Origin of the sequence: Rathayibacter rubneri (assembly GCF_023743255.1) — a bacterium.
Lineage (GTDB): Bacteria > Actinomycetota > Actinomycetes > Actinomycetales > Microbacteriaceae > Rathayibacter > Rathayibacter rubneri.
In genome coordinates, this window is the sequence record NZ_JAMRYM010000011.1 from 1 (window position 1) to 55459 (window position 55459).

Here is a 55459-nt window from a genome sequence, read left to right on the forward strand (position 1 = left end):
GCCCTCGGCGCGGGCGCGCTCCGCCGCCCGCCAGCCGAGCAGTGCGCCGACCTCGTTGCCGGTCAGGCGGCGGAACCCCTCCGGAGCGCTCGCGTCAGGGATCGCGGCGGCGAACCGGTCGGCATCGGGGTCGTTCGCGACGATCAGATCGGCTCGCCCGGTGCGCGCGGTGGCGAAGGCGAGATCCAGAGCCCCCTCCTCCTCCGGGTTCGGGAACGCGACCGTGGGGAACGCGGGGTCGGGATCGATCTGCTCCACGACGACCAGCGGCTCGTCGAAGTCGGCCGCGGACAGCACGCGGTGCGCGGTCTCCCAGCCGACGCCGTGCATCGCCGTGTAGACGACGCGCAGGGGCGTGCTCTGCCGTCCTACTCCGGCCGTGGCGTCGATGTAGGCGGTCACGACGCTCTCGTCGGCCGTGCGGTACTCGCCGCGCGGCAGGTCCGTCACGCGTCGGGTCCGCGCCACGTCGAGGATCCTCTCGGCGATCTCGCCGTCGACCGGCGGCACGATCTGCGAGCCGTCGTCCGCGCCTCCGAGGTACACCTTGTAGCCGTTGTCCTGGGGCGGATTGTGGCTCGCGGTGACCATCACGCCGGCGTCGGCCCGCAGGTGGCGCACGGCGAAGGCGAGCACCGGGGTGGGCAGCAGGCGCGGCAGGAGCACCGCGTCGACGCCCGCTCCGGCCATCAGCGCGGCGGAGTCCTCGGCGAAGATCCTCGAGTTCTTCCGGCCGTCGTAGCCGATGACGACGACGGGACGCCCGGTGCCCCGGGCGAGGAGGTGCTCGGCGAGGCCGACGGCGGCCTGCGAGACCAGCACGCGGTTCATCCGGTTGGACCCGGCGGCGATCGCACCCCGCAGACCCGCCGTGCCGAAGGCGAGGCGGGAGCCGAAGCGGTCCTCGAGCTCGGCGGACGCCTCCGCGTCCCCGGCCTCGTCGGCGACCAGCAGGCGCACGAGCTCCTCGCGGGTCTCAGCGTCGGGGTCCTGAGCCAGCCAGTCCTCGGCGAGGGAGCGGATCGCGGCGCTCACAGGGTCCCCGTGATGCCCGCGAGCAGGCGGGCGAGATCGTCCTCGGCGTTCCGACCCGCCTCGAGGACCTCCTCGTGGCTCAGAGCCGTCTTCTGGATGCCGGCGGCGAGGTTGGTGATCAGCGACATGCCGAGCACCTCCATCCCCGCCTCGCGAGCGGCGATGGCCTCGAGGGCCGTCGACATGCCGACGATGTGACCGCCCATGATCCGTGCCATCTGCACCTCGGCGGGCGTCTCGTAGTGCGGTCCGCGGAACTGGACGTAGACGCCCTCGTCGAGCTCGGCGCGCGTCTCGCGGGCGAGCGCGCGCAGGCGGGAGGAGTAGAGGTCGGTGAGGTCGACGAACGTCGCCCCCTCCAGCGGGGAGTCGGCGGTGAGGTTGATGTGGTCGCTGATGAGCACCGGGGTCCCCGGCGTCCAGTGCTCCTTGATGCCGCCCGCGCCGTTGGTGAGGATCATCACCGAGGCGCCGGTCGCGGCCGCGGTGCGCACGCTGTGGGCGACGCGGCGGACGCCGTAGCCCTCGTAGTAGTGGGTGCGGGCGCCGATGATGAGCGCGCGCCTGCCCGTGGGCAGGAGGACGGAGCGGAGCGTGCCGCCGTGGCCGTGCACGGCCGGCTTCGAGAAGCCGAGGATCTCGGTCGCGTCGACGGTGGCGGTCGTCTCGCCGATCAGGTCGGCGGCCTTGCCCCAGCCGCTGCCGAGGGTGAGGGCGATGTCGTGCTTCTCGACGCCCGTCGCCTCGGCGATCTGAGCGGCGGCGTCACGGGCGATCGCGAAAGGATCGGCATCGGCGGAATCGAGCGGATTCGGGGTCTGGTCGGCCATTCCCCCACCCTATCCACGGCCCGCGGGAAGGTCCGAGCGTCGAGGGCGCCGAGCCGGGCGCCGCGCCGATTGGGTGAACTCCCAGCGACGGAGGACAATGGGAGTCATGGCTTACGAGTTCGAGCGCACGCAGAGGATCGCCGTACTCGGAGGGGGACCCGGGGGCTACGAAGCCGCCATCGCCGGCGCGCAGCTGGGCGCCGAGGTCACGCTCGTCGAGCGCGTCGGAGTGGGCGGCTCGGCCGTCATCACCGACGTCGTCCCGTCGAAGTCGCTGATCGCGACCGCCGAGGCGACCAACGCGATCGGCGAGGCCGCCGATCTCGGCGTGCAGTTCTTCACCCGGTCCGAGCAGACGAACAAGCCGGTCCGACCCGAGGTGGCCGTGAACCTGGCCACCGTCAACAAGCGGCTGCTCGGTCTGGCGCGCCAGCAGTCCGAGGACATGCGGGCGAACCTCGTGCACCACGGCGTGCGCATCGTCTCGGGCGACGGTCGCCTCGACGGCTCGAACGCCCTCATCGTCTCGACAGCGCCGGGCGAGGAGGGCATGGACTTCGACCGCATCGAGGCCGACACGATCGTCGTCTCGGTCGGCGCCAGCCCCCGCGTCCTGCCCGCTGCGGCGCCCGACGGCGAGCGGATCATGAGCTGGACGCAGCTCTACAACCTCAAGACCGTTCCCGAGCACCTGATCGTCGTCGGCTCCGGAGTGACCGGCGCCGAGTTCGCCTCCGCATACCGCGCCCTGGGCGCGAAGGTCACGCTGATCTCGTCCCGCGACCAGGTGCTGCCCGGTGAGGACGCCGACGCGGCCGCCGTCATCGAGAACGTCTTCAAGCGCAACGGCATGACCGTGCTCTCCAAGTCCCGCGCCGACCGGGTCGAGCGGACCGAGAAGGGCGTCCGCGCCGTGCTCTCCGACGGCCGCGTCGTCGAGGGCTCGCACTGCCTGATGGCCGTCGGCTCCGTGCCGAACACGGCCGGCATCGGCCTCGAGGAGGCGGGCGTCCAGCTGACGGAGTCGGGCCACATCCGCGTCAACCGCGTCGCCCGCACCAGCGTCCCGTCGATCTACGCGGCCGGGGACTGCACGACCTTCCTCCCGCTCGCCTCCGTCGCGGCCATGCAGGGACGCACGGGAGTGTTCCACGCGATGGGCGACGCCGTGAACCCCACCGAGGTGCGCAACGTCGCCGCGAACATCTTCACCCAGCCCGAGATCGCGACGGTCGGCTGGAGCCAGCGCGAGATCGAGGAGGGCATCGCGCAGGGCGAGATCTACAAGCTCCCCCTCGCCGCGAACCCGCGCGCGAAGATGATGGGCATCCGCGACGGCTTCGTGAAGCTCTTCGCCCGCACCGGCTCCGGCACCGTCATCGGAGGCGTCATCGTCGCCCCGAAGGCGAGCGAGCTGATCTTCCCCCTCGCCCTCGCCGTCGAGCACAGGCTCACCGTCGACCAGGTCGCCCGCGCCTTCACCGTGTACCCGAGCCTCACCGGCTCGATCTCGGACGCGGCGCGTGCCATGCACATCGTGAGCTGAAAGCTCACGATGTGCGGTCCGTCTTCTGAGCCGCCCCCTGTGCGGCTCAGCGCGGTCGGCTGAGTGGGTGGGGGCGTTCTGCAGAGCGGGTCGCGTCGCGCTGCTTCGAATCGCTGACACGCGATCGGCTGCCTTCTTCTGAGCCGCCCCTGTGCGGCTCAGCGCGGTCGGCTGAGTGGGTGGGGGCGTTCTGCAGCGCGGGTCGCGTCGCGCTGCCTCGAATCGCTCGCACGCGATTCTCATACGCGCGCTCGTGCAGGGTCGGCGATCCGGCGGCTCGCCACTGGTGGTTCCGGAACGAAGGGCGAGAGCGCGGATCGAGGCGTTCGGCCGTCCGATAGATCGCGATCGCGATGCGGAACGAGAGCCGGGAGTCGGGCTCGGGCGGCATCGTGGCTGACGGGCAGTCTCGGCTGAGGTTCTGCACCTGACGGGTTCGATCGTCGACCGGCATGGCCTCCGCTGACGGGCGGACGCGCGCCCGGGCTCCGCCCGAGGCTCTCGCCCGTACCCCGCCTCGGACTGCCGTCACCGCTGACCGGGGCGGCGCCGCCGCCTTCTGCTGATCGAGTAGCCCGCGCAGCGGGCGTATCGAGATCCACGGGCGACGGACGCGCGGGAGCGACGACCCCCGCGCGACGGACGCGCGTCAGACGATCTGCAGGAGGACGTGGCCCGCGGAGACCGTCGTGCCCGCCTCGGCGGCCAGGCCTGTCACGACGCCGTCCTTGTGCGCCGTGAGCGGCTGCTCCATCTTCATCGCCTCGAGCACGACGACGAGGTCGCCCGCCACGACGCTGTCGCCCTCGGCGACGGCCACCTTGACGATGGTCGCCTGCATCGGCGAGGTGACCGAGTCGCCCGTCACGGTGCTGACGGAGCCCGACCCGCGGCGCTTGGGGGCGCTCGCCGCCGAGGCCGAGCGCACCGGTCCCGAGCGCATCAGGTCGCCCGGCAGCGACACCTCGACGCGGCGCCCGTCGACCTCGACGACCACGCTCTGACGCGCGGCGGCCTCCGGTGCCGCTCCCGGCTCACCGCTCCACGGCTCGATCGTGTTGTCGAACTCGGTCTCGATCCAGCGCGTGTAGATCGAGAACGGGGCGTCGCCCTCGGGCGCGAAAGCGGGGTCGCGCACGATCGCGCGGTGGAAGGGCAGGACCGTCGGCAGACCGGTCACCTCGAACTCCTCGAGGGCGCGGCGCGAGCGCTCGAGCGCCTCGGCGCGGGTGCTGCCGGTGACGATCAGCTTCGCGAGCAGCGAGTCGAACGAGCCCGAGATCACATCGCCCGACACCACGCCGGAGTCGACGCGCACGCCGGGTCCGCCCGGCGCCTTGAAGACGTGCACGGGGCCGGGGGCGGGCAGGAAGCCGCGTCCCGCGTCCTCGCCGTTGATGCGGAACTCGAAGGAGTGGCCGCGGGGAGCCGGGTCGTCGTAGTCGAGGACGCCGCCCTCGGCGAGGCGGAACTGCTCGCGGACGAGGTCGATGCCCGTGATCTCCTCCGAGACGGGGTGCTCGACCTGGAGCCGGGTGTTGACCTCGAGGAACGAGACGGTGCCGTCCTTGCCCACGAGGAATTCGCACGTGCCGGCGCCCTGGTAGCCGACCTCGCGGAGGATCGCCTTGGACGCGCGGTAGAGCTCGGCGTTCTGCTCATCCGTGAGGAAGGGCGCGGGCGCCTCCTCGACGAGCTTCTGGTGACGGCGCTGGAGCGAGCAGTCGCGGGTGGAGACGACGACCACGTTGCCGTGGGCGTCCGCCAGGCACTGGGTCTCGACGTGCCGGGGCTGGTCGAGGTACTTCTCGACGAAGCACTCGCCGCGGCCGAAGGCGGCGACCGCCTCACGGGTGGCGGAGGCGAACATCTCCTCGACCTCGTCGCGCTCGCGGGCGACCTTGAGGCCGCGACCGCCGCCTCCGAAGGCAGCCTTGATGGCGACGGGCAGACCGTGCTGGTCGACGAACTCGAGCACCTCGGCGGCGCCCGAGACGGGGTTCAGGGTGCCCGGGGCCAGCGGCGCGCCGACCTTCTCGGCCACGTGGCGCGCCGACACCTTATCGCCGAGGCGCTCGATGGCGTCGGGGCTCGGGCCGATCCAGACGAGCCCGGCGTCGATGACGGCGCGGGCGAAGTCGGCGTTCTCGGCGAGGAAGCCGTAGCCGGGGTGGACCGCGTCGGCGCCGGAGCGGCGGGCGACCGAGAGGAGCTTCTCGATGACGAGGTAGGTCTCGGCGCTCGTGGTGCCGCCGAGGGCGTACGACTCGTCGGCGAGGCGGCTGTGCACCGCGTCGCGGTCCTGGTCGGCGTAGACGGCGACGGACGCGATACCGCTGTCGCGGGCGGCTCGGATGACTCGGACGGCGATCTCGCCTCGGTTGGCGATGAGCACCTTCGTAATACGCGACATGGTTCCCCACCCTAGGGGGCCGCTCGGCGATGCCCGTGGCGGCTCACCACAAAGAAGAGCGGGGGCTTCGTCGGTTCCTCACAACCCCCGCGGAGTCACCGGTTCCAGAGCGCCGTCCACGGCACGCCCAGCTCGCGCACGAGCGAGCGGAGGGTCGGCACGGACATGCCGACGACGGTCGACGGGTCGCCCTCGATCCGCGAGATGAACCCGGCACCGCGCCCGTCGATGGTGAACGCCCCGGCCACCTCGAGCGGCTCCCCGGTGGCGATGTAGGCGTCGATCTCGTCGTCCTCGATGTCGGCGGCGAAGTGCACGGCCGCGGAGGTGACCGCACCGGTCTCGCCGCGGATCCGTCCGCCGCGGTGGTCGATCAGCCAGTGACCCGAGTGGAGGCGCCCCTCCCTGCCGCGCTGGGCCCGCCAGCGCTCGCGCGCCCGCTCGGGCTCGTGCGGCTTGCCGTGCACCACGCCGTCGAGCACGAAGGCGGAGTCGCCGCCCAGCACGAGACCGTCGATCTCCGGTCCGAGGACGGCGCGGGCCTTCGCCCGAGCGAGGAGCGCGACGGTCTCGTCGGCGTCGAGCGGCGCACCCGTCTCCTCCTCGGCGCGGGCGACTGCGGCGGGCTCGTCGACCTCGGAGGGCACGACCAGCGGCTCGATGCCCGAGGCCCGCAGCAGCGCCAGGCGCGCGGGGGAGGTGGAGGCGAGGTAGAGGCGCATGCGTGCTCCCTGCGGCCGGGCCCCCGCTGTGGGATGCTCGATGGATGTCGAAGTCCGCGCCCCGCACACCCGCCCGTCCCACCGAGGACGACGGCGTGCTCGGGACGCAGGTCGAGCTCGAGATTAGCAACGTGGCCCACGGCGGCGTGTTCGTCGCCCGCCACGAGGGCCGGGTCGTCTTCGTCCCCGACGTGCTCCCCGGGGAGCGGGTGCGCGCCCGCATCAGCGAGGTGCGCCACGACAGCTTCTGGCGCGCCGACGCCCTCGAGGTGCTCGAGGCCTCGCCGCACCGTGTGCCGCACGTGTGGCCGGAGGCCGCCATCGAGCGCCGTCCGGAGGATCGCGTCGGCGGAGCCGAGTTCGGGCACGCGGCGCTGGAGCACCAGCGCACGCTCAAGCGGATGGTCCTCGAGGACGCCTTCTCGCGCTTCGCCCGACGTGAGGTCAGCGTCGAGGTCTCGGCGATCGCGGGTGACGACGACACGCGGGGCCTGGGCTGGCGCACGAGGAACCGCCTGCACGTCGACGACGAGGGCAGGGTCGGCCCCTACGCCTCCCGCAGCCACCACGTCGTCGCGGTGGAGAGCCTGCCGCTCGCGACCGCGGCCTCCTCCGCCGCCGCGCCCCTCGCCGATCGGCTCGCACCCGGCTCCGTCGTCGATCTCGTCGATGCCGCCGGCTCCGACGGCGCGGCCGTCCTCGTGCACGACCCCTCCGACAAGCGCGCGCGCCGTGATCGGACCGTCGTCACCGAGTTCGTCGCCGACCGCACCTTCCGCGTCGATCGCGCCGGCTTCTGGCAGGTGCACCGCGGTGCCGCCACGGCGCTGTTCGACGCCGTGCAGTCGGCCCTCGACATCGAGCTGAGCGATCCGCGAGCGGCGAACCACGACCTCTACGGCGGAGTCGGCCTGCTCGCGGCCGCGCTCGCCGACCGGCTCGGCGCCGGCGTCCGCGTGACGAGCGTCGAGAGCGACTCCCGCGCCACCGAGCACGCGCTCGAGAACCTGTCCGACCAGGTCGGCGCCCGCGCCGTCACCGCGCGGGTCGATCGCTACCTCCGCGACGCGATCGCCCAGGCGGACGCGCGCGAGCGGGAGCGCTGGCGCTCGGCCACCGTCGTCCTCGATCCGCCGCGCTCCGGTGCGGGCCGCGCGGTCACCGCTGCGCTGATCGAGCTCGCGCCGGCGCAGCTGGTCTACGTCGCCTGCGACCCGGTCGCCCTCGCGCGCGACGTCGGAGCGCTCACCGCCGGCGGCTACGAGCTGGAGCGGCTCGACGGCTTCGACCTCTTCCCGAACCCCTCGCACGTCGAGGCCGTCGCCCGCCTCGCGCGCCGCTCCGGCTGAACCCGCCCTCGCTACGATGATCCCCGATGGAGTGGACGGATGAACGCTGAGCCCGCCGAGGATCCGCGCGTGCGCGTGGCCATCGTCGACGACCACGAGTCGGTGCGCCTCGGGGTCGCCGCCGCGATCGATGCCGCGGGGATGCACGTGGTCGCCGCCGCCGAGACGGTCCGAGCGCTCGAGCAGGTGGTCGGCGGCGCCGAGATCGAGGTCCTGGTCCTGGATCTCTCGCTGAACGACGGATCGAGCATCACCGCCAACGTGAAGTGGGGCCAGGTCCGCGGATCCGCCGTGCTCGTGCACAGCATCGCCGACCGGGTCGTCGCGGTGCGGGAGGCGCTCGCCGCCGGTGCCGCCGGCGTGATCCCGAAGTCCTCCCCGATGTCGACGGTCGTCGCCGCGATCCGCACGGTCGCGCGGGGCGAGGTGCTGAACAACCTCGAGTGGGCGTCGGCGATCGACGCCGACGACGACTTCGCCCGGGCCGTCCTCGGTCGCCGCGAGCGCGACGTCCTGCACCTGTACGCCTCCGGTCTGCCGCTGAAGCTCGTCGCCGACCGGCTGCAGATCTCGGTGTCGACGGCCAAGGAGTACCTGGACCGGATCCGCGACAAGTACGTCGAGATCGGCCGGCCGGCGCCGACGAAGGTCGACCTCCTGCGCCGTGCGGTGGAGGACGGGATCCTGCCCGGCATCGATCCGGACGACGGCGATGCCGGCCGCTGAGGTCGCTCCCGCCCGCGCGCACGCCAACCGGACGCGCATCGACCGCATCATCGGCACGGTCGTCTCGTTCTTCGGCTTCGGCTTCGCCCTGCAGACGATCCCGCCGATCCTGAACCAGCTGCCGGATCTCGTGCCGGCCGTCGCGTGGCCGGTGCTCGTGCTCGTGTTCGGCGCGATGGCGGCGTCGGTCGTCACGGCCGTGCTGGGGCGCGGCACCAGGGTCACCGCCGTGCTCGCCGCAGGCGGGCTCCTGATCGCGCTCCTGACCTGGCCGCTCGCGGTGCAGCCGGGGATCGCGGCGGCGGACACGCCCTGGGTCTACTACCTGCTGACCATCGGGACCGCCTACTGCACCGTGGTCGCCCCGCTGCGCGTCGTCATCGTGTACGCGGTCCTCACCCCCGTCCTCTTCGGCGTCCTGCGCGTGCTCCCCGCCGGCGGCGCGGTGGAGCCGACCCGTGCGGTGCTCGACGCCTTCTACGTCGGCATCGTGGGCTTCGTCATGATGGTCCTCATCACGGTGCTGCGTCAGTCCGCCGACGAGGTCGACCGCGCGCAGACGACCGCGATGGAGCAGTACGAGGCCGCCATGCGCCAGCACGCGGGCGAGGTCGAGCGGATCGAGGTCGACGCTCTCGTGCACGACAACGTGCTGGCCACTCTGCTCGCCGCGGCCACCGCGGAGTCCCCGGCCGAGCGGTCGCTCGTCGCCTCCATGGCGCGGCGGACGCTGGCGGTCCTGCTCCCCGAGAAGGAGTCGGAGGTGGCGGAGGGGGCGGTGCCCCTGGAGCTCGTCGAGCGTCAGCTCGCGCACGCCGCCTCCACCTTCTCGGCGGTGAACGGCGTGCGGATCGCCGACGGTGCCGACGGGAGGACCGATGCGGTCCCGCGCGCCGTCGCCGAGGCCGTGCTCGGCGCGGTGTGGCAGGCGCTCACGAACAGCGTCCAGCACGCGGGCCCGAGCGATCGGGTGCGCAGGAGCGTCACCGGGCTGCTCGACGGGGACGCGGTCGCGGTCGTCGTCGAGGACGACGGCCGGGGCTTCCAGGTGTCCGAGGTGCCGCGCGAGCGCCTCGGGATCCGCCTCTCGATCCTCGAGCGGGTGCACAACGTCGACGGAGAGGCCGCGGTCGAGTCGAGTCCGGGGCGGGGGACGCGGGTCAGCGTCGCCTGGACCGCGGACGCCCCCGCGGTCCGGTCGGGAGCGCGCTCGTGATCGCCTACCCGCGACCGCTGCTGTACGCGCTCGGCGCCGGCTTCTCGCTCTACCACGTCGTCCTCGCCTTCTTCTCGTTCCGGAACTCGCCCGCGAGCGTCTTCGACCTGGTCGCGGTCGCCGTCTACGTCGCGGCGACCGTCCTCGCCCTGTGGCCGGGGTCGACGACCCGGATGGAGTCGGCGCTCGCCGCCGGGATGACGGCGGTCGCGATCGCCCTCCCGCTCCTCGTCGCGCCGACGCAGGACCCCACCGCCTCGAACGGGTACTCCACCTGGTACATCGCGGCCGTCGGCACGCTCCTGACCATCGTGTGCGCGCGCAGCCGCCCCGCCTTCGCCTGGGCGGGCATGCTCTTCCTCGCCGTCCACACCGTGGTGTGGGCCGGCCCGATCGCCCTCGCGACGCTCGGCGTCATCGGCGGCCTGGCCTGGGTCGGGATCGCGCAGCTGCTCATCATCGAGCTCGGCCGGGCCGGCTCGGAGGCGCGGGTCCTCGAGGCGGCCGAACGCGCGGCGACGTCGTGGCGGGCGGCGGAGGAGGCCCACCTCTCCGAGCGCGAGGTGCGCCTGGATCAGACCCGCGCCATCGCCTCGGAGATGCTCCGCCGCATCGCCACGGGCGGCTCGGGGCTGTCGGACGAGGAGCGCCGCGAGTGCCGCCTCCTCGAGGCCTCCGTGCGCGACGAGATCCGGGGCCGGCGGCTGCTGGACGACCGGGTCCGCGGGTTGGTCCTCGACGCGCGGCGACGGGGCGTGACGGTCTCGGTGCTCGACGACGGCGGGCTCGACCACACCTCCGAGGAGGAGAGCAGTCGCGTCCTGAGCGAGCTCGCCCAGGCGCTCGGAGGGATCCGCGACGGCGTCGACCGCATCGTCGTGCGGACCGCCTCCGCCGACTCGCCGTCGGCCGTGACGGTGGTCGGCCTGCGGACCGCGGACGACGGCAGCGCCGGCGCCCTGGGCTCGGACGACTCCGCGGACGAGGTCGACGCCTGGGTCGAGATCCGCCGCGACGGGCGCGGCGCGTAGCCTTCCGACCTCGAGGGGCGCCGAAGGGCGCTGTCGACGAGGATCCGGCGGAACGTCGATTCGCGCCCGACCCGATCGCGGAACCGCGCCGGACCGAGGACCCGGAACCGCCCGGTTAAAAGAGTGCGGCGGGCTGTCCACTCCTCCGAAGAGGGGGCCCAGCCCGCCGTCAAACCCCGAGTGAGGGCAATAACCCGAATATCGCCCTCACTCGCCCCCAAAACACCCGCCTCGTTACCCTGGTCGGCGAGTGATTGGCGATGCTCTCTCCGAGGAGTGAACACCTAACACGGATAATCATGCTCAGTCCGGAGGCCCCCAGATAGTCGTCACTTTAGGGGACTAATCGGGGTACAAAATCGAGGCCCCCGCGGAAAGCTCCCCCTGGACGGGCGACAAGAGCCCTCTCGGGCTCAGCCGGAGAACGAGCGCCAGGCTCCGGGGCCCGGGTGCAGCGGCGCGCGGACGGCGTTGGAGCGGTCGTTCCAGCCGCTCACGAGCTCGGCGGACTCCTCCGGTGCCTCGCCCGCCTGAGCGGCGAGGGCGGTGACGACAGCGGTCACGGCGGCGATCTCGCGATCGCCCAGACCGGGGGTGGAGATCACGACGGAGGGGGAGGAGTCCTGAGCGCTCATCCCGCGACGGTACCGCATGCCGCTCGCGGCCGACGTGCGGCGGGGGGTCATTATGCTGACGCCGGACGCCGCTGGAGCGACGACCGCACCGTTCTCGAACCGGGAGTCCCATCGTGCCGTCGAGGATCCCCCCGCGCGCCTCCGCCGCCGCCCGCTCCGTGATCGCGGGAACGCGCCGTTCGCCCGTCGCCGTGGCGGTCGTGTCCGTCCTCCTCCTGGCGAGCACCCTCGCCGGGACGGTGGCGGGCCCCGCCCCGGCGCTCACCGCGCAGACCTGGGCCGCCGGCCCGAGCACGACCCTCGCCGCACGCCCCTGGACGGCGCTGACGGCTCTGCTGATCGCCTCGGACCCGCTGCAGCTCGTCCTCGACGCCGTCCTGGTGCTGCTGGTGCTCGTGATCGCCGAACGGCGCCTGGGGCCGCTGCGCACGGCGCTCTCGTTCGTCGTCACCGGCGCGATCGGGGCGACGGCGGGATCGATCCTGCAGGTCGCGGGAGCGGCGGTGGGCGAGTGGTGGGCGAGCGACACCGTCGGCGATCTCACCTTCGATCCCCTGATCGGGGCGGTCGGTGCGCTGATGGCCTCCACCGCCGTCACGGGGGCGCTGTGGCGCCGCAGGCTGCGGGTGACGAGCTTCGCCGTCGTGCTGATGTTCGTGCTGTACGCCGGCGACTCCGCGGACGTCTACCGCCTGCTCTCCGGCCTCGCCGGTCTCGCCCTCGGCGCCGTCCTGTCCGGCGGACTCCGAGGGCTCCGCCCCCGCCGGCCGGCCCCGAGCTCGCACCGCGAATCGCGCGGCCTCCTCGCCGTGATCGTGGCGGTCACCGCCCTCGGCCCGCTGGTGGCCGTGCTCTCCGACTCCGGGTACGGCCCGTTCTCGTTCCTCGGCCGGCTGCTCCAGAACGCCTTCACCGGCACGGGCGACCTCGAGGACCCGTGCGCCCGCCTCGCCCGGCACTGCACCCACCACGTCCAGCTCAGCCTCGCCGAGCCCGGTGCGATCCTGCTCGCCTTCGTGCCGATGGTCCTCCTGCTCGTGGCCGCCGGAGGCCTGCGATCGGGGCGGCGCCTCGGGCTCCTCCTCGCCCTCGGGGTGAACGGCGCCATCGTCGTGCTCGACGTCCTCTCGCTCCAGCGGGCGGCACGGCACCCCGAGTTCGAGCACTACACCGAGTACCTCCTGTGGGTGGCGACGACCGTGCTCGTGCCGCTCGCGGTGATGGCGCTGCTCATCGCCGGCCGGCGCCACTTCCGGATCCGCGCCCCGCGCGCCGCGGCCCGGCGCTGGTGGCGGGTCGTCGCCGGGTCCTTCGCCGTCGGGCTGGGCGGCTACCTGGCCCTCGCCCTCGCCGCGCGGTCGAGCTTCGAGCCGGCGGTCGGCACCGCACGGCTCCTGGTCGACGGCGTGCTGCGTTTCGTCCCCCTCGGCTTCCTGGGCGGCGCCGGGCGGATCGCCGTGCCCCGGGAGCCGCTCGCGCGGTTCGTCTTCGAGTGGGTCGGACCGGCGTTCTGGCTCGTGGTGGTCCTCGCCGTGCTGGCGCTGCTGCGCGCGACGGACGCCGAGCGGCTGCACGGCGACGAGGCGCGGTACCGCGGGATCCTGGCCCGGCACGGCGCCGGCAGCCTGGGTCACCAGGGCACGTGGCAGGGCAACGACCACTGGATCGCTCCGGACGGCGAGGGCGGCGTGGCCTACCGCGTCGTGGGAGGGGTGGCGATCGCCCTGTCCGATCCGGCCTGCGCTCCCGAGCGGCGCCGCGAGGTGGTCGACGGCTTCCTCCGCCATTGCGACGAGCACGGCTGGTCGCCCGTCTTCTACAGCGTGCACGACGAGCTGCTGCCCGTGCTCGGCGCCCTCGGCTGGTCCGCGGTCTCGGTCGGCGAGGAGACCGTGATCGACCTCGCCGGCTTCGAGCTCACGGGAAAGCAGTGGCAGAAGGTGCGGTACCCGCTCAACCGCGGTCTCAAGCTCGGCATCCGGGCCGAGTGGACCACCTGGCCGGAGCTGTCCCTCGCCACCGCGAACAGCATCGTCGACCTCTCGGAGCGCTGGGTCGCCGAGAAGGCGCTGCCCGAGATGGGCTTCACTCTGGGCGGTCTCGACGAGGCGCGCGACCCCGAGGTCGCCCTCCTGCTCGCCATCGGCCCCGACGGAGTCCTGCAGGGCGTCACCAGCTGGCTGCCGGTGCGCCGCGAGGGCGCCGTCGTCGGCTGGACCCTCGACTTCATGCGCCGCTCCGACGACGCGATGCCGGGGATCATGGAGTTCCTGATCGCGTCGGCGGCCCTGCGGGCGAAGGAGGACGGAGCCGAGTCCGTCTCGCTGTCGGGTGCGCCGCTCGCCACCGCCCCGGTCGCGGACGGCGAGGAGCCGGCGGAGCCGACGGTGCTCTCGCGGCTGCTCGAGTTCCTCGCGCGGACCCTCGAACCGGCGTACGGGTTCACGTCGCTGTTCCGCTTCAAGGCGAAGTTCCACCCCCGGTACGAAGGGCTCTGGCTCGCGTATCCCGACGCGCTGCGCCTCCCGCAGATCGGGACCGCCCTCGCCCGTGCGTACCTGCCCGATCTCTCGGCGCGAGACGCCCTCGCCTTCGCCCGCGCACTCGGCGCGCGCCCCGAGGCCCGGAAGGCGGTCGCGGAGACGACCGAGGGCTGAACGGCCGCCGGTGCGGTGCGGTCGGCGCCCGCCTACAGGCGCAGCTCGCCCGCCACGACCCGGCCCGCGACGACGGTGAGCGCGGTCGAGTGCGAGCGGGCGTGCCGCCGCAGGAGCTGGAACGCGTCGTCGGGCGAGATCTCGCGGGCGTAGGCGACGGCTCCCTTGGCCTGCTCGATCAGCACCCGGCTGTTCAGAGCGTGCTGGAGCTGGTTGCGCACGGTGTCGCTCTCGACGAGCGCGCGCTGGTGCAGGATCCCGATCGTGGCGACGTCGGCGAACGCCTGCACGACGGCGACGTCCTCGTCGGGCAGCGTCCCCGTCTCGGTGCGGAACAGGTTCAGCGAGCCGATGCACTCGTTCCGCAGCCGCATCGGCACGCAGTGCACCGAGCGCAGCCCCAGCTCGAGGGCCCGGTCCCGGAAGGGCGCCCAGGCCGCCGGCACACCCTCGATGTCGGCGACGACGACCGCCTCGCCCGTGGTGAGGCACTCCAGGCAGGGCCCGGTCTCCTCGCGGAGCTGGAGGAGCCCGATCAGCCGCGAGTCCTCGTCCGTCGACGCGAGGACCTCCGCGACCCCGTTCGCATCGCGCAGGACGATCCCCGCGGACGCCGCGTCGAACAGCGACACGCTGCGGTCGACGAGGGTCTGGAGCAGTTCCACCGTGTCGTAGTCGTCGACGAGGGTGTCGGAGAGGGTCACGAACGTCTCGATGAGGTCGTGCTCCCGTGAGCGGGCCGCCATGCTGTCGATCCTAGATTTCGAGGGGAGGAGGGGGGAACCCGGTGCGGCGGTCGACGATCTCCTCGGCGACCTCCGAGACCGGGCGGCCCTGGGCGAACGCGTGGGCCCGGAGCAGGAGGAGCGCGTCGTCGGCGGTGATGCCGTGCCGGGCGAGGATCATGCCGGTCGCCTGGTGGACGAGCCGCCGCGAGTGCACGTTGGCGCTCGCCTCGCCCGCGTCGTCGGTGAGCACCTGGGCGACGACCCGCAGGGCCGTTCCGGGCGATCGGGAGCGGATGCGCTCGATGTCCGCCGTCGAGAGGGGGGCGGCGCGCGCGTTGTAGAGGTCCACCACTCCCACGTCGAGCCCGGCGATGCGGAGCGGGAAGGCGTAGACCGATTCCAGCGGCAGCCGGCCGGCCTCGGCCGAGAACAGCGGCCAGCGGTCGGCCTCGGCCCGGACGTCGACGACGAGCACCGGGGTCCTGCGGCGGGAGGCCTCCCAGCAGGGTCCCTCGCCGAGGTCGAGCTGGATCTCGTCGAGGCGGGCGGCGACGTCGTCGGTCGCCGAGACGGTCTCGCCTCCGAAGGAGGAGCCGATGGTCGAGATGGCGGCGCCCCGCACGGGGAAGTCGTCGATGTACGAGACCGACAGTCGGGCGAGGGCGTCCGCGGTCATCCGCGCCCTCCCTCCGTCGCCGACGACCGATGCCGTCGGCGCCCACGCTAACAGGGCGGCGGCGCGGCCCGGGGCCGCTGCCGCCGACGCCTCAGAGCGGGATGTTGCCGTGCTTCTTGGCGGGCAGGTTCGCGCGCTTCGTGCGGAGGGCCCGCAGCGCCTTGATGACGCTGACGCGGGTCGCGGAGGGCTCGATGACCCCGTCCAGCTCGCCGCGCTCAGCGGCGAGGAAGGGGCTCGCCACGTTGTACGTGTACTCGTTCGCGAGGCGCGTGCGGACGGCGGCGACGTCCTCACCGGCCTCCTCGGCCTTCTTGATCTCGGTGCGGTACAGGATGTTGACCGCACCCTGGCCGCCCATGACCGCGATCTCGGCGGTGGGCCAGGCGAGGTTGATGTCGGCTCCCAGCTGCTTGGACCCCATGACGATGTAGGCGCCGCCGTAGGCCTTGCGCAGGATCACGGTGACCAGCGGCACGGTCGCCTCGGCGTACGCGTAGAGCAGCTTGGCGCCGCGGCGGATGACGCCGGTCCACTCCTGGTCGGTGCCGGGGAGGTAGCCGGGCACGTCGACGAGGGTGAGGATCGGGAGGGAGAACGCGTCGCAGAAGCGGACGAAGCGCGAGGCCTTCTCCCCGGCCTCGATGTTCAGGGTGCCGGCCATGGCGCTCGGCTGGTTCGCGATGATGCCGACCGAGCGGCCCTCGACCCGGCCGAAGCCGATGACGATGTTGGGGGCGAACAGCGGCTGCACCTCGAGGAAGTCGCCCTCGTCGACGATGTGCTCGATGACGGCGCGCATGTCGTACGGCTGGTTGGGGCTGTCCGGGATCACCGTGTCGAGGAAGCGATCCGAGTCGGTGGTCTCGAGGTCGACCTCGTTGTCGAAGACCGGGGCCTGCGAGAGGTTGTTGTCGGGGAGGAAGGAGAGGAGCGTCCGCGCGTAGTCGAGGGCGTCGTTCTCATCGCTCGCCAGGTAGTGCGAGACTCCCGAGATCTTGTTGTGCGTGAGCGCTCCGCCCAGCTCCTCCATGCCCACGTCCTCGCCCGTGACGGTCTTGATCACGTCCGGGCCGGTCACGAACATCTGGCTGGTCTTGTCGACCATGATCACGAAGTCGGTCAGCGCGGGGGAGTAGACCGCGCCTCCGGCCGCCGGTCCGCAGATGATCGAGATCTGGGGGATCACGCCGCTCGCCGCGGTGTTGCGCCGGAAGATCTCGCCGTACTTGCCCAGCGCGACGACGCCCTCCTGGATCCGCGCTCCGCCGGAGTCGAGGATGCCGATGATCGGGACGCCCGTCTTCAGCGCCAGGTCCATCACCTTGATGATCTTCTCGCCGGCGACCTCGCCGAGCGAGCCGCCGAAGATCGTGAAGTCCTGCGAGTAGACCGCGACCTGGCGGCCGTGGATGGTGCCGGTCCCGGTGACGACGGCGTCGCCGTAGGGCCGCTTCTTCTCCATGCCGAAGGCGTGGGTGCGGTGGCGGACGAACTCGTCCAGCTCCACGAACGATCCCGGGTCCAGCAGCGTGTCGATGCGCTCGCGGGCCGTCATCTTGCCCTTGGCGTGCTGCTTCTGGATCGCGGCCTCGCCGCTCGCGGTGACCGCCTCGTGGTACCGGGCCTTGAGGTCGGCGATCTTCCCCGCGGTCGTGTACATGTCGGGCGCGGGACGTTCGATGTTCGCGGTCACCCGCTCACCTTACCGGCGGGGGTGGGGGCGGCCCCCTTGTCGACCGGCCACAGGGAGCGCGCCCCGGGACGGGAGGATGTCGACAAGGACGGCATCTCCAGCGTGGGGGCGGGAGGCACGGGTACCGTGGCGGGATGCAGCTCCCGCTCTCCCGCTCCGTCTCCCCGCAGGTGCTCTGGCTCGAGAGCGCGGGGTCGACGAACGACGTCCTCCGCGAGCGCGCGACGGCGGATCCCGCCGGGTGGCCGCACCTCTCCGTCGTCGCCACCGACGACCAGCGCGCCGGCCGCGGCCGTCTCGGGCGCGTGTGGCAGGCGCCGCCCGGACGCACGCTGGCCGCGTCGATCCTCGTCGACGCGTCGGCTCTGCCGGCCGCGGCGGCCGGCTGGCTGCCGCTCATCGCCGGCGCCGCTCTCGCCCGGGCCCTGGCTCCGCTCGTCGACGTCCCGGTCGCGGTCAAGTGGCCCAACGACGTGCTCCTCGACGAGCGCAAGACGTCCGGGATCCTCGCCGAGCGGCTCCCCGACGGGCGCGTGGTCCTGGGCACCGGCGTGAACCTCCTGCTCGGCGAGGACGAGCTGCCCGTGCCGACCGCGACGTCGCTCGCGCTCGCCGGGGCGAGCAGCGCCGACGCCGACGCCGTCCTGGCGGCGTACCTGACCGAGCTGTCGGCTCTGCTCGGGCCCCTGCTCGCACGGGGCGACGCGGAGGCGGCGGGCACCGCGGACGCCGTCCGGGAGCGCTGCGGCACGCTGGGCCGCCGCGTCCGCGTGGAGCTGCCGGACGGCTCCGTCCTCGAGGGCACCGCCGTCGCCCTCGACGCCGACGGGAGCCTCGTCGTCGACCTGCCGGCGGGGCGGCGCTCGTTCTCGGCGGGCGACGTCACGCACCTGCGCCAGTGAGCGCCCTGCGATGACCCGGGAGCGCGAGCTCGCGCGGATCACCCCGCGTGCACGGAAGGCCCTCGCTCCCGTCGCGGGGCTGCTGCTGCTGACCTGGACCGGCTTCTACTTCGCCGCGCAGTTCGAGCTCCCGCTGCAGCGGTGGATCATCGCGATCGGCACCGCCGTCCTCGTCCTCCTCCTCTGCGCTCCGGCACTCGCGCGCTGGGCGGGGATCCGCTATCGGATCACCCCGCAGAGGCTGCACGCCCGCCGCGGCGTCCTCCGGGTGCACCGCGCGGTCGTCGACTTCGACCCGCGGATGAGCGTGAGCGTGTCGCGGACTCCGGCCCAGCGGGTGGCGCGCTGCGCGGACGTCCACCTGCTGCAGGACGGCGAGCACGTCTTCGTGCTCCGGGACCTGCCCGACCCGGAGCTCACCGCGCTCGTGCTCCGCGAGGCGATCGCGGCGGCGCCGATGCCGGTCCCGGAGTGGCCGGCCCCCCTGCCTCCGGAGTGAGACGTCCCGACCGGCCGTCGGTACCATGGTCCCGCCCCGCGCCAGCGGGCGGAGACGGAGGAGCACCATGCGCGTCGGCGTGATCGGAGGCGGCCAGCTCGCCAGGATGATGATCCCCGAGGCCGTCGAGCTCGGGATCGAGATCGCCGTGCTCGCCGAGACCGAGGGAGCCCCCGCGGCGCTCGCCGCGACGCAGGTGGGCGACTACCGCGACGAGGCCACGGTGCTGGCGTTCGCCGAGACGGTCGACGTCGTGACGTTCGACCACGAGCACGTGCCCCAGCCGATCCTGCGCGAGCTCGTCGCCCGCGGGATCGCCGTGCACCCCGGTCCCGACGCCCTCCTCTACGCGCAGGACAAGCTGCTCATGCGCCGCAGGCTCGCCGACCTCGGCCTCCCGGTCCCCGACTGGGCCGAGGTCTCGTCGGCCGACGAGCTGGCGGCGTTCCTCGCCGATCACGGCGGCCGCGCCGTCGTCAAGACCGCGCGCGGCGGCTACGACGGCAAGGGGGTGCGCGTCGTCCGCGGCGCGGCGGAGGCCGACGACTGGTTCGAGGCGCTCGCCGAGGACGGCCGGGGCGGCTCGCTCCTGGTCGAGGAGTTGGTCGAGTTCCGCCGCGAGCTCGCGCAGCTCATCGCCCGCCGGCCCTCCGGCGAGACCATGCTCTGGCCGGTGGTCGAGTCGGTCCAGCGCGACGGGGTCTGCGCCGAGGTCTTCGCGCCCGCCCCGGCGTCGGCCGGTCGCGTGGCGGCGGCCGCCGCCGAGATCGCCGAGTCGATCGCCGAGCGCCTGGACGTCACCGGGGTCCTCGCCGTCGAGCTCTTCGAGACGACGGACGACCGCATCCTCGTGAACGAGCTGGCGATGCGCCCGCACAACAGCGGGCACTGGACCATGGACGGATCGACGACCTCGCAGTTCGAGCAGCACCTGCGCGCGGTCCTCGACCTGCCGCTAGGGGCGACGGGCTGCCGGGACCCGTGGACCGTCATGGTGAACGTGCTCGGCGGGCCGGTGGGGGAGTCCCTCACCGATCGCTACCCGCGCGTCCTCGCCGAGCACCCGGGCGTGAAGGTGCACAACTACTCCAAGCAGCCGCGCCCCGGCCGCAAGGTCGGCCACGTGAACGCGACCGGGGACGAGCTCGAGAGCGTCGTCTACGAGGCGCGAGCCGCGGCGGCGCTTCTCACCGACTGACACGTACCATGGTGGCCGTGACGAGCCGACTGACGACCCCCGCCCCCGCCGGAGACCCCACGTGAGCGCGGACGCGCTCGTGAACGGTTCCGCGCCCGTCGTCGGCGTCGTCATGGGCTCCGACTCCGACTGGTCCGTGATGCAGGCCGCCTCGACGACCCTGTCCGAGTTCGGCGTGGCCCACGAGGTCCGGGTCGTCTCGGCGCACCGCACCCCGGAGGCGATGATCGCCTACGGTCGCGACGCCCGGGCGCGCGGCCTGAAGGCGATCATCGCGGGCGCGGGCGGTGCCGCGCACCTGCCCGGCATGCTCGCGGCGGTGACTCCGCTGCCCGTGATCGGCGTGCCGGTGCCTCTCGCCCGGCTCGACGGCCTCGACTCCCTCCTCTCGATCGTGCAGATGCCCGCCGGCGTCCCCGTCGCGACCGTCTCCATCGGCGGGGCCCGCAACGCGGGGCTGCTCGCCGTCAAGATCCTCGCCACGGCCGACGGCGCTCTCTCCGAGAAGCTCGTCGCGTTCGCCGCGGACCTCGAGACCCAGGTCGCCGCGAAGAACGACGCCCTGGTGGCGAGCCTGTGACGGCGGTGTCCCTGCCGCTGCGCCATCCGGACGTGCGGTCCAGCACGTTCATGACGCGCCGGGCCTGGTGGCTGCTGGTCGGCAACTTCCTGGTGCCCGGCTCCGCCCAGGTCCTCGCGGGGAACCGTCGGCTCGGCCGGCTCGGGCTCGCGTTCACCCTCGCGCTGTGGACCGCTCTGCTGGTCGCGCTCGCCCTCTACTTCGTCTTCCCGACGGGGCTCTACACCCTCGCGACGTTCGATCTGTCGATGCTGGCGCTCCAGGCGGCGCTCGTGATCTACGCGGTCGTCTGGCTCGTGCTGACCCTCGACACCCTGCGGCTCATCCGCGTCGTCCGCGTGCGACCGAGGATGCGCGGCGTGCTCGCGTTCGCGACGGTCGCGCTGCTGGCCGTCTCGGTCGGCACGGCCGGAGTCGGCACCTACCTGCTCGGCGTCACGCGCGGCACGCTCTCGTCGATCTTCGGCGGGGGCGCGATGGAGGCCCCGGTCGACGGCCGGTACAACATCATGCTGCTCGGCGGCGACGCCGGCGAGGACCGCGAGGGCCTGCGTCCGGACAGCGTCTCGGTCGTCAGCCTCGACGCGTCCACCGGCGAGGCGACGATCATCGGCCTTCCCCGCGACTTCCACAACATCCCGTTCCCGGACGGGAGCCCGATGCACCAGCTCTACCCGGACGGCTACAACACCGACAACTGCAACGTCGACGTCTGCCAGCTCAACTCCATCTACACCGAGGTCGAGCTGAAGAACGCCGAGCTCTACCCGGACGCGGTCGCCGAGGGGAGCGAGCCCGGCATCGAGGCGATGCGCGACGCCGTCGAGGGGATCCTCGACCTCCCCGTGCAGTACTACGCGCTCATCGACATGGAGGGCTTCGCGCAGCTCATCGACGCGCTGGGCGGGATCGACGTCACGTACGCGGGTCCGGATCCGCTGCCGCTGGGCGGTCTGCCCGACTCCGACGGCGTCATGCAGGGTGTCAACCAGTGGATCGACCCGGGCGACTGGCACTTCAACGGCGAGCAGGCGCTCGCCTACGCCCGCTCCCGCTACACGACGAGCGACTACGACCGGATGAACCGGCAGCGGCAGGTGCAGGAGGCGCTGCTGCGCCAGTTCGAGCCGGCGAACGTGCTCTCGAAGTTCCAGGACGTGGCCGCGGCGGGATCCCAGGTCATCAAGACCGACGTGCCGCAGGGGATGCTGGGCTACTTCGTGCAGCTGGGGCTCAAGACCAAGGGCCTGCCGGTCTCCGCCGTCGAGATGGTGCCGCCGGCGATCGATCCGACGGACCCGGACTACGACCTCGTGCACTCGATGGTGCGTGAGGCGCTGTTCCCCGACTCCGGGGAGTAGCCCTGGCGCTCGGCCCGCCGCGGGCCGTCAGATCTCGGCGTGCAGCGCCCAGACGCGCTCGGCGGAGTCGCGCCAGCTGAAGGCGCGCGCGCGGTCGCGACCGGCGATCGACAACCGCTCGCGCAGCGCGGTGTCGGCGAGCACGCTGCTCATCGCGAGGGCGAGGCGCTCGGGGTAGTCCTTGGCGACGGCGCGCTCCACGGCCACTCCGGCGTCGGCTGCGACCTCGAGCAGAGCGGGGTCGTCCGAGTGGATCACCGGCACGCCGAAGTGCATCGCCTCGAGCACCGGGAGGCCGAAGCCCTCCGCGATGCTCGGGTAGACGAACAGCGTCGCGCGGGCCAGGACCACGGCGAGATCGGCGTCGCTCAGCACGCCGAGGGCGCGCACCCGGTGCTCGTCCAGCCCCTGCTCGTCGGCGACGGAGGCGATGTCGAGCTCGCCCCAGCCGGTCGGCCCGACGATCAGGAGGGGGATCAGCGGGGCGGAGGCGCCCTGGAACGCCGTGATCAGAGAGACGAGGCCCTTGCGGGGCTCGAGGGTCCCGACGCTCAGGACGTACTCGTCCGGCAGCCCGAGAGCCGCGGCGCGCTCGTCGGCGTCGTCGGGCAGCACGAGAGCGGAGCCGACGGCCCCGCCGATCACGCGCAGCCGGTCGCCGAAGTCGAGGACCTCCGACAGCTGCTGGGCGACCGCGTGGGTGGGCACGACGACGGCGTCGGCGTGCTTGCGCGCCCGCTTCGCCATGGCGCGGTGCCATTTCGCGCCGTGCGGCGTCAGCGTCTCGGGATGCGTCCACGGCACGGTGTCGTGGATGGTCACGGCGATCTGCTCGCCCTCGCGGCCCTCGTGGCTCCGCAGCGGTGCGAACAGGCTGGGCGCGTGCAGCATGCCGCCGCCGGCCGGGATGCCGATGCCGTACTGCCACGCGCGCGAGAGCTCGCGCCGTCCGAGGTGGAGCCGGTGGATGCGGGCGAGACCGGGGAGGCGCTGCCGCAGCTCCTCCTCCTTCTCGGGCGGATGGGCCGAGACCACGGCCTCGACCTCGCAGTCGCGCGGAGCGGTCGCGATGAGCTCGCGGGTCAGCTCCTCGGTGTACCGGCCGATGCCGCCCGGGACGCGGGCGAGCATCTGGTCGACGACCACGCGGAGGACGGTGGTCACGGGGTGACCGCCTCGAGGGGAGCCGACGCGAGGGCGTCCTCCCACGAGCGCAGCGGAGCGAGACCCGCGCGGGTCCAGGCGTCGTGCCCGAGGACGGAGTAGGCCGGGCGAGGGGCGGGGCGCACGAAGCTGCCGCTGTCGGTCGGTCGGATCCGCTCGGGATCCAGTCCGGCCTTCTCGAAGACGGCGCGGGCGAAGCCGTACCAGGTCGTCTCGCCGGAGTTGGTGCCGTGGTAGACACCGGCGGGCGCGGCGGAGTCGACGAGCTCGACGAGCCTCGCGGCGAGGTCGCCGGTCCAGGTCGGCTGGCCGCGCTGGTCGTCGACGACGGTCAGGGTCTCGTGCGAGCCGGCGAGGCGCACCATGGTCTTCGCGAAGTTGCCGCCGTGCGCCCCGTAGAGCCAGGCCGTGCGGACCACGTAGCCGCGCGCCGGGTTCGCCGCGAGCACGAGCTCCTCGCCCTCGGCCTTGGTGCGGCCGTACGCCGAGATCGGCTCGCGCGGGTGGTCCTCGCGGTACGGGCTCGTCGCGGAGCCGTCGAAGACGTAGTCGGTCGAGACCTGCACGATCGCCGCGCCGATCTCGGCGGCGGCGAGGGCGAGGTTCTGCGCACCGAGCGCGTTGACCCGGCGCGCCTCCTCCTCGTCGCTCTCGGCGTCGTCGACGCGGGTGTAGGCGGCGCAGTTCAGGACCGCGTCGTGCCCCGCGACCGCGGCGCGCACGGCGTCGAGATCGGTGACGTCGAGGTCGCGGCGGCCGAGGGCCGTGACGGGTCGGTCGCCGAGTGCGGAACGGAGGTCGGTGCCGAGCATGCCGGAGGCGCCCGTGAGGAGGAAGGTCACCCGTTCATCATGCCGGAGGCGCCGTCCGGCGAGGAGGGGGCGCACCGCGGCCGGCGCGACGGTGCCCCCGCACGGGCGTCGCGTCCTGGAAACACGCGCTCGTTACACTGGCCCCCGTGCAGATCCGCGAACTCGACATCCCCGACGTCTATGAGATCACTCCGCGTCAGTTCCCCGACGACCGGGGGGTGTTCTTCGAGTTCTACCGCTTCGACCACCTGGCCGAGAAGGTCGGCCACCCGCTCTCGCTGAAGCAGGGCAACACCTCCGTGTCCAAGCGCGGCACCGTGCGGGGCATCCACTTCGCGCAGATCCCGCCGTCGCAGGCGAAGTACGTCTCGTGCTTCTCGGGCGCCGTGCTCGACTACGTGGTCGACATCCGCGTCGGATCGCCCACCTTCGGCCAGTACGAGACGATCCTGCTGGACGACGTCGACCGCCGCTCCGTCTACATCTCCGAGGGGATCGGGCACGCGTTCGTCGCCCTGACCGAGGGCGCCGTGGTCTCGTACCTGGTGAACTCGACCTTCGACCCGGTGCGCGAGAAGGGGATCGACCCGCTCGACGAGCAGATCGGCCTCCGCTTCCCCACCGAGGCGGGGGAGCTGCTGCTCTCGCCCAAGGACACCGACGCTCCGACCCTGGCCGAGGCCGAGGCGCAGGGCATCCTGCCGACCTGGGACGAGGCTCGCGCCTACTACTCCGGGCTCGACGAGCAGGAGGCGGGTCGATGAAGGGGATCGTGCTGGCGGGTGGGTCGGGGTCGCGGTTGTGGCCGATCACGAAGGGCATCTCGAAGCAGTTGATGCCGATCTACGACAAGCCGATGATCTACTACCCGTTGTCGACGTTGATGATGGCGGGGATCGATGAGGTCCTGGTGATCACGACTCCGGAGTACAACGATCAGTTCCGTGCTCTGCTGGGCGACGGGTCGAGTCTGGGGATGTCGATCTCGTATGCGGTGCAGGAGTCGCCGGACGGGTTGGCGCAGGCGTTCCTGATCGGTGAGGACTTCATCGGCGGCGATTCGGTCGCTCTGGTGCTGGGGGACAACATCTTCCACGGGACGGCGTTGGGGACGGCGTTGGCGGCGAACACGGACATCGAGGGTGCGGTGATCTTCGCGTATCAGGTCGCGGATCCGCGTGCGTACGGGGTGGTGGAGTTCGATGACGAGTTCCGTGCTCTGTCGATCGAGGAGAAGCCCCAGTCGCCGAAGAGCAACTACGCGGTCCCGGGTCTGTACTTCTACGACAACGACGTGGTCGCGATCGCGAAGACGATCGAGCCGTCGGCTCGGGGGGAGTTGGAGATCTCGACGATCAACGAGCGGTATCTCGAGTCGGGTCGGTTGAACGTGCAGGTCCTGGACCGTGGGACGGCGTGGTTGGACACGGGGACGTTCGACTCGATGATCGAGGCGACGGAGTTCGTGCGGGTGATCGAGCAGCGTCAGGGGTTCAAGATCGGCTGCATCGAGGAGATCGCCTGGCGCAACTCCTGGATCGACGACACCCGACTCGGAGAACTCGCGGCCCCGCTCGTGAAGAGCGGCTACGGCGCCTACCTCAAGCGGCTCCTCGAACTCGGGCGCTGACGCGCCGAGCGCCTCCGCTCCGCCTCAGCGGTGAGGGCGGAGGCGCATCAGCGCCACCCGGGCGAGCAGCCCGATGCGCACCCCGAGACGCACCGGCGCCAGATACCAGGCGTCGTACTTCTGCGCCAGGTAGAGGTAGGCGCTGCGGTGGTGCACCGCGAGCATGCGCGCCGACGCGAGCCGCGTCGAGTGGCCGCCGAGGTGCGAGACCAGGGCGTCCGCCAGGTAGAGGTTCGTCCAGCCGAGTCGGCCGAGCGAGTCGCCCAGCTGCACGTCCTCGAAGTACATGAAGTAGCGCTCGTCGAAGCCGCCGATCTGCTCGAACGCGGTGCGGCGCACCATCACGCAGGCGCCCGAGAGCCAGCCCGCGGTCATGCTCCCGTGCTCGAGGGTGCCGACCGCTCGGGAGCGGCGGTACCGGGCCGACCACGGATTGCCGGGCCAGACGTGCGCGAAGAGGGCGTGGCCGACTCCGGTGCGCAGCGACGGCAGAGCCCGCGCCGACGGGTACACGGTGCCGTCCGAATCGAGGATGCGCGGGCCGATCGAGCCGATCCGGGAGTCGGCGGAGGCCGCGGCGTAGAGAGCGTCGATCGAGCCGGGGAGGAACACGGTGTCCGGGTTCGTCACCAGGATCCACTCGAACTCCGGACCCAGGCGGTCGACGGCGTAGTTCACGGCCTTGCCGTAGCCGAGGTTCTCGCCCGTCTCGTGGAACACGACCTCGGGACGCCGCTCGACGACCCGGCGCACCGAGTCGTCGGTCGTCGCGTTGTCCACGACCACGACGTGCACGTCGTGCTCGGTCGCCTCCGGGATCGACTCGAGGCACGCGCGCAGGACCTCACCCGAGAAGTGGGTGACCACGACCACCGCGATGGGCAACGTCGAGCGGGCGATGGGAGCCTCCGGGGATGCGGCGTCGACGGGCGAAGGCTCCGTCGGAAGAACCTGACGAGGCTAGCACGGGGCCCGAGAAGCGCCCCTGAGCCTCAGCGGGAGACGTCGAGGGGCTCGACGGCGACGGCCACGGCGGCCGGTGAGACGGTCTCGAGAGCGGGCACCGGCGGCGTCGAGGAGGCGCGGAACACGACGAACTTGTACATGCAGAAGTTCCAGATCAGACCGACGAACACCGCGAACGCCTTGGCGACGTTGATCGCGAGGAACGCGTTCTCGCCCGAGCTGGGCAGGAAGAGCAGGGAGTTGCCGAAACGGGTGTCGAAGAACACCTCGAACCCCCAGATGACGACCGACTGCAGGACCAGCGAGCTGAATCCCGTGGCAGCGAAGAACTTGGCGAAGGTCGACCACGTGATGCGACCCGGGTGGCGGAACACGAAGAAGTGGTTGAGCGCGTACGAGATCGTGATGCCCAGGAGCACCGAGAAGACGTTCGCGACCAGGGTCGGCAGGTGCAGCAGCAGGATCAGCGCATTGAGGACGAGGAAGTCGAGCGCGGTGTTGGTGCACCCCGCCAGGAGGAAGCGCACCTTCTGCGAATCGAGCACGCGACGCGCACCGCGCGCACCGGTGCCGCGCCCCTCGGCGCGGCCGGCCCGGGCGGTGCTCCTTCGAGCACTGCGTTCCGGTTCGCGGCGAAGCATGTGCGGGGTGTCCTCCGGACTCGTCTCCATCGGCTCGGACGAACACGACGGATCCGACACTACGCACTGGATCTGAAGAGTGACCCCCTCGGAGGCGAACCGCGTCTGAGAAGTCGTTCCGCGGACATCCACTCGGCGGAAGGGCCGCGGAAGCGCTGATAATGTTCGGCTGCCCGCGTCCACCGCCGCCGCCGTCCCGGTACGAATCGGATCCTGATGCTCTCGCTGACACTCGTCATCCCCACCTACAACGAAGCCGCCGACATCGGCGAGCTCCTCCGACGGCTCGCGGAGGTCGCCTCCCGGGAGGCGGACACCGACGTGCGCGTGGTCGTGGTCGACGACTCGTCGCCCGACGGAACCGCCGATCTGGCTCGCGAGGCCGGCGCGGGCCTCGTGTCCGACCGGTTCTCGGTCGAGGTGCTCGTCCGGGCCGAGAAGAAGGGCCTCGGAGCCGCCTACCTCTGGGCGTTCGAGCGGATCCTGTCCTCCGAGCACCCGCCCGACGCGATCCTGCAGATGGATGCCGACCTGTCGCACGACCCGAAGTACGTGGCGCGATTCCTCGAGGAGGTCCGCTCGGGAGCCGATCTGGTCGTCGCGTCGCGCTACGTCCGCGGCGGTGGCACGCCGGACTGGACCCTGGACCGCAAGCTGCTGAGCTGGGGCGGCAACATCTACACGCGACTGCTCCTGGGCTCCCGGCTCACGGACTGGACCGGCGGCTTCAACCTCTTCAGCACCGAGCTCCTGCGGCGCATCCACGTCGAGGACGTCGACGCGTCCGGGTACGGCTTCCAGATCGCCCTCAAGCACCGCGCCCTGCGCGAATCGAAGCGGACCAGGGAAGTGCCCATCGTCTTCGTCGACCGCACGCACGGCACCTCCAAGATCCCGCGCGACACCCTCGCGCGGAACCTCCTGCTGGTCCTGCGGCTCCGGTTCTCACGGCGGCGCTGATGGCGGAGCCGCTCGGAGGACGGTCCGGTACCGCCGGGGGACGCCGTGCGGCCGCCGGCCGGGAGGTGCTGGGCCTCGTCGTCGTCACCGCGGCGGCCATCGCGACGCTCGCCGTGGTCGTCTCGGGTCCGTGGCGGTACTACGTGCTCTACGAGGGGGACTCGCTCGCGCTGCCGCTGCTGCTGCGCACCGACGTCGATCCGCTGCACTGGGTGATGACGAGCCAGATCTTCCTCTTCCCGGAGATCCCTCTCCACCTGCTCAGCCGGCTGCTCGGCGGATCCGTCGAGGGCTCGCTCCTCGTGAACGCGGTGCTGAACGTCGTCGTCCTCTACGCCCTCCTCCGCGCTCTCGCCTCGCTGGTCTCCCCGCGACGGCCGCAGGCGGTGGGCGGCGCCGTCGTCGCGACCCTCCTCCTGCTGGTGCTCGTGCTGACGGAGGGGCGGGCGCTCAACAACGAGGGCGCTCTCGCGACCACGTTCCTGCTGACGACGTACTACGGAGGGGTCGTCCTCTCGGGGCTGGCCTGCCTCGCCCTGGTGCTCCACGCGCTGCGCCGGCGGCGGGACGGCCGCTCCGTCGTCGTGCCCGTGCTGCTCACCCTCGTGATCGGCGCGCTCACGACCCTCTCGAATCCGCTGTTCGTGCTCGTGGTCGTCGCGCCGTGGCTGGCCTCGGTCGTCCTGCTCGCGCTGGCGCGCGTCGTTCCCGTGCGCGCGGCCGTGCTCCTCGCGGCGCCCGTGGCGGGCTCGGCCGTTCTCGGCTACGCGTCGCGCGGGCCGTTCGAGCGCTTCGTCGCCGTGGACGCGAGCACCTACCTCCATCTCGAGCGGATCCGCTTCGCCGCGGGGGCGCTCCGGCTGCAGGTGCAGTCGGTCGCGTCGACTCCGGCGGGCCTGCTCGAGCTCGTCCTGCTGGCGGTGCTGCTGCTGGTCGTCCCCGTCGTCGTCCTGCGCTCCGCGCGCCGGAGGGGGCAGGACGCGCATCCCGCCGCCGCGCTGCTCACCGTGTTCCCCGTCGTCGCGGCGCTGGCGATGCTGTCGGGGCAGGTGGTGACCGGGAGCACCGTCACGCGCTACCTCATGCCGGTCGCCGTGTTCGCCGTCCTGCCCGCGCTGGTGCTCGTCGCCAACGCGGCACCGAGGCCGCCGGGTCGCGGGGTGCGGCGTGCGGGAGCGGCGATCGCGGCGGTCGCCTCGCTCGTCGTCGCCGCACTGGCCCTGCCGCCCGTGGTGTCCGCGTCCGCCGGCACTCGGGACTCGTCGTCGGAGAGGTGCCTGACCGACTGGATCGGCGACCGCGAGGTGGCCGGCGTCGGGTCCTTCTGGACCGTGCGGCCCCTGCAGCTCTACGGCGATCCGCGCCTCGAGCTCGTCCAGGTGGACTTCGACTTCTCGGCGCAGCTCTGGATGAGCAACACCGACGACTACGAGCGCCGGCCCTTCACCTTCGTCCTCGCCGACCACGATCCCGACTGGGGAGTGCTGGCGACGCGGGCGCTCGGCGAGCCGGTCGCCGTCGTGCCCTGCGGGGAGTTCGACATCTACGATTACGAGGGCGGTCCCGGCGCGGCCGAGCTGAACCGCCTGGTCGGCGAGAGCATCGACCGGGCGAAGGAGGATCGTGACTTCTGACACGGCCGCCCCCCGTCTCCGTCGCTCCCGGCCGCTCCTCGTCGAGATCGCGTGGGCGGCAGGGGCCGCGGTGGTGTCGATCCTCGCCGCGGCACTCGCCCTGGGGCTCGATCCCGGCGCGCTGGCCCGCCGGTGGACGGCGGGCGGCGACGACCAGATCCTGCACTACCTGCTCTTCACCAGCGCGACGCAGACCTTCCCGTTCGCGACGAACGAGGCGCTGGGCTTCCCCGACGGCTTCAACGCCTTCTTCAGCACGCAGTTCGACCTGGCGAGCGCGCTGACGGTCTCGGTCCTCGGGATCGTGATCCCGAACGGGATCGTCCTGCTCAACACGTTCTACCTGCTGACGTTCGGCTCGGTCGGAGCCGCCGCCTACCCGTTCTTCCGGGTCCTAGGCGTGCGCCCCTGGCTCTCCGCCGGTCTGGCGGTCGTCTTCGCCCTCGCGCCGTACCACTTCCTCCGCGTCGCCTCGGGTCACGCCTTCCTCGCGAACTACTGGACGATCCCGCTCCTCGGGATCCTCGTGCTCGCCGCAGCGGGGGAGTCGACGGATCCGTTCCGCCGCTGGGCGCGCTCCGCGACGAGCCGGCGCTCGCTGCTGCTGCGGCGGTGGGCCGCCCCCGCCGTCGTCGCCCTGCTCATCGCGAGCGGCGGCGGCTACTACTACGTCTTCGCGGCCATCGTCGTCGGCGGCGTGTGGGGGATCGGCGCGGTCTCCCGCCTGGTCCGCGGGGGCGGGCTGCGCTCCGTGCTGGGGGGAGCGGCGCCCGTCGTCGCCCTCGCCGTCGTGATCGGCGCCGAGCTGCTCCTGCTCTCGCTGGGCTACGGAGAGCGCTACGCGCCGTACTTCGAGGGCAGGCGGATCGCGGAGTCGGAGCTGTACGCCGGCAAGTTCCTGCCGCTGCTGTTCCCCTGGGCCGCGACGGGGATCCCGAAGCTCGGCACGATCTCGGTCCTCTACTACGCGGAGTCCGGGTCGAGCCCGATGACGGAGCCACCGGGCCTGCCGCTGATCGCGTCGCTCGCCCTCGGGGTCCTCCTGGCGGCGCTGCCGGTCCTGGCACTGGGCGGTGCAGGACTGCGGCGCTCGGGCGTCGGACGCCTGCTCGACGACTCCCGCTTCCGCGTGCTGGCCGCGGCCACGCTCTGGACCCTGGCCTTCTACCTGCTCACGGGCCTCGGGATGGCGTTCGCCTTCCTCGTCGGCCCGACGATCCGCGCCTGGTCGCGCCTGAGCATCGTCCTGTGCCTTCTCGCGCTGGGCGCGCTCGCCCTGGCGCTCGAGCGGATGCGCCGGCGCTCCCTCGTCGTCGCGGCGAGCCTGCTCGCGCTCGTCGCGGTGGCCGATCAGCTCCTGGGCGTCCGCGAGGACCTGCCGGTGGGTCCCGTGGCGGACGACGAGGTGGTGCAGCTGGTCGACTCGGTCGACGCGGCTCTGCCCGACGGGTGCGGAGTCGTGCAGCTGCCGATCAAGAGCTTCCCCGACACCGGGTCGATCGGCGGCATGCGCGATTACGACGAGGCGCTGCCCTACCTCTACACCGACGACGCCTCGCTGCGCTGGAGCTACGGATCGATCGAGGGCACGACCGGCTTCGACGTGTGGGACGGCTCCGCATCACCGGCGTCGTTCGCCGCGGCGGTGCGCGGGAGCGGAGCGTGCGCTGTCCTCGTCGACACCGCGGCGTACCCCGAGGACGCGGACGCCTGGAAGTCGCTGGTCGGCGCCGTCTCGCCGGACCTGGACCCCGAGGTGGCCTCGAGTGCCGGCCGGTGGCTCCTCTTCGAGGTTCCCCCGCGCAGCTGACGCGCCGAGGCGGGCGCCGGCCGTCTGCGCGGCTGGGGTCCGCGCGGCTTGGGTCAGCGGACGACGACCGACAGCGAGAAGGTCAGGACCCAGAGCAGGCCGAGCACGAGCAGCGGCTTGTCGCCGAGGACCGTGTCCTCCGGCGAGCCGGCCTCGGCGCGGTCGATCTCGTAGGCGTAGCGCAGGAGGGCGACGGCGAAGGGGATGATCGAGATCGTCGTCCACGCCACCGCCGAGTCCGGCGCGGAGAGCTCGAAGGCCCAGAGCGTGTAGGCCACAAGGGCGACTCCGGCGGCCGTCTGCCAGACGAAGCGGAGGTAGCCCGGGCTGTACGCGGCGAGGCTGCGGCGCGTCTCGCTCGAGCCCTCGAGCTGCCGCTTCTCGGAGTAGCGCTTGCCCGCCACCATGAAGAGGGACCCGAAGGCGGTCACGAGCAGGAACCACTGCGACGGGGTGACGTCGGTGGCGAGCCCGCCGGCGACGGCGCGGATGAGGAAGCCGCTCGAGACGATGACCAGGTCGAGCACGACCACGTGCTTCAGCCAGACGCAGTAGCTGACCTGCAGTGCGATGTAGAGGATCACGATCGTGAAGAACCCGAAGGTCCCGTAGACCAGCGCCAGCACGGGCGCGAGGATCACGAGCACCACGAACGCGACCCACGCGAGCGGGACCGGCAGGCGGCCCGAGGCGATCGGGCGGAAGCGCTTCTTCGGGTGCGCCCGGTCGGCCTCGACGTCGAGCAGGTCGTTCAGGAGGTAGATCGCCGAGGAGGCGAGGCACATCACGACGAAGGCGATCGCGACCCGCAGCAGCACGGGCGGCTGCAGGAGGATCCCCGCTGCCAGCGGGGCGGCGATCACGAGGATGTTCTTCACCCATTGGCGGGGACGCAGGCCGGCGATGAGACTCGTGAGCATGTGAGGGGTTCCTGAGACGGGGCGGAGGCCGCGTGAGCGGGACGAGAGGGCCGATCCGAACGGACGACACCGACACCCTAGCCGCAGCCGGCGACGGCGGTCGGCGGACGCGGCTTGCTAGGATCGTCGCCGCCGTCGCCCGCAACGGCTCAGCCCGGTCGCCGCTCGGTCGCACCGCCTTCGGAGGGGATCCGCGCCCGCGTGTTCATCGGAATCATCGTCGCCCTGCTCGCGCTCGCGATCCTGTCGCTCCTCGGTCTCGCCGTGGTCCTGCTCCTGCCGCCGGCGGTGCGCGCGCAGGTCCTGCCGGCCGCGCCGATCCTGGGAATCGCGCTCGCCGTCTGCTACCTGCACCTGCACTCGCTCGTCGCCGGGACGGCCGTCGCGCCCTGGGTGCTCCCGATCCTCGCGGTGGTGCTCGCCGTCCTCGGCGCTCGGGTGCACCGCTCCGTCTCCCTCGGCGGGCGCTCCGGCATCGGACGCGCCGTCACGGGCGTCCTCGCCTCGGCTGTCGCGATCCCTGTCGCGCTCATCCCCATGATCGGGACGGGCTCCTCGCGCTCGCTCCTGATGGGGTTGAGCAACGACGGCTACTACTACATCTCCACCGCGCGCTGGTTCTCGGAGAACGCCACCACGATCGTCCCCTCGATCGAGCAGGACCCCGTGGCGGGGGTGTCGGCGCCGAACGCCGGACCGGCGTCCGAGACGCTGTTCTTCTCGCTGCGGTACGGGCAGGAGCTCGTGCAGGGCTGGCTGTCGGGACTGACCGGCATCGACCTGACCGACGCCTTCACCGCGTGGACGGCGCTCTACATCGCGCTCATCGCCCTGGCGGCGTTCTCCCTCGCCCAGATCCTGCGGCTGCCCCCGGTGGCCGGTGTGATCGCGGCGCTCGCCGTCGCCACCTCGAACAACGTCCTGCACCAGTTCGTCGCGCAGAACGCCGACTCGCTCCTCGGCGGGTCCTTCGCGATCCTCTCGATCGGCCTCGTGTGGCGGGCCCTGGAGACGTCGGAGCACCGCGCCCCGTTCGTCGCACTGGCGGGCTTCGCGCTCGCGGGCCTCGCCGGCACCTACTCCGAGTACTTCTCCTTCGTCGTCGTGGTGCTGGGGCTGGTGACGCTCCTGCGCCCCGTCCGGGCCGTCCCGGGAGCCCTGCTGGGCGCGGTGGTCATCGCGCTCGCCTCGCTCGTCCTCAATCCCGTCGGCTGGGTCAGGACCGTCAGCAACGTCCTCAACATCGCCGCGGTCGCCGCCCCGCCGACGGAGCAGGGCGAGGACTACATCGTCGACACGGTCTTCGGCACCCTGGCCAGTGCCGGCGAGTTCGTCGGCCTGCACGGGTTCGCCCCGACCGGCCGCCTCTCGACGCTCCTGTCCTCGGCCACCGTCTGGGGCGTCGGGGTCGTCGTCGTCCTGGGACTCCTCGTCGCGGCCGTGCACCGCTCGACGGCCCGGGTGGGCCGGGCGGTGCTGATCGCGTCGGTCCTGCTCGCCTCCTACGGCGCGCTGCGGGGCTCGTCGTACTTCTTCCAGCGGATGATCGACGTCGTCAGCCCCTTCGTCGTCGCGGTGAGCGCCCTCGGCGTCGTGCTGCTGCTGGTCCCGCTGGTGCGGCGCGGGGGAGCCGCCCGGACCGTCGGCGCGGTCGCGCTCGGCGGGCTCTCCCTCGGCTGGGTCGCCGTGAACGGCGTCGCCTACGGGCAGCAGCTCATCCCGACCTGGGGCGAGCGCGAGATCAGCCCGGACTACCGCGAGGCGGGCGACTGGGTCGAGGCGCTGGACGACGGCGCCGACGTCACCGTGATGACGGGCGACCTGTTCCAGCAGATGTGGATCTCGGACGAGCTTCAGGACGAGCCGGACGTCGCCTACCCGAGTCTGCGCGGCGACCTCGGCTACCGCGGCGACCTCTCGATGTCCTCGTTCTGGAACGCGCGGGCGACCCGCTACCTGCTCGTGGGCACGGGCGCGCGCTACGCCGCCTCCGAGAGCGCCGTCCTCGAGCGCAACGGGACGTTCGTGCTCCTCGATCTCAGCGCCGGGAGCGCGGCGGCCGCGGTCAACACCTCGCCGGGCCCGGCGTGGAGCTACTTCGTCGACCCGAGCGAGCGGCTGTACGGAGGAGCCGGTGCGCGCATCGCCGTGGTCGGCAACACCGACGTCGAGCTCGGCCTCGCCGTGGTCAACCTCCCCGGGGTGGCGGAGGCCGGAGTCGACGTGGACTTCGACGGCGACGGCTGCTCCGCCGCGGGCGACGCCGCCCAGGTCACCGCCGCGGAGGTCTCGGCCGCCTCGGGCGTGTGCATCGTCGAGACGCTGGATCCGGCGAGCGCACCCGGACCGGACGTCCGCGTCGCGCTGGACGAGCTCACCCTGATCGGCGGCTGAGCGTGGCGCTCGCTCCTCGCACGACCGCGCTCGTCCTCCTCGCCGGAGCCGGCGTGGCGGGAGTGGCGACGTACGCGCTGGTGCTGATCGTCGCCGCGACGACCGGCGCGTCGGCCTACTCCGAGTTCTCGGTCTTCTGGTCGATGACCGTGATCGTGGCGCTCGGCGTCTTCCTCCCGCTCGAGCAGGAGACCTCGCGACTGGTCAGCACGGGCAGGCTCAGCGGGCCGGCGCCGGCGGTCATCGGGTCGATGCTCCGGCGCGGTCTCGTGCTCGCCCTCCTCGCCGCCGTCGTGAGCGCGGCGCTCTGGGCGGGTCTGGTGGGCTTCTCGGCCCGCTCGAGCGTCCTGTTCGGCGGCCTCGTCCTCAGCTACGCGGGATACGCCGTGCAGTTCTCGGTGCGCGGGCATCTCGCGGGAACCGGCCGTCGCGCGCTGTACGGAGCGGTCGTCGCGTCCGAGGGCGTCGCGCGGATCCTCCTCGCGCTCCTGGTCGCGCTGCTCCTGCCGGAGACGGCGGCGTTCACCGGTCTCGTCGCGGTCGCCGCCGCCGCGTCGGCGGTCCCGGCGCTGCTGGCGCTGAGGGGGGAGCGGGGCCGGCGAGCCCCGGCCGCGCGCACTCCGACCGGCGCCGAGGTGCGCCGCGGGCTGTCCCGCCTGGTCCTCGGCACCATCGTCCTGCAGCTCCTGCTCAACTCGCCGCCGCTGCTCGCCGCCGCGTTCTCGCCGGGAGCGCTCGCGGGCGCCGTGCTGTCCACGGTGACGCTGGCGCGCATCCCCGTCTTCGTGTACCAGTCGATCCAGTCGATGTACCTGCCGGTGGTCGCCGGGGCGATCCGCGAGGGGGACGGCCCCCGGGCGCGGCGCGCTGTCGCGACGGCGGTCGGCGCGGCCGCCGCGGTCGCAGTGCTCGTCACCGCGACGGCCTCGCTGCTGGGCCCCTGGGTCATGTCCGTGGCGTTCCCGGCGGTCGCCGCCCCGGACGCGGTCGGCATCGGCTCGATCGCCGCCGCCGTCTCGCTGCTCCTGGTCGCCCTCGTCGCCTCGGACGGCCTGGCCGCCCTGGGCGACCACGCCGCGCTCTCGGCCCACTGGCTGATCGGGGCCGTCGCCGGGGCGCTCGCCCTGCTGCTGCCCGTCGACGATGTCGTACGATCGGTACTCCCGCTCGCCGTCGGATCGGTTCTCGCAGGAGCGCTGCACCTCGTCCGGGTCGCGGCCATCACCCGGCGGCACCGACCGCAGTGATCCCGATCACGACCCGATCCTGCTCAGACCCCGAAAGGAGCGGCGTGCCCCGTCCCGACCGCGACATCGACGTCCTCTTCGTCCTCAACTACTACGCGCCCTACGTCAGCGGCCTCACCGACGTCGTCCGGATGGTCGCGGAGTCGCTCGCCGCGGAGGGCAGGCGCGTGGTCGTCGTCGCCCAGAAGCACGACGACTCCCTCGCGTCGCACGAGGTGCTCGCGGGCGTCGAGGTCGTCCGGTGCGCCGTCCAGGTCCGCATCGGGAAGGGCCTGCTCTCCGCCTCCTTCCCCGTCGTCGCGGCGCGGTACGCGCGCCGCAGCCGCGTGGTCAACATGCACCTCCCCATGCTCGAGTCCGGGGTCGTCGCCGCGATCGCCCGCACGGGCACGCCCGTCATCTCGACCTACAACTGCGACGTCACGCTGGGCTCCAGCCCCTTCGAGCGGTTCCAGATGGCCGCCATGGACGCCTCGTGCCGAGCGGCCGTCCGGCTGTCGACGGTGACGGTCGTCACCACCTTCGACTACGCGACGCACTCGCGTCTCGCGGCGACCCTCCGGCGCGGCCACCTCGAGGAGATCCCGCCGCCCACCCGCGACCGGACCGGCGGCTCGCCGACCTTCCGCCACGGTGACGGGCTGCACGTCGGATTCCTCGGGCGCATCGTGGAGGAGAAGGGCATCGGCTACCTCGTCGACGGCTTCCGGGCCCTCGACGACCCGGACGCGCGCCTGCTGATCGGAGGCGACTTCGCCGCGGTGGCGGGAGGGAGCGTGATCGAGGAGGTGCGCCGGCGCATCGGCGGCGACGACCGGATCACCGTTCTCGGCTTCGTCGCGGAGGAGAGCATCCCCGACTTCTACGCGTCGCTCGACATCTTCGCCCTCCCGTCGATCAACGCCCTCGAGGCCTTCGGCATCGTGCAGGTCGAGGCGATGCGGGCCGGTGCGCCCGCCATCGCCTCCGATCTGCCCGGCGTCCGCACGCCGGTGGAGCGCACCGGCTTCGGCCGGATCGTGCCCCGACGCGATGCGCCGGCGATCACGCGGGCGATCGAGAGCATCCGCTCGGACACCCTCGACCGCGTCGAGGGCGCGCGCATCGCCGGGGAGCTCTACTCGCGGGAGACCGTGGTGTCGCAGTACCGCGACCTCTTCGACCGCGTCGCCCTCGAGTCGGTCGGCTCCGCGACGTCCGCCTAATATGTACGGGTGCCTGACGTGACAGAGAACGAGCCGCCCCGCGAGGACTCCCTCCCCGCAGCATCCGACTCCGCGACCGCCGCTCCGTCGCAGGAGGAGACCGTGGAGGAGCTGCGAGCGCGCCTCGACGCGCTGCTCAACGATCCCCTCGACGAGTGGCTCCAGCACATGCACGTCGGGGGAGTGGTCGCCGCGGCGCCCTTCGAGTCGACCCTGTCCTGGCGGGTGACCAAGCCCCTCCGAGCCGTCCGCCTCTTCCAGATCCGCGCCTCCCAGCTCGGCGTGGGCGGAGCGGTCGGGCACACGGCCCGGTACGTCTCCCGTCGACTCGGCCGCCGCGCCTGATGGCGGAGCAGTCGACCCGTTCCCAGCGGCGGGCGTTCCTCCAGCAGCGCCTCGACCAGCTCGCCCCGTTCGTCATCGAGGACGAGCACCGGCGCGCGGCCCTCAGTGGCCGCGGCCCCGGGCCGCTCCTGGACGCGATCGCCCGCGAGACGAAGCGGCGAGCGTCCGACGACATCACGTGGCTCGCGCTCGCCGCGTTCCTCGCGGTGATGCCCGTCGAGCACTTCTTCCTCTGGTTCCGCCGCTCCCTCGAGCTCTGCGAGCCGGACGAGGCGATCCGCGTCTTCCTCGCGGCGGGCGCCCGCGCGACCACCGGCTACGCCGACCTCGGCTCGACGGTCGAGATCGTCACCGGAGCCGTCGTCGCCGACGTCGACTTCTGCGCGCGCCACGCCCACCAGACCGGCATCCAGCGGGTGGTGCGCAACACGATGAGGCGCTGGCACGGCGACAAGGACGTCCTGCCGGTCGCCTGGGTCAACGGCTCGATGGCCATGCGCCGTCTGAGCCCCGTCGAGCTCGAGCGCGTCGTCGACTACGAGGTCAGCCGCTCCAAGCCCTGGCAGGACGGCGATCCGGACCAGGTGAGCTTCGTCGTGCCCTTCCGCTCCACCGTGCTGATCCCCGAGGTCCCCGGCTTCAACCTGTGCGCACCCTACGCGTCGCTCGCGGCGCACTCGGGCAACTCCGTCGGTCTCATCGGGTACGACGCGATCCCGGTCGTGAGCGCCGAGACCGTCCCCGGGATCGAGACCGCCCGCTTCGTGAACTACCTCTCGATCGTGAAGCACGCCGATCGCGTGGCCGGCATCAGCGAGTCGGCCTCCGCCGAGTTCGAGGGCTTCGTCCATGCCCTGCCGGCCCAGGGCCTCGTCGGGCCGCGGATCAGCACGGTCGCCCTCCCCGTCGACCGCCCGAACACGGTCGACGCGTCGATCGCCCCCTCGGTCGTCGGCCCGCTCGTGCTCGCCGTCGGCAGCACCGAGCCGCGCAAGAACCACCTCGCCGTGCTGCACGCGGCCGAGCGGCTCTGGCGCGAGGGGAAGGTGTTCACGCTCCGCTTCATCGGCAACGGCAACGACTGGTCGACGACGGTCTTCGACGTCCGCATCCGCGAGGCGCAGAACCGCGGGCGCACCGTCGAGCTGTGGCGCGGGGCGAGCGACGACAAGCTCATCGCCTCCTACGAGAACGCGCGCTTCCTGGTCTTCCCCTCGACTCATGAGGGCTACGGACTGCCCGTCGCCGAGGCCCTCGCCCTCGGGGTCCCGGTCATCACGTCCGATCACGGCTCGCTGGCCGAGATCGCCCGCGACGGGGGCTGCGTGACCGTCGATCCCGGCGACGACGACGCGCTGCTCGACGCGATGCGCGAGCTGCTGAGCTCCGACGAGCGCATCGAGCAGCTGCGCGCCGAGGCGCTCGCGCGTCCGGTGCGCACCTGGGACGACTACGCGCAGGAGCTCTGGGACGCGCTCGTGCCCGACGGACAGGGCGCCGCCCGCGTCTCGGCGATCACGAAGGAGGACGTCGATGCGTGATGCACTCGCCGTGGACCGCATGAGCGTGCTGCTGGAGGCCCTGGCCCCCGAGACCGCTCCGGCCGCCGACGCCGACGGTCTCGTCCACCAGCTCGCGGACGCGCTCGCCGAGCCCGGCAGCGACGAGGTGTGGCTGACGCTCTCCGTCCTCACGGGCGCCCTGCCCGTGCGCGACGAGGTGGTCGACGCGCTCCGCCTCGTGCGGCTCGACGGGCCCCGCGCGCTGGTCCGCTCCCTCATCGGCAGCCGGGCGAACGGCTTCGTGCTCAACCGCCTGCGCACGCCCCGCGTCCGCGTGGTCTCGGGGGCCGTCGTCGTGGATGTGCACCACACCGCGCGCACCGGACTCGCCACGGGCATCCAGCGGGTCGTGCGCAAGACGATCGCGGAGTGGGTCCAGCGCCACCAGATCGTCCTCGTCGGCTGGGACGGCGCGGGCCGCACCCTCCGCGAGCTCGATCCGGCCCTGCGCCGCAACGCCCTGTACGGCACGCTGCCGGAGGCGAAGGCCGACCCCGCCGCCGAGATCCTCGTGCCGTGGCGGTCGCGCTACATCCTCCCCGAGCTCGCGACCGAGGACGAGCGCACCTCGCGCATCGCCGCCCTGGCCGAGTTCAGCGGCAACGCGACCTCGACCATCGGCTTCGACTGCGTCCCCCTGACGACCGCCGAGACCGCGCACATCGGGATCAGCGCCGCGTTCTCGCGCACCCTCGTGGCGGTCAGCCACATGGACCGCGTGGCGACGATCTCGGAGGCCGCGGCGATCGAGTACGGCGGCTGGCGCGAGATGCTCCGAGGAGTCGGCCGCAGCGGCCCCGAGATCCGCGAGGTGATCCTGCCCTCCGAGGCGGGCGTCGTCGATCAGGAGGGGCTCCTCCGTGCCCGAGCCGATCTGCTCTCCGAGGACCTGCCGCTGGTCGTCTGCGTCGGAAGCCACGAGCCGCGCAAGAACCACCTGGCCGTGCTGCACGCCGCCGAGCTCCTCTGGCGCGAGGGGCGGGAGTTCGCACTGGTGTTCGTCGGCGGCAACGCCTGGAACAGCGAGGAGTTCCAGGTCCGCCTGGGCGAGCTGCAGAACGACGGGCGGCCGGTCTCGTCGCACTCCGCGATCACCGACGAGCTCCTCTGGAGCGCGTACCGGCTGGCGCGCTTCACCGTCTTCCCCTCGCTCAACGAAGGTTTCGGCCTGCCGGTCGCCGAGTCCCTCGCCGTCGGCACCCCCGTCGTGACGGCGCGCTTCGGCAGCATGGCCGAGATCGCGTCGCAGGGCGGAGCCGTGCTCGTGGACTCGCGCGACGACGACGACATCGCCCGCGGCATGCGCGCGCTGCTGACCGACGACGAGCTCCTCGAGCGTCTGCGCACGGAGGCCCTCACCCGGGACAACTCGTCGTGGGCCGAGTACGCCGACGCCCTCTGGGACTTCCTGACCGGGACGCGCGCCGTCGTCGCGTCCTGATCAGCGGCGCCGCGTCGCCGGTCGGCCGGCGCTGAGGTCCTCGGCTGCGCCCACCAGCGCGTCGGCCGCATCGATCCACGGGCGGATCGTCCCGGCCCGCACCCGCCGGGGCTCGGTCACGGCCTGCTCGAGGGCGCGGACCAGACCCTTCCGGTCTCCGGGCTCGACGAAGACGGCCGCGTGCTCGTTGCCGCGAAGCGCGTCCCGGATGCCGGGGATGTCGGAGACGACGACCGGAGTGCCGGTGGCGACGGCCTCGAGAGCAGGCAGGCCGAAGCCCTCGTGGTGCGAGACGAGCGCCAGCGCGTCGGCGCCGGTCATCAGAGCGGGCATCTCCTCGTCCTCGACGAAGGAATCGGGGAACCGCACGTCGGCCCCCGCGGCGACCGCGTCGCGCACGGCCCGATGCACGTCGTCCGCCTCCCAGGACGTGCCGCCGACGAGCAGCAGAGTGTGGCCGGGGGGACGGTCGGCCGCGGCGTAGGCGCGCACGAGTTCCGCGACGTTCTTGCGCGGCTCGATCGATCCGACGAAGAGCAGGTAGCGGGAGAGCCCGAGCCGCCGCTTCACCGCGCGCACCTCCGCGTCCGGCCTCGGCCGGAAGACGCGGGTGTCGACGGTCGTCGGCAGCACGCGGAGGCGGCCCTCGGGGACGCCGAGGCTCCCGGCGATCTCGGCGGCGGCCGAGGGCGTCCCGGTCGCGACGAGGCGCGAGCGCGCCAGCCAGCCCGGCATCCGCGCGGCGAGGAGGGAGCGGCGCGGTTCCGGCACCAGCTCGGGTGCGACGGCGAAGCACGCGTCGTGCACGAAGGTGATGCCCGCCGAGCGGGCGGTGAGAGCCCAGTTGCGGAAGTTGGGGAAGAAGTACACGCCCCGGCCCACGAGCAGATCGAGCGGGATCGGGGTGCGGGTCAGGAAGCCGAGGACGCGACGGGGGAGCGGCACGCCGATCACGCGGGTCCCGGCCGGCGCGACCCGCTCGACGGCGGCCCGCTCCGAGCGCGGCACGAACAGCGCGAGGTCGATCCGGTCCGCGAAGCGCGGATCGCCCAGCGCGCGGACCGTCTCGAGGAGGACGTGGCCGACGCCGGTCATCGCCCCTGCAGCGAGAGGAGTCGCATCGATGCGCAGGCGCACGCGGCGGCTCACGCCTTCGTGACCCCGTTCACCGTCGCCGAGGCGGCGACGCTCACCAGCCCGACGCGCTTGTCGCTGCGCTCCACGGTAAACCTCGCTCCCACGGGCACGCGGGTGAACTCGCCGTTCCCGAGGGTCGAGGCCGACGCGTGCACCGCGTAGGTGCCGCCGCCGAAGCGGATGTCGGGGAGGTCGAACGTGATCGTCGTCTCCTCCGTCAGCGGGGGGTGCTCGAAGCCGAGGCGCATGGTGTTGGTGCCGAACACGATCTGCCCCATGGGGGTGTCGACGCCCATCCCCACGAACCAGCGCTCCAGCGGCGTGCTGGTCAGGGGTCGCAGGGTGACGTGCACCCGCAGGTCGTCGCCGGGGCGCAGCGTGCGGTTGCCGTCCTCGACCGTGCCGCCCTCCAGCTCGATGCCCACGATCTCGCCCGGCTGGATCTGCTCGGGCTCCTCACCGGTCTCCTCGGCCTCGACGATGGCCTCGGCGGTCTCGCGCTCGACGCGCTCCTGGCGCGAGTTCTCGAAGCCGTTGCGCAGGACCTCGAGGCCGCGTGCGGTCTCGCCGTCGTAGATGACCGCGCCGTGCTGGAGCACGATCGCCCGATCGCACAGCTCGCCGACCTGCTCGAGGGAGTGGGTGACCAGCACGATCGTCTTGCCGGCGCGCTGGAAGGCGCGGATCCGATCCATGCACTTGCGCTGGAACGGCTCGTCGCCGACCGCCAGCACCTCGTCGACCAGCAGGAGGTCGGGGTCGGTGTGGATCGCGATGGCGAAGGCGAGCCGCACGTACATGCCGGACGAGTAGAACTTGACCTGGGTGTCGATGAAGTCGGCGATCTCGGAGAAGTCGACGATCGAGTCGAACTTGTCCTCGAGCTCCTTGCGGGAGAGTCCGAGGATCGCGCCGTTCAGGAAGACGTTCTCGCGCCCGGTGAGGTCGGGGTGGAATCCGGCGCCGAGCTCGAGGAGCGCGGCGAGGCGACCACGGCGCTCGACCGTCCCGGTCGTGGGCTGGATGATCCCGCCGATGAGCTTGAGCAGGGTGCTCTTGCCCGAGCCGTTCGCACCGATGAGCCCGACGGTCGAGCCCAGCGGGATCTCGAGGTCGATGTCCTTGAGCGCCCAGAAGTCGTCGCGGTGCTGCTTGCCGCGGCCGAAGTTGACGATGCGCTCCTTGACGCTCTTGTCCTTGCGGATGACGAACCGCTTGGACGCGTTCTGCACCCGGATGATCGTGGGCATCGCCACGGCGTCGGGCACGGAGATCTCGGATTCGAGAGTCATGGGATCAGATCTCCTGGGCGAAGTTGCCCTCGAGGCGGCGGAAGATGCGGTGCGAGACCCACACCAGCACGAGCCCGACGAGGAAGACGAGGAAGAGGTGGAGGGCCATGTCGGCGGGCCAGGGCTGACCGGCGACGGCGCGGACGGTCCCGTCGGTCTGCTCGACCATGGTCTCGCGCGAGCCCGGACCCCAGATGGCGCGCTGGAAGGCGAGGATCGCGTTGGTCATCGGGTTGAGCAGGTAGATCTGCTCGAGCCACGGCGGGACCGTCTCGACGACGAAGGACCACGCGTAGGTGATCGGCGAGAGCCAGAAGAAGATGAGCAGGCCCACCTCGACCAGGAACTGGATGTCGCGGAGGTAGACGTTCAGCGCCGAGAGGGCGAGCGCCAGGGCGAGCCCGTAGACGAGGGTCACCGCGAGGGCCGGGAAGATGAAGAGCAGCTGCCAGCTGATCTCGAGAGCGCCGAGCGCCGCGGCACCGATGATCAGCACCAGGAACTGCACCGCGAAGTTGAAGAGCGCGGCTCCGATCGTGGCGACCGGGAAGATCTCGCGCGGCAGGTAGACCTTCTTGATCAGGCCCGCGTTCGCGAGGATCGAGGTGGTGCCGGTGGCGACGATCTCGCTGAAGAGGTTCCACAGCGTCAGACCGCAGAACACGAAGATCGCGAAGACGGGGATCCCGCGGGCGGCCCCGAGGAACTGGCCGATCGCCACGTAGTAGATCATCAGCATGACGAGCGGGCGGATGAGCGTCCAGACGAAGCCGAGGCTCGAGTCCTTGTAGCGCGCCTTGAGCTCGCGGTTCACCAGGAGCTTGAGCAGCTCGCGGTGGCGGAAGATGTCGAGGAGCGACGAGACGAATCCGCTCGCCCGGCTCGTTCCCGGCTGGGTGCCGCTCTGGTGGAACGGCTCCTGCGCGATCGCGTCGACGCGGTCGGCCGCGCGCGTGATCGTCGACTTGTTGGTGCTCATCGGTCTCCCAGCCATAGCACTGCCGTGGCGGCAGCGGGATCATTGTACGGTTCCGTCCGCTCGGAGCCCCGGGAGAGGCGGGAGACGGAGGCCCGGTGGCTCAGCTCGCGCGCCGGGCGAGGTCGAGGTCGTGCGCGACCATGCGGGCCACGATCTCCTCGAAGGCGACGGTCGGCCGCCAGCCGAGCACGTCGCGGGCGCGGGAGGCGTCTCCGCGCATCTCGGGGGCGTCGACCGGGCGGGCGAACCGCGGGTCGAGGACGACGAGGCGCTCCCAGTCGTCGATCCCGGCGGCGGCGAACGCCGCGCCGACGAAGTCGCGGACGGAATGCGCGACTCCCGTCGCCACGACGTAGTCGCCCGCCTCGTCGGCCCGCGATGCGCGGACGAGGGCGTCGACGTAGTCGGGAGCCCAGCCCCAGTCGCGGCGGACGTCGAGGTTGCCGAGGGACAGCTCGGTCGCGGTGCCCGCGGCGATCGCCGCGACGCCCGCGGTGATCTTGCGCGTGACGAAGGCCTCGGGCCGGCGCGGCGACTCGTGGTTGTAGAGGATGCCGGAGGAGGCGTGCAGCCCGCGACCGCGGTAGACGCCCACGAGCAGGTGCGCGAACGCCTTCGCCGCGCCGTAGGGCGACACCGGGCGGATCGGCGTCGACTCCGTCTGCGGGTTCTCGGCCGCGGCTCCGAAGATCTCGCTGGAGGAGGCCTGCACGAAGCGCACCTCGCGGCCGGTCGACTCCTGCAGCGACAGCGCCGCCTCGAGGAGCGCGGCGACGGCCGTGCCGGTGACCTCGGCGGTCAGCACCGGCTCCTTCCACGACAGCGCGACGGACGACAGCCCGGCCAGGTGGAAGATCGTGTCCGGCGCCGCCTCCGCGACGACGCGGCCGAGGCCGGCGGCGTCGCGGAGGTCGCCCTCGAGGGAGCGGACGGCGGGAGGGAGACCGGAGTCGTCCCCGCGCACGAGCGCGGTGACGTCCCAGCCGTCCTCGAGCAGGCGCTCGACGAGGTAGCCCCCGTCCTGCCCGCTCGCTCCGGTGACGAGAGCGGAGGGCATGACTACTTGATCAGCGCGGTCTGCTCGACGAGGTCGTTCTCGACCATCATCGCGACCAGCTCGGGGAAGGAGACCTTGGGCTCCCAGCCGAGGACGTCGCGGGCCTTCGACGGGTCGCCGATGAGGAGGTCGACCTCGGCGGGGCGCATGAACGCGGGGTTCTGCGTGACGTAGGGGGTCCAGTCGTCGATGCCGACGTGCTGGAACGCGATGTCGAGGTACTCGCGGATCTCGTGGGTCTCGCCGGTCGCGACCACGAAGTCGTCGCCCTCGGGCTGCTGCAGCATGCGCCACATCGCGTCGACGTAGTCGCCGGCGAAGCCCCAGTCGCGCTTCGCGTCGAGGTTGCCGAGCTCGATGGTGTCCTGCAGGCCGAGCTTGATGCGGGCGACCGCGAGGCTGATCTTGCGGGTCACGAACTCCGGGCCGCGGCGGGGCGACTCGTGGTTGAAGAGGATGCCCGACGAGGCGTGCATGCCGTAGGACTCGCGGTAGTTGATGGTCATGTAGTGACCGAACACCTTGGCGACGCCGTAGGGCGAGCGCGGCCAGAGGAGGGTCTCCTCGCGCTGCGGCACCTGCTGGACCTTGCCGAACATCTCGGAGGAGGACGCCTGGTAGAACTTCACGCGCGACATGTCGTCGCCGGCGTAGAGGCGGGTCGCCTCGAGGATGTTGAGCACGCCCTTGCCGGTGACGTCGGAGGTGAGGGACGCGTTCTCCCACGAGTACGCCACGAAGGAGATGGCGCCGAGGTTGTAGACCTCGTCGGGCTGGGCGACGGCGAGCACGCGGACGAGGCTCGAGACGTCGGTGAGGTCACCGGTGAGCAGCGTCACCTCGGGCACGACCCGGCGCACGAGCTCGTACTTCGGGTTGTTCTGCCCGCGGACCAGGCCGAAGACCTCGTAGCCCTTCGAGAGCAGCAGCTCGGCGAGGTAGAGGCCGTCCTGGCCGGTGATTCCGGTGATCAAAGCGCGGGGCACGTGGTGGTCCGTTTCGTCGTGGGTCGATGACAGCGGGCTACATACTACCCATCGCCTCCCGCGCCGTCCGGATCGGGACCGGCGGGGCGGCGCCGCGCGCCGGTATCCTGACCCGTCTCGGACACGATTGGACGCCATGCCGGAACCGCTCCCCGTCACCCTCGCCGTGCTCACCGTCGACCCGGGCGGGATGGGCGGCGGGGAGACCTACGCCCGTGCGCTGACGCGCCTCCTGGTGCCGCGGCCCGGCGAGGACGGCCTGCGCGTGCGCGTCCTGGTGCCCGAGAACGCGCGCGGCTTCAGCGAGGGCGTCCCGGAGCAGGTCGCGGACGGAGTGGTCAGCGGAGCGGGGCACCGCCGTCGGGCGGTCGGCATGCTGCAGGCGCTCGCGCGCACCGTGCGGCTGCGGCGGCGGCTGGAGCGCGACGAGATCCTGTACTTCCCGTTCACGGTCCCGCTGCCGTGGCCCTCCCGCCGCCAGGGCCACGTGCAGATGCTGTTCGACCTGCAGCACCGCGACCTCCCCGAGCTCTTCCCCCGGGTCGAGCGCGTGTTCCGCCGCGTCGCCTACGAGGCGACGGCCCGGCGCGCCGACGCGGTCATCACGATCAGCGCCTTCACCAAGAGCCGCATCGTCGAGCTGCTCGGGATCCCGGAGGAGCGGGTGCACGTCTCGCACCTGGGAGTGGACACCTCGCGGTTCCGGCCGAATCTCGGCGAGCGCGACGACTTCGTCTTCTTCCCGGCCCGCGCGTGGCCGCACAAGAACCACGCCCGGCTGTTCGAGGCGATGCGGCTGCTGCGGGCCGACGGCCACGGCCTGCGACTCGTGCTGACCGGCGGGGACCTGGACCGGCTGGGCGAGCTGCCCGACTTCGTCGAGTGGCGCGGCCACGTCGCTCCCGAGGAGCTCGCCGAGCTCTACCGGCGAGCGGCGGTGCTCGCGTTCCCCAGCCTCTACGAGGGCTTCGGCTTCCCGCCGATCGAGGCGATGGCGTCGGGATGCCCGGTCGCGGCGGCCGACGCCGGATCCCTGCCCGAGATCTGCGGGGACGCCGCCGTGTACGTCGATCCGCTCGATCCGCGCTCGATCGCCGACGGGATCCTCGAGGCGATCGCGCGGCGCGAGCAGCTCGCTCCGCTGGGACTCGCCCGAGCCGCCCGCTTCGACTGGGAGCGCTGCCGCCGGGAGCATCTCGAGGTGTTCCGCGCCGTGGCGGAGCGGCGCGGCCGCGGCGGATCCCGGCGCCGCGGGATCAGTCGCGCGGGTGCAGGAGGCGTCGCCAGCTGAGCCCCTGCGCGGCGCGCATGGCGCAGATCACCACGAGCAGCCAGCCCGCGTCCAGCAGGATCGAGCTCTCGGCCAGTCCGGTGACGACCAGCACCGTGAGGACCATCACCGGCCACACGTGCACGACCGCCTTGCGCTCGGACGCGATCAGCCACGACCGCCACAGGGCGAGACCGACGAGCGCCACGAAGAGCGCGGCCCCGACCACGCCGACCTGCAGGGCGAGGTCGAACAGTGCGTTCAGGCTCGACGAGTGCGGTCGGCCCGAGAGGTAGTCGATGGCGTTGAAGGGGTACATGTCGGTGCGCCAGTAGCCGACCCAGCCCCAGCCGATCAGCGGATCGAGGTCGGTGAAGCGCCACACCTGCTGCCACAGGGTGAGCCGGAACTCGAACTCGCTGCCCGCGTTGAGCAGGGCGATGATCCGCGAGCGGAAGATCCAGGCGGCGAGGGCCGCGGCGACCGCGACTCCGAGGGTGGCGTACTGCCGGCTCCGCCGGTGCTCGCTGTCTCCGCGCCGCACCCAGCGCAGCGCGAGAGCGACGACGGCGGCGACCACCAGCACCCCGGCGCTCACGGCCGACCGGGTGAAGAGCAGGGTGACGACGGCGAGGGCGAGGGAGGCGAGGGCGGGTCCGCGGGCGACGGAGCGCGTCATCAGCTCGACCGCGAAGGTCACCACGGCGAGCAGGCAGACCAGCCCGAGCTGGTTCCGGGTGCCGACGAGCCCCTGGATCGGACCGCCGACCGCGAGCTGACCCTCGACGCCGAGGAAGCGCAGCGGCCGGTCGATCAGCACGCCCGCCACCACCTCGACGGCGACGGAGGCGATCAGGACGAAGCGCAGGACGTCGCCGACCGAGCGGATGATCTGGATGATGTCGCGGGTCACTCCGATCGCGACGGCCAGGAACGCGAGCGCGAGCTGATAGGCGACACCCGAGACCGTCGACCACTGGTAGCCGCTCCAGAGCACGCTCAGCGCGATCCACCCCAGGAACACGAGGATGCTGGTCGGCAGCAGCCCCTCCCAGTCGAGCATCCCCCGGCGCAGCACGATCATCGCCGCGGCGAGGACGGTCAGCGTGGCGATCGCGGCGATGTAGCCGGGCCAGCCGATCACTCCGCGGACCGCGGGCGCGCAGAGCACCACGACGAGGGTGGACTGAGCGAGGGCGGCCGCGAACTGCGGCGAGGCCACCGCGTCCGACAGGTACGGCGGGAGAGCGGACGGACGCCGGCCCGTCATCGCCCTGCGCGCTCGCCGGCGACGGGGACGGGGTCGGCCGCCAGGGCCTCCTCCGCCTCGTTCGCGGGCTGCTTCGTCAGCACGGCGAGGGCGACGAGCAGGAGCCAGCCGCTCTCGATCAGCAGCCGGCTCTCGGCCAGCGACTGCGCGAGCAGGGCGACGACGATCAGGAGCGGAGCGAGGGAGAGGGCGGAGTAGGGGAGCGCGGCGGTGGCGCTGCGGCGCGGCCGGTCGACCGCGCGGAACCAGGAGCGCCACAGCGTCGAGACGACGAGCGCCGTGAAGAGCACGAGACCGACGGCGCCGAGCTGGAACCAGACGTCGAGCGCGGCGTTGTGGGCCTGGAGGTAGAGGACGCCCTTGCGCTCGGCGAGCGTGTCGAACGGCGCGGCCCAGGGCGCCCAGTAGCTGACCCAGCCCCAGCCGAGCACCGGGCGCTCGGCGGCGAGGGCGCCGACCGCGTTCCAGATGTCGAGACGGCCGGTCGCGTCCTCGCTCTTGCCCAGGAGGGCGAGGAGCGCGCCCCGGCCCGCGAGCAGACCGACGACGAGCACCGCTCCGACGGCCGCCGCGGTGAGGTACACCGGCCGGCGCCGGTCCTCGCCCCGGCGGCGGGCCCACAGCGCGAAGGCCGCGGCGAGGCCGACGGCGACGGCGCAGAGCAGCACGGTCGACGAGCGGGTGAGCAGCAGGGTCGCGGCGAACACCAGCGCCCACACGACGCCCCAGCGTCGCCGGACGGTGCGCGCCGCGAGCTCGAGGAGCACCACGACGAGGCCGAGCAGCGCGGCGAACCCCAGCAGATTGCGGTTGCCGACGATGCCCTGGATCGGGTCGCCCGTGAACAGGGCGGCCTGCGACCAGTAGAAGGCATCGGGGATCCGGCCGCTCGCCGGGAGGTCGATGACGAGGGGCAGCACGCTCTGCCGCACGACGACGGCGATCACCAGCTCGAAGAGGAGGGAGACGCCCACGGTGATCCGGAGGGCCCGCCCGAGCGCGGTGACGAAGGCGCCGGTGCCGAGCAGGAGCCCGAGGGCGACTCCTCCGAAGGTGGTGGCGAGCTGGGCGGTCACGCCGATCGCGCTCGCACCGGGGTACGCGGACCAGAGCAGCGACAGGACGACGAGGCACAGGAACGCGAGGAGCGACTTGGGCGTGCGGCTCCACAGCAGCCTCGGCCGCTCGCGCACGACGACGACCACGACCGCGACGAGCAGAGCGCCGACGACGAGGCCCCAGCCCCACCACCCGGCGAGGTTGCGCAGTGCCTGCCCGGAGATCAGGACCGTCAGCACGGCGACCGCCAGCACCCGGGGAGCGGAGGGCGCGGCGCGACGGATCATGGCGATCAGTCTAGAGAGGGGCCGCGCCGCCGCGGATCAGACGAACGCCGCCGTCCCGGTGATGGCGCGGCCGACGATGAGAGTGTTCATCTCGCGGGTGCCCTCGTAGGAGTAGAGCGCCTCCGCGTCGGCGAAGAAGCGGGCGACCCCGTAGTCGAGGACGATGCCGTTGCCGCCCATCACCTCGCGGCACCAGGCGACCGTCTCCCGCATCCGCGCGGTCGTGTAGGCCTTGGCGAGGGCGGAGTGCTCGTCGCGCTGCTCGCCCGCGTCGAGCATCTCGGACACCCGCGTCGCCAGGGCGATGCTCGCGGTGATGTTCCCGATGCTCTTGACGAGCAGGTCCTGCACGAGCTGGTGGCCGACGAGCGGCTTGCCGAACTGCACGCGCTCGCGGGCGTAGCGCAGCGCCGCGTCGTAGGCGCCGATCGCGACTCCGATCGCCTGCCACGCCACCTCGGCGCGCGTCAGGCGCAGCACCTTCGCGGTGTCGCGGAACGAGTTCGCGTTCTGCAGCCGGAGCGACTCCGGGACCCGCACGCCCTCGAGCACGATGTCGGCGTTCTGGATCGTGCGCAGGCTCTGCTTGCGGGCGATCGCGGTGGCCCGGTACCCCGGGGTCGAGGTGGGGACGAGGAACCCCTTCACCTGCTGATCGGCGACGTCCTTCGCCCAGATCACGGTGATGTCGCTGAACGTCGCGTTGCCGATCCAGCGCTTCGCACCGTCGAGGACCCACTCGTCGCCCTCGCGCCGCGCCGTCGTCCGCAGGCCCTGAGCGGAGTCGGAGCCGGACTGCGGCTCGGTCAGCCCGAACGCGCCGATCACCTCGCCCGACGCGAGCTTCGGCAGCCATTCGGCGCGCTGCTCGTCCGAGCCCGTCACCTGGACCGTGCCCATCACGAGCCCGTTCTGCACGCCGACGTAGGTCGCGATGCCCGCGTCGACGCGGCCGAACTCCAGCGCCACCCAGCCCCGGAAGACCGCGGAGTTCTCGATCGCCCGGGTGCCGGGCCACGACAGTCCGATCGCGCCGGTGGCGTGGATGCCGGGCACCAGGTGGCGGGGGAACTCGGCGCGCTCCCAGTAGTCGTCGGCGATCGGGCGCACCTGCTCCTCGAGGAACGAGCGCATGCCGGCGAGGAGCTCCTTCTCGGCGGGGGAGAGGCTCCCCGCGAACCCGTAGAAGTCGGCCGCCAACGTCTCGAAGATCGTGCTGTCCATGTGCTCCGTCGCTCTCTCGCTCGAGCCGGGCCGCCCCTGAGCTCCAGCGGCGGCGACGCGGCTCCCGCCAGCGTACGAAGACCTCGCCGCTCCGGCACGAACGGTGGAGGGGAGCGCCAATCGGGTGCCCGCGACCAGCGGTCGCCGTTGTGGATCCTGCTACCGTCGCAGCGGAGCGGCCCCGGCAGGGTCCGGACGGCGCGGCTCCCACTGCTCCCCGGACGGAAAGGCCCGCCCCGTGTTCATCCCGATCGGCAACACCCCCCGCGACTACGCCTGGGGCTCCTCCACCGGCATCTCCGACGCGCTCGGCACGCCGGCCTCGGGCGGCCCGGAGGCGGAGCTGTGGCTCGGTGCGCACGCCGGATCGCCGTCGAGGATCCTCGAGCCGGACTCGGTCGGCGCCCTGACCCTCGCGGACTGGATCGCCCGCGAGCCCGAGGCGGCGCTCGCCGGAGTGCAGGGCTCGGTCGACCCGGTCTCGGGAGAGCCGCGACTGCCCTTCCTCCTGAAGATCCTGGCCGCCGGCGCTCCGCTCTCGCTCCAGGCGCACCCCTCGGCCGAGACCGCGCAGCGCCGCTTCGTCGAGGAGGACGAGGCGGGCATCGCTCGGGACGCCCCGGACCGCAACTACAAGGACCCGTTCCACAAGCCCGAGCTGATCTACGCGCTGAGCGAGAGCTTCGACGCCCTGTGCGGCTTCCGCGACCCGGAGAGCACGCGCTCGCTGCTCGCCGAGCTCGCCGGCCGTCTGCCGACCGCCGACGCGGAGCCGGTCCTCGCGTTCGCCGAGGCCCTCGACGGGCAGGCCGAGCAGGTCCTCCGGGATGCCGTGTCCTGGCTGCTCGCCGAGGGCGACCGGGCCGAGGTGTCGGCGCTCGTCGACGCGGTCGTGCGCGCGGCCGACGGCGACGAGCGGCTCGAGCTGCGCACGGTGGGCGACCTCGCCGAGAGCTATCCGGGCGACCCGGGGATCGTCCTCTCGCTCCTGCTGAACCGCGTGCGACTCGCGCGCGGCGAGGTGCTGTACCTCCCCGCGGGCAACATCCACGCGTACCTGCACGGCACGGGGGTCGAGCTGATGGCCGCGTCCGACAACGTGCTGCGGGGCGGGCTCACCCCCAAGCACATCGACGTGCCCGAGCTCCTGGACGTGCTCGATTTCTCGCCGCTGCCGGTGCCCTACCTCGCCGCCGAGGAGGCCGCTCCCGGGCTCCGGATCTACCGCCCCGACGTGCCGGACTTCGTGCTCGCCGTGATCGAGCCCGTCTCGGAGGCCCCCGTCGAGCTGACGCTCACCGGGCCCGCGATCGCGATCGCGACCTCGGGCGCGTTCGTGCTGCGCGGAGCGGAGGGGGAGGCGCGCGTCGAGCGCGGCGCCAGCGTCTTCGTCACTCCCTCCGAGGGCGCCCTCTCGGTGACCGGAACGGGCACGCTCTTCGTCGCGACCCTCTAGGACGCGTCACCCGGGCGACGGTTCCGTCAGGACGCCGCGGCGCAGGCGAAGGTGCGGCGGTACGCGGCCGGCGTCGTCTGCAGCACCCGCACGAAGTGGTGCCGCATGACGGCGGCGGTGCCGAACCCGACGCGGCCGGCGATGGTCTCGAGCGTCAGGTCCGTCTCCTCGAGCAGCTGCTGAGCGCGCAGGAGCCGCTGCCGGTTGAGCCAGGCGAGCGGAGTCGTGCCGAGGTCGGCGCGGAACCGCCGTGCGAAGGTCCGGGGCGACATCAGCGCCCGCCGGGCGAGCATCTCGACCGAGAGCTCCTGGTCGAGGTTGCCGAGCATCCACTCCGTGACCTCGGCGAAGGAGTCGGCGCGCACCTCGGGGACGGGGGTGCGGATGTACTGGGCCTGCCCTCCGTGACGCTGCGGCGGCACCACCATGCGCCGCGCCACGACGTTCGCGGCGGCGGCTCCGCACTCCTCCCGGACGATGTGCAGGCACGCGTCGATGCCGGCGGCCGTGCCCGCACTGGTGACGATGCGCCCCTCCTGCACGAAGAGGACGTCGGGATCGACCCGGACCGCGGGGAATCGCTCGGCGAGCTCCTGCGCGTGCATCCAGTGGGTCGTCGCGCGCCGTCCGTCGAGCAGCCCCGCCTGGGCGAGCACGAACGCGCCGCTGCAGACGCTCAGGATCCACGCCCCGCGCTCGTGAGCGCGGCGCAGCAGCGCCAGCACGCGCTCGTCGACGGGGCCGAGCGGGTGCGCCGGGATCGCGATCAGGTCGGCGTCCTCGGCGGCGTCGAGACCGTCGAGCACGATCGTCTCGAGGCCGAGGCTCGTGGGCACCGGACCGGGATCGGCGGTGACGACGCGGAAGTCGAAGCTCGGGCCGCCCTGCTCGCTCCGGTCGATCCCGAAGACCTCGCAGACGACCCCGAACTCGAACGGGGCGAAACCGGGCAGGGCGACGAGGGCGACGGAGTGGAGCACGGCGGCAGGATAGCGCTCGGTGTCGCATTCCTGCCAGCCAGGCGCCGTCGCACCGCGCCGATAGGGTAGCGACGGCGCCGAGCGCTGACGTCGATGGCCGACGTGGATCACGAGGAGGACGCACATGGCATGGCTGGTCACCGGGGGAGCCGGGTACATCGGGGCGCACGTCGTCCGGGCCTTCTCCGAGCAGGGCATCGACCCCGTCGTCATCGACGACCTCTCGTCGGGCCACGCCTCGTTCGTGCCCGAGGGCGTCCCCTTCTACCGCGGCTCGATCCTCGACGAGGCGCTGCTCGACCGCGCCTTCGCCGAGAACGACGTCGAGGGGGTCGTGCACGTCGCGGGCTTCAAGTACGCGGGCGTGTCGGTGCAGAGGCCGCTGCACACGTACGAGCAGAACGTCACCGCGACCCTCCGGGTCCTCGCGGCGATGGAGCGGGCGGGCGTGTCCTCGATCGTGTTCTCCTCCAGCGCCGCCGTCTACGGGGCGGTCGACGTCGAGCTGGTCACGGAGGAGACCCCCAAGAGCCCGGAGTCGCCCTACGGCGAGACGAAGCTGATCGGGGAGTGGCTGCTCGCCGACGCGGGCCGCGCCCGGGGCGTGCGGCACGCCTCCCTCCGTTACTTCAACGTCGTCGGCTCGGGCTACCCGGACGTGTACGACACGAGCCCGCACAACCTGTTCCCGCTCGTCTTCGAGGCGCTGCTGGCCGGTCGGACGCCGCGGATCAACGGCACCGACTACCCCACGCCCGACGGGACGTGCGTGCGCGACTACATCCACGTGGCCGACCTCGCCCTCGCCCACGTCGCCGCGGCCCGCCGCCTGGCGGCCGGCGAGCCCATCGAGCCGGTCTACAACCTCGGCAGCGGCGACGGCGCCTCCGTCGGCGAGATCATGCGCGCCATCGCCGAGACCACCGGCATCGCCTTCGAGCCCGAGACCGCTCCGCGCCGTCCGGGCGACCCGCCGCGCATCGTCGCCTCCGGGGAGCGCGCGGCGCGCGACCTCGGCTGGGAGATGCGCCACTCGCTCTCCGACATGGTCGCGAGCGCCTGGAGTGCGCGGAGCGCGGCGACCCCGTGAGGATCGGCACTCCGGCGTCACGCTTGCGACACGCCGGAGTGTCGTGAACCCTCCACGGGTTGTTGAGGGTTTACAGTCTGCGACTTGACCTCAGCGAATGACACCGATGTAATTACGTGGGCGGCGCCTCCGGGAGGAGCGGGTCGCCGTTCATCGGTACCGGCGGGGTAGGAGACGGCATGGCGATTCCCGACAGCGTCGGCGGAGCGGACCGTTTTTCCGAAGCGGACCACGCCGCCGCAGCAGACCGCCTCTCCGGAGCAGCAGGACGTGCCGGAGTGCCCGACGACTGGTTCGTCGACCCGGTCCGCCTGGGAGTGCCCGGCGTCCGACCCGGCCTCGTCGCCGAGAGCGAGGCGCCCGGCGGCGCCCTCTCCTGGCAGGCCGACTCGCTCTGCGCGCAGACCGACCCCGAGGCGTTCTTCCCCGAGAAGGGCGGCTCCACCCGCGACGCGAAGAAGATCTGCACCTCCTGCGAGGTGCGCTCCCAGTGCCTGGAGTACGCGCTCGAGAACGACGAGCGCTTCGGCATCTGGGGCGGGCTGTCCGAGCGAGAGCGCCGCAAGCTCCGACGCCGGGCCTGAGCCTCGCCCTCCCGGCGGGGCACGCTCCGCCGAGGCTGCGCGTGCGTGCTGCCGCCTGTGCAGTGGGGGACGTTGCGCCCGGGTTGCGCGCGTCTGCCGCCGCTTGCCTGGCGGGAGACCGAGGGGCGCGCCGAGGAGGCGCAGCTGTCGAATGCGCGCGCGGGAGCGCGGGTGGGGCGGAGCTTCGCGGTGATCGTCGGCGGTCCTCAACCGGGCTCCCTCGTCGAGGGGGCGCGGGCGAGCGGCCGCGCCCCCTC

Annotated in this window: 48 protein-coding genes; 26 read left to right on the forward strand and 22 right to left on the reverse strand. The window is 72.5% G+C overall.

Annotated elements, in window-relative coordinates; all coding sequences use genetic code 11:
- Both NB037_RS04830 and NB037_RS04835 read right to left on the reverse strand, forming a co-directional pair.
- Nucleotides 1-1035: phosphohexomutase domain-containing protein (locus NB037_RS04830; RefSeq protein ID WP_504971679.1), on the reverse strand; the 1035-nt coding region annotated here is incomplete at its 3' end.
- On the reverse strand, nt 1032-1865 hold the full coding sequence (locus NB037_RS04835) for a purine-nucleoside phosphorylase (RefSeq protein ID WP_251944166.1): 834 nt from the start codon (nt 1863-1865) through the stop codon (nt 1032-1034). The genes NB037_RS04830 and NB037_RS04835, both read right to left, overlap by 4 nt.
- Nucleotides 1866-1971: 106 nt before the next feature.
- Here NB037_RS04835 and NB037_RS04840 point away from each other — a divergent pair, with 106 nt between their 5' ends.
- Nucleotides 1972-3411 (forward strand): NAD(P)H-quinone dehydrogenase, encoded by a 1440-nt coding sequence (locus NB037_RS04840; protein WP_251944167.1) that lies wholly within the window; start codon nt 1972-1974, stop codon nt 3409-3411.
- A 649-nt stretch (nt 3412-4060) separates the two neighbouring features.
- On the opposite strand, the gene NB037_RS04845 is transcribed toward NB037_RS04840, so the two are convergent.
- On the reverse strand, nt 4061-5824 hold the full coding sequence (locus tag NB037_RS04845) for an acetyl/propionyl/methylcrotonyl-CoA carboxylase subunit alpha (RefSeq protein ID WP_251944168.1): 1764 nt from the start codon (nt 5822-5824) through the stop codon (nt 4061-4063).
- 95 nt (nt 5825-5919) lie between these two features.
- Nucleotides 5920-6546: a Maf family protein gene (locus NB037_RS04850; protein ID WP_251944169.1), complete on the reverse strand. Its 627-nt coding sequence runs from the start codon at nt 6544-6546 to the stop codon at nt 5920-5922.
- 44 nt (nt 6547-6590) lie between these two features.
- Between NB037_RS04850 and NB037_RS04855 the strand changes: the two genes are divergently transcribed.
- From NB037_RS04855 to NB037_RS04870, 4 genes are read left to right on the forward strand one after another with little or no spacing between them, the layout of a single operon-like run.
- A complete protein-coding gene (locus tag NB037_RS04855; protein WP_251944170.1) occupies nt 6591-7895 on the forward strand; it encodes a class I SAM-dependent RNA methyltransferase in 1305 nt (434 codons plus the stop codon).
- A gap of 39 nt (nt 7896-7934) precedes the next feature.
- Nucleotides 7935-8621 carry a response regulator transcription factor gene (locus NB037_RS04860; protein ID WP_207402881.1) on the forward strand — a complete coding sequence of 229 codons (687 nt, stop codon included), beginning with the start codon at nt 7935-7937 and terminating at the stop codon, nt 8619-8621.
- Nucleotides 8608-9837 carry a sensor histidine kinase gene (locus NB037_RS04865; protein ID WP_251944171.1) on the forward strand — a complete coding sequence of 410 codons (1230 nt, stop codon included), beginning with the start codon at nt 8608-8610 and terminating at the stop codon, nt 9835-9837. The genes NB037_RS04860 and NB037_RS04865 overlap by 14 nt, the downstream gene beginning before the upstream one ends.
- On the forward strand, nt 9834-10868 hold the full coding sequence (locus tag NB037_RS04870) for a DUF8320 family protein (RefSeq protein ID WP_251944172.1): 1035 nt from the start codon (nt 9834-9836) through the stop codon (nt 10866-10868). Before NB037_RS04865 ends, NB037_RS04870 begins: the two co-directional genes overlap by 4 nt.
- A gap of 413 nt (nt 10869-11281) precedes the next feature.
- Here NB037_RS04870 and NB037_RS04875 read toward each other — a convergent pair whose 3' ends face one another.
- Nucleotides 11282-11503, reverse strand: coding sequence for an acyl-CoA carboxylase subunit epsilon (locus tag NB037_RS04875; RefSeq protein ID WP_251944173.1), 222 nt, complete (start codon nt 11501-11503; stop codon nt 11282-11284).
- 113 nt (nt 11504-11616) lie between these two features.
- Between NB037_RS04875 and NB037_RS04880 the strand changes: the two genes are divergently transcribed.
- Nucleotides 11617-14160 (forward strand): bifunctional lysylphosphatidylglycerol flippase/synthetase MprF, encoded by a 2544-nt coding sequence (locus NB037_RS04880; RefSeq protein ID WP_251944174.1) that lies wholly within the window; start codon nt 11617-11619, stop codon nt 14158-14160.
- 32 nt (nt 14161-14192) lie between these two features.
- Here the strand turns inward: NB037_RS04880 and NB037_RS04885 are convergent, their stop codons facing one another.
- From NB037_RS04885 to NB037_RS04895, 3 genes are all read right to left on the reverse strand, one after another.
- A complete protein-coding gene (locus tag NB037_RS04885) occupies nt 14193-14906 on the reverse strand; it encodes a GAF and ANTAR domain-containing protein (RefSeq protein ID WP_251944175.1) in 714 nt (237 codons plus the stop codon).
- A gap of 10 nt (nt 14907-14916) precedes the next feature.
- Nucleotides 14917-15564: a GAF and ANTAR domain-containing protein gene (locus NB037_RS04890; RefSeq protein WP_251944176.1), complete on the reverse strand. Its 648-nt coding sequence runs from the start codon at nt 15562-15564 to the stop codon at nt 14917-14919.
- 91 nt (nt 15565-15655) lie between these two features.
- On the reverse strand, nt 15656-17227 hold the full coding sequence (locus tag NB037_RS04895; RefSeq protein WP_207402922.1) for an acyl-CoA carboxylase subunit beta: 1572 nt from the start codon (nt 17225-17227) through the stop codon (nt 15656-15658).
- 167 nt (nt 17228-17394) lie between these two features.
- Between NB037_RS04895 and NB037_RS04900 the strand changes: the two genes are divergently transcribed.
- The 5 genes from NB037_RS04900 (at nt 17395) to NB037_RS04920 (ending at nt 21800) form a co-directional block, all read left to right on the forward strand.
- Nucleotides 17395-18162 carry a biotin--[acetyl-CoA-carboxylase] ligase gene (locus tag NB037_RS04900; RefSeq protein WP_251944177.1) on the forward strand — a complete coding sequence of 256 codons (768 nt, stop codon included), beginning with the start codon at nt 17395-17397 and terminating at the stop codon, nt 18160-18162.
- A 10-nt stretch (nt 18163-18172) separates the two neighbouring features.
- On the forward strand, nt 18173-18661 hold the full coding sequence (locus NB037_RS04905) for a PH domain-containing protein (protein WP_251944178.1): 489 nt from the start codon (nt 18173-18175) through the stop codon (nt 18659-18661).
- A 67-nt stretch (nt 18662-18728) separates the two neighbouring features.
- On the forward strand, nt 18729-19859 hold the full coding sequence (locus NB037_RS04910; protein ID WP_251944179.1) for a 5-(carboxyamino)imidazole ribonucleotide synthase: 1131 nt from the start codon (nt 18729-18731) through the stop codon (nt 19857-19859).
- 112 nt (nt 19860-19971) lie between these two features.
- Entirely contained in the window at nt 19972-20439 is a 468-nt protein-coding gene (gene purE / locus NB037_RS04915) for a 5-(carboxyamino)imidazole ribonucleotide mutase (protein WP_251944208.1), read from the forward strand.
- 5 nt (nt 20440-20444) lie between these two features.
- Complete coding sequence (locus NB037_RS04920) at nt 20445-21800, forward strand: LCP family protein (RefSeq protein WP_251944180.1); 1356 nt, start codon at nt 20445-20447, stop codon at nt 21798-21800.
- 27 nt (nt 21801-21827) lie between these two features.
- On the opposite strand, the gene NB037_RS04925 is transcribed toward NB037_RS04920, so the two are convergent.
- On the reverse strand, nt 21828-22964 hold the full coding sequence (locus tag NB037_RS04925; RefSeq protein WP_251944181.1) for a glycosyltransferase family 4 protein: 1137 nt from the start codon (nt 22962-22964) through the stop codon (nt 21828-21830).
- Nucleotides 22961-23806 (reverse strand): dTDP-4-dehydrorhamnose reductase, encoded by an 846-nt coding sequence (rfbD, locus tag NB037_RS04930; RefSeq protein WP_308202048.1) that lies wholly within the window; start codon nt 23804-23806, stop codon nt 22961-22963. Before rfbD ends, NB037_RS04925 begins: the two co-directional genes overlap by 4 nt.
- A gap of 116 nt (nt 23807-23922) precedes the next feature.
- Here rfbD and NB037_RS04935 point away from each other — a divergent pair, with 116 nt between their 5' ends.
- Nucleotides 23923-24540, forward strand: a complete 618-nt coding sequence (locus tag NB037_RS04935) for a dTDP-4-dehydrorhamnose 3,5-epimerase family protein (RefSeq protein ID WP_251944182.1) — start codon at nt 23923-23925, stop codon at nt 24538-24540.
- A complete protein-coding gene (gene rfbA / locus NB037_RS04940; protein ID WP_251944183.1) occupies nt 24537-25406 on the forward strand; it encodes a glucose-1-phosphate thymidylyltransferase RfbA in 870 nt (289 codons plus the stop codon). The genes NB037_RS04935 and rfbA overlap by 4 nt, the downstream gene beginning before the upstream one ends.
- Nucleotides 25407-25430: 24 nt before the next feature.
- Here rfbA and NB037_RS04945 read toward each other — a convergent pair whose 3' ends face one another.
- Entirely contained in the window at nt 25431-26291 is an 861-nt protein-coding gene (locus NB037_RS04945; RefSeq protein WP_251944184.1) for a glycosyltransferase family 2 protein, read from the reverse strand.
- Nucleotides 26292-26398: 107 nt separating this feature from the next.
- Complete coding sequence (locus NB037_RS04950; RefSeq protein WP_251944185.1) at nt 26399-27013, reverse strand: GtrA family protein; 615 nt, start codon at nt 27011-27013, stop codon at nt 26399-26401.
- A 216-nt stretch (nt 27014-27229) separates the two neighbouring features.
- On the opposite strand from NB037_RS04950, the gene NB037_RS04955 reads away from it, so the two are divergent.
- Genes NB037_RS04955 through NB037_RS04965 form a run of 3 tightly spaced genes read left to right on the forward strand, consistent with a single transcriptional unit; the run spans nt 27230 to nt 31417 of the window.
- Entirely contained in the window at nt 27230-27973 is a 744-nt protein-coding gene (locus NB037_RS04955) for a polyprenol monophosphomannose synthase (RefSeq protein ID WP_251944186.1), read from the forward strand.
- Entirely contained in the window at nt 27973-29607 is a 1635-nt protein-coding gene (locus NB037_RS04960) for a hypothetical protein (protein WP_251944187.1), read from the forward strand. The genes NB037_RS04955 and NB037_RS04960 overlap by 1 nt, the downstream gene beginning before the upstream one ends.
- Nucleotides 29597-31417, forward strand: coding sequence for a hypothetical protein (locus tag NB037_RS04965; protein WP_251944188.1), 1821 nt, complete (start codon nt 29597-29599; stop codon nt 31415-31417). Before NB037_RS04960 ends, NB037_RS04965 begins: the two co-directional genes overlap by 11 nt.
- A gap of 53 nt (nt 31418-31470) precedes the next feature.
- Here the strand turns inward: NB037_RS04965 and NB037_RS04970 are convergent, their stop codons facing one another.
- The gene (locus tag NB037_RS04970) at nt 31471-32337 is read right to left on the reverse strand and encodes a decaprenyl-phosphate phosphoribosyltransferase (protein ID WP_251944189.1); all 867 of its coding nucleotides are present in this window, start codon (nt 32335-32337) and stop codon (nt 31471-31473) included.
- A gap of 201 nt (nt 32338-32538) precedes the next feature.
- On the opposite strand from NB037_RS04970, the gene NB037_RS04975 reads away from it, so the two are divergent.
- From NB037_RS04975 to NB037_RS05000, 6 genes are read left to right on the forward strand one after another with little or no spacing between them, the layout of a single operon-like run.
- Nucleotides 32539-34731, forward strand: a complete 2193-nt coding sequence (locus NB037_RS04975) for a hypothetical protein (protein ID WP_251944190.1) — start codon at nt 32539-32541, stop codon at nt 34729-34731.
- Between the two features lie 2 nt (nt 34732-34733).
- The gene (locus NB037_RS04980) at nt 34734-35978 is read left to right on the forward strand and encodes a hypothetical protein (protein WP_251944191.1); all 1245 of its coding nucleotides are present in this window, start codon (nt 34734-34736) and stop codon (nt 35976-35978) included.
- A 44-nt stretch (nt 35979-36022) separates the two neighbouring features.
- Complete coding sequence (locus tag NB037_RS19805) at nt 36023-37183, forward strand: glycosyltransferase family 4 protein (RefSeq protein ID WP_251944192.1); 1161 nt, start codon at nt 36023-36025, stop codon at nt 37181-37183.
- 9 nt (nt 37184-37192) lie between these two features.
- Entirely contained in the window at nt 37193-37528 is a 336-nt protein-coding gene (locus tag NB037_RS04990; RefSeq protein ID WP_251944193.1) for a hypothetical protein, read from the forward strand.
- Entirely contained in the window at nt 37528-39069 is a 1542-nt protein-coding gene (locus NB037_RS04995; protein WP_251944194.1) for a glycosyltransferase family 4 protein, read from the forward strand. Before NB037_RS04990 ends, NB037_RS04995 begins: the two co-directional genes overlap by 1 nt.
- Nucleotides 39062-40531: a glycosyltransferase family 4 protein gene (locus NB037_RS05000; protein ID WP_251944195.1), complete on the forward strand. Its 1470-nt coding sequence runs from the start codon at nt 39062-39064 to the stop codon at nt 40529-40531. The genes NB037_RS04995 and NB037_RS05000 overlap by 8 nt, the downstream gene beginning before the upstream one ends.
- On the opposite strand, the gene NB037_RS19810 is transcribed toward NB037_RS05000, so the two are convergent.
- The 5 genes from NB037_RS19810 to NB037_RS05025 all read right to left on the reverse strand — a co-directional run bounded on the left by NB037_RS19810 (nt 40532) and on the right by NB037_RS05025 (nt 45982).
- Nucleotides 40532-41680 (reverse strand): glycosyltransferase family 4 protein, encoded by a 1149-nt coding sequence (locus NB037_RS19810; protein ID WP_251944196.1) that lies wholly within the window; start codon nt 41678-41680, stop codon nt 40532-40534.
- Nucleotides 41677-42918: an ABC transporter ATP-binding protein gene (locus NB037_RS05010; protein WP_443722566.1), complete on the reverse strand. Its 1242-nt coding sequence runs from the start codon at nt 42916-42918 to the stop codon at nt 41677-41679. The genes NB037_RS19810 and NB037_RS05010 overlap by 4 nt, the downstream gene beginning before the upstream one ends.
- A gap of 46 nt (nt 42919-42964) precedes the next feature.
- Entirely contained in the window at nt 42965-43939 is a 975-nt protein-coding gene (locus NB037_RS05015) for an ABC transporter permease (RefSeq protein ID WP_251944198.1), read from the reverse strand.
- 100 nt (nt 43940-44039) lie between these two features.
- Nucleotides 44040-44996: a GDP-mannose 4,6-dehydratase gene (locus NB037_RS05020; RefSeq protein WP_251944199.1), complete on the reverse strand. Its 957-nt coding sequence runs from the start codon at nt 44994-44996 to the stop codon at nt 44040-44042.
- 2 nt (nt 44997-44998) lie between these two features.
- Nucleotides 44999-45982: a GDP-mannose 4,6-dehydratase gene (locus NB037_RS05025; RefSeq protein WP_251944200.1), complete on the reverse strand. Its 984-nt coding sequence runs from the start codon at nt 45980-45982 to the stop codon at nt 44999-45001.
- A 136-nt stretch (nt 45983-46118) separates the two neighbouring features.
- Here NB037_RS05025 and NB037_RS05030 point away from each other — a divergent pair, with 136 nt between their 5' ends.
- Complete coding sequence (locus tag NB037_RS05030) at nt 46119-47273, forward strand: glycosyltransferase family 4 protein (RefSeq protein WP_251944201.1); 1155 nt, start codon at nt 46119-46121, stop codon at nt 47271-47273.
- Here NB037_RS05030 and NB037_RS05035 read toward each other — a convergent pair.
- Genes NB037_RS05035 through NB037_RS05045 form a run of 3 tightly spaced genes read right to left on the reverse strand, consistent with a single transcriptional unit; the run spans nt 47239 to nt 51092 of the window.
- Nucleotides 47239-48522: an O-antigen ligase family protein gene (locus NB037_RS05035; protein WP_251944202.1), complete on the reverse strand. Its 1284-nt coding sequence runs from the start codon at nt 48520-48522 to the stop codon at nt 47239-47241. The two genes, NB037_RS05030 and NB037_RS05035, sit on opposite strands and share 35 nt — an antisense overlap.
- Entirely contained in the window at nt 48519-49868 is a 1350-nt protein-coding gene (locus tag NB037_RS05040; RefSeq protein WP_251944203.1) for an O-antigen ligase family protein, read from the reverse strand. Before NB037_RS05040 ends, NB037_RS05035 begins: the two co-directional genes overlap by 4 nt.
- A 36-nt stretch (nt 49869-49904) precedes the next feature.
- Nucleotides 49905-51092, reverse strand: coding sequence for an acyl-CoA dehydrogenase family protein (locus NB037_RS05045; RefSeq protein ID WP_251944204.1), 1188 nt, complete (start codon nt 51090-51092; stop codon nt 49905-49907).
- A 238-nt stretch (nt 51093-51330) separates the two neighbouring features.
- Here NB037_RS05045 and manA point away from each other — a divergent pair, with 238 nt between their 5' ends.
- The gene (manA, locus tag NB037_RS05050; RefSeq protein ID WP_251944205.1) at nt 51331-52548 is read left to right on the forward strand and encodes a mannose-6-phosphate isomerase, class I; all 1218 of its coding nucleotides are present in this window, start codon (nt 51331-51333) and stop codon (nt 52546-52548) included.
- 26 nt (nt 52549-52574) lie between these two features.
- On the opposite strand, the gene NB037_RS05055 is transcribed toward manA, so the two are convergent.
- Nucleotides 52575-53528, reverse strand: coding sequence for a GlxA family transcriptional regulator (locus tag NB037_RS05055; protein ID WP_251944206.1), 954 nt, complete (start codon nt 53526-53528; stop codon nt 52575-52577).
- Between the two features lie 124 nt (nt 53529-53652).
- Between NB037_RS05055 and galE the strand changes: the two genes are divergently transcribed.
- Both galE and NB037_RS05065 read left to right on the forward strand, forming a co-directional pair.
- Nucleotides 53653-54618: a UDP-glucose 4-epimerase GalE gene (galE, locus tag NB037_RS05060; RefSeq protein WP_251944207.1), complete on the forward strand. Its 966-nt coding sequence runs from the start codon at nt 53653-53655 to the stop codon at nt 54616-54618.
- A gap of 179 nt (nt 54619-54797) precedes the next feature.
- Nucleotides 54798-55202, forward strand: a complete 405-nt coding sequence (locus NB037_RS05065) for a WhiB family transcriptional regulator (RefSeq protein ID WP_279308602.1) — start codon at nt 54798-54800, stop codon at nt 55200-55202.
- Nucleotides 55203-55459: the final 257 nt, after the last annotated feature.

What these genes read in the sequence shown, in the direction of transcription:
- NB037_RS04835 (WP_251944166.1), bottom strand. Translation starts at nt 1,865, where the DNA reads ATGGCCGACCAGACCCCGAATCCGCTCGATTCCGCCGATGCCGATCCT.
- NB037_RS04840 (WP_251944167.1), top strand. Translation starts at nt 1,972, where the DNA reads ATGGCTTACGAGTTCGAGCGCACGCAGAGGATCGCCGTACTCGGAGGG.
- NB037_RS04845 (WP_251944168.1), bottom strand. Translation starts at nt 5,824, where the DNA reads ATGTCGCGTATTACGAAGGTGCTCATCGCCAACCGAGGCGAGATCGCC.
- NB037_RS04850 (WP_251944169.1), bottom strand. Translation starts at nt 6,546, where the DNA reads ATGCGCCTCTACCTCGCCTCCACCTCCCCCGCGCGCCTGGCGCTGCTG.
- NB037_RS04855 (WP_251944170.1), top strand. Translation starts at nt 6,591, where the DNA reads ATGTCGAAGTCCGCGCCCCGCACACCCGCCCGTCCCACCGAGGACGAC.
- NB037_RS04860 (WP_207402881.1), top strand. Translation starts at nt 7,935, where the DNA reads ATGAACGCTGAGCCCGCCGAGGATCCGCGCGTGCGCGTGGCCATCGTC.
- NB037_RS04865 (WP_251944171.1), top strand. Translation starts at nt 8,608, where the DNA reads ATGCCGGCCGCTGAGGTCGCTCCCGCCCGCGCGCACGCCAACCGGACG.
- NB037_RS04875 (WP_251944173.1), bottom strand. Translation starts at nt 11,503, where the DNA reads ATGAGCGCTCAGGACTCCTCCCCCTCCGTCGTGATCTCCACCCCCGGT.
- NB037_RS04885 (WP_251944175.1), bottom strand. Translation starts at nt 14,906, where the DNA reads ATGGCGGCCCGCTCACGGGAGCACGACCTCATCGAGACGTTCGTGACC.
- NB037_RS04890 (WP_251944176.1), bottom strand. Translation starts at nt 15,564, where the DNA reads ATGACCGCGGACGCCCTCGCCCGACTGTCGGTCTCGTACATCGACGAC.
- NB037_RS04895 (WP_207402922.1), bottom strand. Translation starts at nt 17,227, where the DNA reads ATGTACACGACCGCGGGGAAGATCGCCGACCTCAAGGCCCGGTACCAC.
- NB037_RS04900 (WP_251944177.1), top strand. Translation starts at nt 17,395, where the DNA reads ATGCAGCTCCCGCTCTCCCGCTCCGTCTCCCCGCAGGTGCTCTGGCTC.
- NB037_RS04905 (WP_251944178.1), top strand. Translation starts at nt 18,173, where the DNA reads ATGACCCGGGAGCGCGAGCTCGCGCGGATCACCCCGCGTGCACGGAAG.
- NB037_RS04910 (WP_251944179.1), top strand. Translation starts at nt 18,729, where the DNA reads ATGCGCGTCGGCGTGATCGGAGGCGGCCAGCTCGCCAGGATGATGATC.
- purE (WP_251944208.1), top strand. Translation starts at nt 19,972, where the DNA reads ATGGGCTCCGACTCCGACTGGTCCGTGATGCAGGCCGCCTCGACGACC.
- rfbA (WP_251944183.1), top strand. Translation starts at nt 24,537, where the DNA reads ATGAAGGGGATCGTGCTGGCGGGTGGGTCGGGGTCGCGGTTGTGGCCG.
- NB037_RS04950 (WP_251944185.1), bottom strand. Translation starts at nt 27,013, where the DNA reads ATGCTTCGCCGCGAACCGGAACGCAGTGCTCGAAGGAGCACCGCCCGG.
- NB037_RS04955 (WP_251944186.1), top strand. Translation starts at nt 27,230, where the DNA reads ATGCTCTCGCTGACACTCGTCATCCCCACCTACAACGAAGCCGCCGAC.
- NB037_RS04960 (WP_251944187.1), top strand. Translation starts at nt 27,973, where the DNA reads ATGGCGGAGCCGCTCGGAGGACGGTCCGGTACCGCCGGGGGACGCCGT.
- NB037_RS04970 (WP_251944189.1), bottom strand. Translation starts at nt 32,337, where the DNA reads ATGCTCACGAGTCTCATCGCCGGCCTGCGTCCCCGCCAATGGGTGAAG.
- NB037_RS04995 (WP_251944194.1), top strand. Translation starts at nt 37,528, where the DNA reads ATGGCGGAGCAGTCGACCCGTTCCCAGCGGCGGGCGTTCCTCCAGCAG.
- NB037_RS05000 (WP_251944195.1), top strand. Translation starts at nt 39,062, where the DNA reads ATGCGTGATGCACTCGCCGTGGACCGCATGAGCGTGCTGCTGGAGGCC.
- NB037_RS05010 (WP_443722566.1), bottom strand. Translation starts at nt 42,918, where the DNA reads ATGCCCACGATCATCCGGGTGCAGAACGCGTCCAAGCGGTTCGTCATC.
- NB037_RS05015 (WP_251944198.1), bottom strand. Translation starts at nt 43,939, where the DNA reads ATGAGCACCAACAAGTCGACGATCACGCGCGCGGCCGACCGCGTCGAC.
- NB037_RS05020 (WP_251944199.1), bottom strand. Translation starts at nt 44,996, where the DNA reads ATGCCCTCCGCTCTCGTCACCGGAGCGAGCGGGCAGGACGGGGGCTAC.
- NB037_RS05030 (WP_251944201.1), top strand. Translation starts at nt 46,119, where the DNA reads ATGCCGGAACCGCTCCCCGTCACCCTCGCCGTGCTCACCGTCGACCCG.
- NB037_RS05035 (WP_251944202.1), bottom strand. Translation starts at nt 48,522, where the DNA reads ATGACGGGCCGGCGTCCGTCCGCTCTCCCGCCGTACCTGTCGGACGCG.
- NB037_RS05040 (WP_251944203.1), bottom strand. Translation starts at nt 49,868, where the DNA reads ATGATCCGTCGCGCCGCGCCCTCCGCTCCCCGGGTGCTGGCGGTCGCC.
- NB037_RS05045 (WP_251944204.1), bottom strand. Translation starts at nt 51,092, where the DNA reads ATGGACAGCACGATCTTCGAGACGTTGGCGGCCGACTTCTACGGGTTC.
- galE (WP_251944207.1), top strand. Translation starts at nt 53,653, where the DNA reads ATGGCATGGCTGGTCACCGGGGGAGCCGGGTACATCGGGGCGCACGTC.
- NB037_RS05065 (WP_279308602.1), top strand. Translation starts at nt 54,798, where the DNA reads ATGGCGATTCCCGACAGCGTCGGCGGAGCGGACCGTTTTTCCGAAGCG.